This window comes from Streptomyces boninensis, assembly GCF_048572725.1.
In the GTDB taxonomy this organism is placed as follows: Bacteria; Actinomycetota; Actinomycetes; order Streptomycetales; family Streptomycetaceae; genus Streptomyces; species Streptomyces boninensis.
In genome coordinates this window covers 3765001-3822119 of the sequence record NZ_CP183837.1, presented here as the reverse complement: position 1 = coordinate 3822119, position 57119 = coordinate 3765001, and the positions used below count along the sequence as shown (strand labels likewise).

Here is a 57119-nt window from a genome sequence, read left to right as displayed (position 1 = left end):
AGCGGGGTCGAGATCCCGGCGAAGGTCTTCGCACTCATCGCCCTCTTCGCGGTCTCCAACTCCGCGCTCATCAACCTGATGATGGCCTCCCGCCTCTGCTACGGCCTCGCCAACGAGCGGGTGCTGCCGAAGGTGATGGGCCGGGTGCTGCCGGGCCGCCGCACGCCGGTCGTCGGCATCGTCTTCGTCTGCCTGATCGCGATCGGCCTGGTGACGACGAGCGAGATCGAGGATCTCGGCGATACGACGTCATTCCTGCTGCTGTGCGTCTTCACGGTGGTCAACATCGCGGTACTGGTGCTGCGCAGGCAGCCGGTGGAGCACGCTCACTTCCGCACCCCGACCTGGGCGCCGGTGCTGGGCGCGATCACCGCGGGGGTGCTCGCGTCGCCGCTGGCCGACCGCTCGGGGAAGGTGTATGCGCTGGCGGGGATTCTGCTGGTGGTGGGGATCGCGCTATGGGCGGTGAACCATGTGGCGATGAAGGCGACCGAGCGAGAGGGGAAGCAGGTCTAGGGTCGCGCTACGGCCGCTGGCCCGTGGCCCACTTGCCGCCGCCGGGGCGGGCGTCTCCGGCGGCGAGGCCGGTGGTCCGGTACGGGGCGGCGGTCGGGGAGGCCGCGTCCGTACGGGTCCACAGCAGGCCGTCGCGCGCCCGCTCGAGCCGGCCGAGCCAGGCCGCCTTCGCCCACAGTCCGGTGCCGGCCCCGGCGAGGATCATGCCGGGGGCGGCCGGGACGGCGAAGGCGGCGGCGATGGCGGCGAGGAAGGCGCCGACGAGCCACCAGCGGTGGTCCTTGCGCCAGGCGCGGGCGGTGACGGCGCGATCCTGGAGGAGGGCTTTGCGGGGCGCGCGCTCGGCGTCGTCGGCAAGCTGCGTGTAGCGCCGGCGGCGGCCGAGCGCCACGGCGACCGCGGTGACAATGGCCGCGGCGGCCCCGCCATACACCCCGATGGCGAGCCCACTGACCCCCGGCACAAGGCCGCCAACCCCGGCGGCAACAACCCCACCCCACCACAGCGGGGCAGCCCCGGCCCGCACCATCACAGCCACGCGCGCAAGCGCCTCCATGCGCTGATACACCTCCAGGTTGGGAATCCGCTGCGGGAGCATAGTGCGACCGGCTGAGAGCGACGTGAGAAACCCGCCCACCTGCCCGTTGCTCGGCTGCGCAGGGGGGCGGTGGGCGGCGGTGGGCGCTGGGCGGTCGGGAAGGCGACCCGAGGCGTCCTTAGCCAGCGTCACGCGGCCGGAGCGGATGGCCTGGCATCGGATCGTGACGGCCGCACTGCCGGATCCCGGGCGGCGCGGTGCCGGAAACGGAGGGCCACCGACGGGAGGGAGGGGAGGCGGGGCGGCTGGGGCTTGGCCGCGCAGCGCCCCCCGAGTCATCCCTGCGGCACGCAGCAACGGGCGGGTGGGTGGGCATGATCCTCCCGAGACCGACCGCAGGTTATGCGCAGGACAGGCGGTCGCTCTCCGCCACCCGTAGGCGGCCCGTCAGGTACGCGACCGCGTACTTCTCCGCGCATGCGTTGCCGTAGCCCACCAGGCCGTGCTGTCCGCCGCGGACCGTCAGCAGCGGTGCGTGGAAGCGGTTGGCGACGCGTTCCGCGCCTGCTAGCGGTGTGCGGATGTCCTTGCGGCTGTTGATCAGGAGCGGGAGTACCGGCTCCCCCGAAGCCGCGCCATCCGCCGAGCTCGGCCCCGACGCCGGGCGTACTGCCCCGAGAGGGGCATCGCGGCCGGGCCAGTGGACGCACGCCGCGTAGTCGCGCGCGACCGTGTTCACCCGCCAGCCCGACTCCCGCCCCGACTCCCGCTCCGCCGCCAGCTTGTGCAGCAGCGCAGGGATCGTCTCCGGCCAGGAGAAATCCGCGCAGTGCGCGCTCAGGAAGAGAGCGAGCGGCGGCTTCCCGGGGTCGAGTGTCGCGAAGGCTTCGCGGACCGACTCCGGCAGATCCCGGGACGGCGGTACGGGGACGTGCTCGTCGTCCAGCTCCTCCGGGGAGTGCAGCGTCCGCAGCGCCATGTCCGTACCGCGGCGGCCTGGGTCGACGACGCCGTCGAAGACCGCCGAGCGGACCCGGTCAGGGTGCTGGGCCACGTACAGCTGCCCGGGAATCGTGGAGTACGAGTGCACCAGCAGGCTGATCTTCTCCTCGCCGAGCGCGACCCGCACCGCCTCCAGGTCGTCCGCAGCCGCGCGCGAGCCGAGGTGGCCGAGCAGTTCGCCGTGCCGGAGCCGGCACTTCTCCACGTACTCCCGGACGTCGAGGTCGATCGCGCGCATGGGGATCGGGTCGGCGAGGTTCTTCGCCGTACGCAGGCGGTCCACGGAGCCGCGCGGCTCACCGCAGTCGACGCGGCCGCTGAGGCCGACCCCGCGGCGGTCGAAGCCGACGATGTCGAAGCGGTCGCGCAGCTCGGCGGGGTAGTCGAGGGAGGCGGCGAGGGCCTCCTGCAGGCCGGAGAGGCCGGGGCCGCCGGGGGAGAGGACCAGGGCGCCGATGCGGCGGCCGGGGTCGCGGGCGGGCAGGCGGCTGACCGAGAGGGCGACGGTGCCGGAGCCGGGGCCGCCGATGGCCACGTGCACCAGGCGGCACTCGCGGGTGTCCGCGCCGGGGACGGGGCAGGGCCACCAGCCGTCGGGGGAGGTGTCGGGCGGGGGGTGGAAGTGCCGGGAGCGGTCGACCTCGATGTCGATCCGCGGGGCACAGCCGGCCAGCGCCGCCAGCACCGCGCTCGCCAGCAGGGCGATGATGCGGCGGGGCACTGACATGCAACCCAGCGAACCGCCTCACCAGAACGAACGCAGCCGGGACCGGGCCGTACGAGGGAAAAGCGGCAGAACCCGTACGCCCGCGGCCGGGCGGGCCCGGGCCGTACGGGCGACATGCGGAAGAAAGCGAGGCGACCGGGGCCGGGCCATCGATGCCGGCCCGGCCCACGCGGTCACTCCTCGACCAGCAGCCCCTTGCGGAGCTTGGCCAGCGTGCGGGCCAGCAGGCGGGAGACGTGCATCTGGGAGATGCCGAGCTCCTCGCCGATCTCGGACTGCGTCATGTTCGCCACGAAGCGCAGGGAGAGGATCTTCCGGTCGCGGGGCGGCAGCGACGCGATCAGCGGCTTCAGGGACTCTACGTACTCGATGCCCTCGAGTCCGTGGTCCTCGTAGCCGATCCGGTCGGCCAGCGCGCCCTCGGTCTCGTCCTCTTCCGGCTGCGCGTCGAGGGAGCTCGCGGTGTACGCGTTGGAGGCGGCCATGCCCTCCACGACCTCGTCGCGCGACAGGTCGAGGCGCTCGGCGAGCTCCGTCACGGTCGGGGCGCGGTCCAGCTTCTGGGCCAGCTCGTCGCCGGCCTTCGCCAGGTCCAGGCGCAGCTCCTGCAGGCGCCGGGGCACCCGTACCGACCAGGAGGTGTCGCGGAAGAAGCGCTTGATCTCGCCGACGATCGTCGGCATCGCGAAGGTGGGGAACTCCACGCCGCGGCCCAGCTCGAAGCGGTCGATCGCCTTGATCAGGCCGATGGTGCCGACCTGGATGATGTCCTCCATCGGCTCGCTGCGGGAGCGGAAGCGGGAGGCGGCGAACTTGACGAGGGCCAGGTTGAGTTCGACCAGGGTGTTGCGTACGTACGCGTACTCGTGGGTGCCTTCCTCGAGAACCTCGAGGCGGCTGAAGAGGGTCTTGGACAGGGCCCGCGCATCCAGCGGGGCTACCTCGTCGTACGGCGGGATGTCCGCGAGCTCCTCGAGGAGGTCCGCGAGCGGGCCCTCGGGGTCGCAGGCCGTTTCCTCGACGAGAGCGTGCGCCGCGTCAGCGTGAGCTGCGTCTGCGTGGGCTTCGTCGTCGGGGACGAGGGCGTGCCGGGCGGGGGGTGCCGACGGCGTAGTGCGCGCGTCGAGCCGGGGTGACATTGTGTCCTCCATCGATTCTCGGCATACGGCTGCCGATGCCATCTCGCGTTTATCGGGTGTGCGGCGCCTCCAAAGCCGGCCGTGATTTCGTGTGCTCTTCTACGCCTACCCGTATTCGGTGTGCCTTGGCAAGGGCTAGATGTCCGAATTTGCCCCAATTTACGGGTTGTTCGGCTGTCGAACGAGCAGGTGCGGGCGTAGGGTCGGGGGCGGACAATGGAGGCGCGGCAGGCCTCATGGCAAGCACGGCAGCAAGCACAGCAATCAACGGTCGGGAGAGCACAGGAATGGACCGCGGACTGGTCGGCAGCGGCAGCCGGGGGCGGCTCCGGGTCGACGTGCAGAGACACGGCGCGAGCGCCGTGGTCAAGCCCGCGGGCGAGCTCGACTACCACACCGCCGATCTGTTGCGGCAGCCTCTGGAGCAGTGCGTGGCCGACGGGTTGCCCCGTCTGGTGGTGGACTGTTCCCAGCTGGAATTCTGCGACTCCACCGGTCTCAACGTCCTGCTCGGCGCCCGGCTGAAGGCCGAGGCTGAGGGTGGCGGAGTGCATCTCGCCGCCATGCTGCCGGTCGTCGCCAGGGTCTTCGAGATCACCGGTGCCGAGGCGGTGTTCACTGTCCACGACAGTCTGGACGCGGCGCTCATCGAGTGATCCGTCACTTTGAGCGGTCCGTCACATGGCGGGGAGTAAGGCGGGTCACATGCCTTACCGGAAAGTTGCGGGTGTTTCCCCGGGATCTCAGGGCAGAAGCCCTGTCGAAAATCTCGTGGGGCAGATCTCCAGTTACAGAGCGTGCAGGGCAGGAGCCGTTTCAGTGGCGACTATGGCGAGCGGTGAGGTGAGGCGATGAGCAGCACCCGGCCGTACCCGTCGGGCGATGGCGCCGCCGCGCCCGGTCAGCTGCGCAGGCTGACGCTCGTCGGGGCCAGCGGTGCGGTGCCGCGTGCCCGCGACTTCGCCCGTCAGGCCCTGTACGACTGGGGCTGGCTGCCCGCCGAGGGCGCCGAGCAGCGCGCGGCGGCAGAAGACGTCCTCCTGGTCGTCTCCGAACTCGTCACCAACGCCTGCCTCCACGCCGGCGGCCCCGACGAACTCCGCCTCCACCACGCCCCCAAACTCCTCCGCCTCGAAGTCTCCGACCTCGGCACCGGCACCCCGGCCCCCCGCACGCCCCATCGGGCTACGCGGCCTGGCGGGCATGGGATGTTCATCGTGCAGCGGCTGTGCCTGGACTGGGGTGTGGTCCGGCATGACGGCCGCGCGGGCAAGACGGTGTGGGCGGAGCTGGCCGCTCCGGGCTGACGGCCGAAAGCCTTTCGCGGCCCGCCCGCACCGGGAACGTGGGGGTCCGGGGGGTCGCCCCCCGAGGAATGCAGCATCGTGCAGCGGCTGTGCCTGGACTGGGGTGTGGTCCGGCATGACGGCCGCGCGGGCAAGACGGTGTGGGCGGAGCTGGCCGCTCCGGGCTGACGGCCGAAAGCCTTTCGCGGCCCGCCCGCACCGGGAACGTGGGGGTCCGGGGGGTCGCCCCCCGAGGAATGCAGCATCGTGCAGCGGCTGTGCCTGGACTGGGGTGTGGTCCGGCATGACGGCCGCGCGGGCAAGACGGTGTGGGCGGAGCTGGCCGCTCCGGGCTGACGGCCGAAAGCCTTTCGCGGCCCGCCCGCACCGGGAACGTGGGGGTTCGGGGGGTCGCCTCCCGAAGAATGCAGCATCGTGCAGCGGCTTTGTCTGGATTGGGGCGTTGTGCGTCACGAGGGGCGGGCCGGTAAGACGGTGTGGGCGGAGCTTGCCGCGCCTGCGTGAGCTGGGGCTTCGCCGGCTTCACGGACTCTTTTCAGTTGCACACCGGATCCGGCGTGCACTTGGTCTTCCCTCCGCAAGGTCACCCGCGTACCTTGAGCGGCCAATCTGATGCGCCGTCAGAAAAGGGGAGCTCACAGTGAGCCGCGTGAGATCAGTGCACAGCAAACGCAAGGTGGCCGCCGCGCTCGCGGCCGGGACCACGGTGGCGCTGCTGGCGGCGCCATCCGCACACGCAACCGTCGTCGACGTCAACTACTCCTGCAAGACGCCGATCGGCAACAAGAGCGCCGTGTCGCCCATCGACATCAAGTCGACCAAGAGCGGCAGCGGTTACAAGCTCGTCATGTCCTTCCAGAAGGGTGTCTCCTCCAGCCCCGTAGAGCTCGGCAAGGGCGCTATGAAGCCCTCCGCCACCATCAAGCTCGGCGGAGCGGAGTCGGGCACGGTCCCGGTCAGCGGGCCCACCAACCCGAAGGCCATCCCGGCCAACACCCCCATCAAGATCACCGACCTCTCCGGTACGTACACGCCGAAGAAGTCGGGCAAGGTCACGTTCACCGCCGGCGTGCTCACCATCAAGGCGATGGGCACGACCACGACGTGCACCGCGACCAACAACCCGAAGCCCTCACTCGAGCTGACGGTCAAGGCCGCAGCGGGTGGCGGCGGCGGTGGCGGCGGCACGGCGACCGGCGGCGGCGCCGGTGACTCGGCCGCCGCACCCGGCGGCGGCGGTGGCGGCGGCGACCTCGCAAACACCGGCCCGGCCGACAACGCGGTCGCGCTCGGCACGCTCGGCGGCACAGTGCTCCTCGCCGGCGTGGCCGGCGGGCTGTGGCTGACGCGGCGGAGGCGGGTTGCTGAGTAAGAGCACGGCAACAGCACAGCGGTTGCGCCGGCGGCTGCGATCCGCCGCCGTGGCGGCGGTGGTCTGCGGCGTCGGGCTGGTCCCCCAGCTCGACGGCACCGCGCAGGCCACCGCCCGCGCGGCCGACACCAGCACGCGCACGTGGGACGCCGCACCCACGGGCGCGGGCGACGACGGCGGGCGCCCCTTCTTCTACGCGGAGGGCGCGCCCGGCGCCGTCATGGAAGACGCCGTCTCCGTCACCAACCGCGGCAGCAAGCCGCTCACGGTGCGACTGCGGGGCGCCGACGCGTACAACAAAGGCGACGGCTCCTTCGCCATCCGCGAGAAGCGGCGGAGCAAGGGGACCGGGGCATGGCTTGCCTTTGCCCGTACGACGGTGACGGTGCCGCCGCGGACGCGGGCCGAGGTGCCGTTCTCGGTGACGGTGCCGCGGGATGCGACGCCTGGGGATCATCCGGGGGCGGTGGTGGTGGAGCCTGCTTCGGGTTCCGGCTCCGGCTCCAGCGATGGCATTCGGCTGCACCTGCGGGTGGCCGGGCCGCAGCTGGCGGCGATCGACGTGGAGAAGGTGTCGGCGCGGGCCGACGGCATCCACTACACGCTGGTCAACCGCGGGAACACCGCGCTGAGCCCGAAGCTCGCGGTGCGCGCGAAGGGCTTCTACGGAGATGTGCTGCGGCACGGCCCGCGAGACGTGGGCGTCGAGCTGCTGCCCGGGCAGCGGGCGCGGCTGACGGCCAAGTGGCCCGGCACGTCGGCGCTCGATTCGGTCGACGTACGGCTGACGGTCACGGCGGCGGGTGGCGCGAGGGCGTCCGGTGCCGCGGAGTACTCGGCGGTGCCGTGGGGCTGGCTGGCGGTGCTCGTGCTGGCGGGCGGCGGTGGGCTGGCTTTGTGGCTGCGGCGGCGTCATCCGGGTGCGGTGGGTGTGGTGTGGCGGCGGGTACGAGTGCGCTGGCGCGCGGGCGTGCGCCGGGAGACCGTGCCGGCCGGGGGTGCGGCGGAGTCCGGGTCGGACGGACCCGACGGGCCGGACGCCGTTCCCTGGTCGGAGGAAGAGCGGATGGACCTGGTGGCGGGCCGCGAGGCGCGTCGCGAGGAGGACGAGTCGGAACACGACCCCGCGGGGGTGCCGCGATGACGAGGGTGGCTTGGATGCGTGCCGTTGAATGCGTGGGCCGGGGCCGCGACCGGAGACGGCCCGCCACGGCCGCGCTCATCGCCGTCCTCGCGCTCGTACTCCTGCCGCTCGCGCCGACGGCGACCGCCGCCCCGGCCGCGCTCCCCGCGGCGGCTGCCGCCGACAAGAAGCCGAAGATCACCCTCTCCGACTCCCAGTCAGGCGCCGGTGGGTCCGTCACCGTCAGCGGCACCGACTGGCCCGGCAAGACGCTGCTCACCCTGCTCATCTGCGGGCAGAACATGATCGGCGGCACCGACTCCTGCGCCAATGCCGACGGCCGCGCCGTGACCACGGACGCCGCGGGCGCCTTCACCCGCAAGCTGCGGGTCGCCGAACCCCCCAAGCCGTGCCCCTGCGTCATCGCCGTCGCGAGCGTCACGGGCCGCAAGGTGGCGGCACAGAAGAAGTTCGTGATCGCCGGCCACGCCACCGCGCCGCTGCCGGCGGAGGCCGGGCGCGGACGGCTCGCGCTGCTGGGCGAGCCGGGGCTCGAGGGGACGTCCGGCATCCTGAACTGGTTCGGCGCCCCGGCCCAGCGCCGCCTCACCGTCACCGTCGGCAACATGGGCACGCAGCCCGCCAAGAACCCCGTCTTCGAGGTCGGCACCTCGCACGGCGTGGTGTCGCCGGAGTGGGAGCGCAGGCAGTGGCGGGGCGTGATCCCGCCGGGCGGAAAGAAGCAGGTCAAGCTGCTGGTCGAGCTGCCGTCGGGGGCACACGGTGACTACGTGGTCTCGATGAAGTACGGCGGCCGCCTGCTGGCCGAGCAGCCGTGGGGCGTGGCCCGCCCCTGGGGCGTGATGCTCTTCTGGGTGCTCCTCTTCGTCGTCGTAGTCACCGCCATCTTCCGCATCGGCATGGCAGTGGTCGGCCGCATGCGCCCGTACGCCCCGGACGGCCGCCACAGGGCGGCTTCGCCGCGCAGCCGCCTCAGCCGCAAGAGCGCCACGCGCCGAGCCCCGGAGGAGGGCGAGGCCCCGGCGGGCGTCTGATCCCACCCACCCACCCGTTGCTGCGCGCGGTAGGGACGAGCGCTGCGTGCGGTAGGGACGAGCGCTGTGCGCCGCAGGCGTTAGACGTGGGGACCAGCCCGCCGCCCCTGCCGCTGCTTACGGAGCGGGGCAACGGGTGGGCGGGTGGGTCAGGTCAAGACGTCCGCGCCGCGATCCACGCCGCCACGCGGCCCCGTACGGCCGCATCGTCCAGCAGCCGCATCCCGTGCGCCGCCCCCGGGACCACGTCCAGGGTCAGGTCGGCGCGCGGCATCCCACGCTCCCACTCCGCCGTCGCAAGGTCCGTCGAGTGCTCCACCGACACCCAGTCCTGCGCGGAGTGCACCAGCAGCATCGGCGCGTCGTCCGCGCCCGACGCCGCGTTCTTCACCACCGCCGAGCGCCACGCGGCCCAGCAGCGCGCGTCCGCGCGGCGCGGCGGGCAGCCGGTGAGCAACTCGGCGTTGAGGCGGAGTTTGCGCTGGTCGGGGGTGGCGTCCGGGAGGCCGCCGGTCAGCCAGGCGCGGTACGGGGAGGCCACCGGGGACAGTGCCACCGCTCCCGCCACGTGCTTGCGCCCGGCGCCATGCGTGGCGACCGACGCCGCGATCTGGCCGCCCGCCGAGGAGCCGAGCAGCACCAGGCGGTCGGGGTCGAGGGAATAGTCGGCGGCGTGGGTGCGGATCCAGCGCAGGGCGCGGAGCGCGTCGTCGCGCTGGGCGGGCCAGACGGCGTCGCTGTTGAGGCGGTAGTAGAGGTCGAAGACGGCGTAGCCGGCGTCGGCGTAGGTGCGGGCCCAGCGGCTCCAGTCGGTGTCCTTGGCCCAGAAGCCGCCGTGCAGGATGACGACGCCCGCGCGCGGGGCGCGGTCGCCCGGGTGCCAGTACGCCGTCAGGCGCTGCCGCGGCTGCGGGCCGTACGCGTGGTGGGCGACCTGAGCCGGCGGCTGCCGGGGCCCGGCGCCCAGTGCCGTACGGCTCGCCATCGGCCGGGGACGCGACGCCCCCGGATCAGGCTGCGCGGCCCGCACCGAGGACGGCGACGACGACGCGGAGTGCGTCCCGCCCGGCAGACCCCCCGGCACCACCACCGCCGGCATCACCCCGAGCGCGAGCACCACCAGCAGTCCGGTCCGTAACATGCCTTTCATGATCCACGCTAAGCCGCAGGCCCGCGATCCGAGCGGATCGCGGGCCTGCGGCGTGGTGCGGGAATGTCCCGCCGGGTGGGTCCTACCGGACCTCGCCCATCAGCGACTGCACCCGCTTGCGCGACATGTAGATCGCGATACCGGCCACCACCGCGGCCGTGGCCTCCAGGGCGACAACGCCCTGCCCGTTCAGGTCCACACCCGCGATGGCGAGCAGACCCGTGACGGAGTCACCCGCAGTGACGGCCAGGAAGAAGACCGCCATCATCTGCGACAGGTACTTCGCCGGCGCCAGCTTCGTGGTCATCGACAGGCCGACCGGCGAGATGCACAGCTCGGCGATGGTGTGCATCAGGAAGATGAGCACCAGCCACCAGATCGCGACCTTCTCGTCGCCGGTCGCCGCGCCCAGCGGGATCAGGAAGACGAAGAAGGACAGGCCGGTGACGACCAGGCCGAAGGAGTACTTCGCGACCGTGCTCGGCTCCTTGCCGCGGCGGGCCAGGGCCAGCCAGACGACGGCGAAGACCGGGGCCAGCAGCATGACGAACATCGGGTTCAGCGACTGGAACAGGGTGTTCGGCATCTCCCAGCCGAGGATGTCCCGGTTGGTGTGCGCGTCACCGAAGAGCGACAGCGTGGAGGCGCCCTGGTCGAAGATCATCCAGAAGACGGCGCAGGCCACGAAGAACCAGTTGAACGCCGAGAGCTTCTTCTTGTCCTCGCCGGTGAGGTCCTTGTCCCGGCGGATACGGGCGATGACCCAGATCGGGATGACCAGACCGGCGACGGTGATCGGGACCAGCGCCCAGTTCAGGGTGTAGACGCCGGTGGCGACCACGATGGCGTAGAAGACCACGGCCACCGCGGCGGTGGCCAGCGACACGTTGAGGACCTTGCGGCGCTCCTGCGGGGTCACCGGGTTCGGGACCACGCTGGACTGCGCGCTCAGGTGCTTCGAGCCGAGCAGGAACTGGATCGTGCCCAGCGCCATGCCCAGGGCGGCGATGCCGAAGCCCAGGTGCCAGTTCACCTTCTCGCCGAGCCAGCCGATGATGAACGGCGCGCCGAAGGCACCCAGGTTGATGCCCATGTAGAAGACCGAGAAGCCGGCGTCGCGGCGCGGGTCGTTCGGGCCGTCGTACAGCTGGCCGACCATCGTGGAGATGTTGGCCTTCAGCAGACCGGAGCCGACGGCGATCAGCGCCAGGCCGACGAAGAACATCGCGTCGGTCGGCAGCGCCAGCGACAGGTGGCCCGCGGTGATGACCACGCCGGCGATGGCGACGGTCTTACGGGGACCCCAGACGCGGTCGCCGAACCAGCCGCCGGGCATGGTGAAGAGGTAGACCATCGCCACGTAGACGGAGTAGATGGCCGTCGCGGTCGCCGCCGTGTAGGCGAGGCCGCCGCCCTGGCTGCCGGTGGCGGCATCGGCGCCTCCGGAGACCAGGTAGAGGACGAGGAGCGCGCGCATGCCGTAATAGCTGAAGCGCTCCCACATCTCCGTCATGAAGAGGGTGGCCAGGCCGCGGGGGTGGCCGAAGAACGTCTTGCCGCTTGTGGCAGCAGAGTCCTTCGTCAGGCTTGACGCCATGATGGTTCCTTGCTTTACGGGGACGGCCGGTCGCGTACGACGCGTCGCCGGGCATCTGGGCACTCGGCCACCGGGCGCGTTTCCTTAAGGCCCCGGGTGCCGGGCAGACTGAACGTCCGACCAGAATGCTACTTACAGGGGGTGCCACGTCAGGGCACAGCGACCTGGGGGAAGATGGTCACAGGTCCCGAGTTAACGTGACGTTCGGACACTGTATGCGCGCCATAAGAGCTTTGGGTGGATTTGTAATGCACCTCACAACCCCTCCGCACGCTGGGCGTCGGACTACCATCGCCCCATGACCCGTGTACTGCTCGCCGAGGACGACGCGGCCATCTCAGAACCTCTGGCCCGCGCGCTACGCCGTGAGGGTTACGAGGTAGAGGTTCGCGAAGACGGCCCGACCGCGCTGGAAGCCGGCCTGAAGCTCGGCATCGACCTGGTCGTCCTGGACCTCGGGCTGCCCGGCATGGACGGCCTGGAGGTGTGCCGCCGGATGCGCACCGAAGGCCACGGCTTCCCGGTGCTGGTGCTCACCGCGCGCGCCGACGAAGTGGACACGGTCGTCGGCCTCGACGCCGGCGCCGACGACTACGTCACCAAGCCCTTCCGCCTCGCCGAGCTGCTCGCCCGGGTGCGGGCGCTGCTCCGCCGCGGGACGGCCGCCGAGGCCGTGCAGCCGCCGCCCGACGCCCATGGCGTACGCATCGACACCGAGTCGCACCGCGCCTGGATCGGCGAGGAGGAGCTGCAGCTCACGGCGAAGGAGTTCGACCTGCTGCGGGTGCTCGTGCGCGACGCGGGGCGGGTGGTCACCCGCGACCAGCTGATGCGCGAGGTCTGGGACACCACCTGGTGGTCGTCCACCAAGACCCTCGACATGCACATCTCCTGGCTCCGCAAAAAGCTCGGCGACGACGCCGGCAACCCGCGCTACATCGCCACGGTGCGCGGCGTGGGCTTCCGCTTCGAGAAGAGCTAGGGACGAGCCGGGGCCTTCGGACCGGGTAGTTTCCAGGTATGCGACGCCGACTGATCAACTCCACCCTCGCCGTCGTGCTCGTCGTCATCGCGGTCTTCGGCGTGTCGCTGGTGATCGTCGAGACGCGGACCATCGAGAGTGCCGCGCATGACCGGGTGCGGTCCGAGGCGGTGCGGCTCTTCAGCGTCGTGGAGGGGCGGATCGCGGGCGGTGAGCCGGTCACCCCCGAGGCGCTGCACGAGCAGGTCACCGGGGATCGGTTCGCCGTCGTACGGGCCCCGGGGCAGCGGGCGATCGAGCTGGGCAGCGAGCCGGAGACCGGTGGCGTCATCGAGGAGACGCAGACGGGTGCGGGCGGGGTGTCCGTCACCGTCAAGGAGTCCCGCGACGGGGTCAACGGCGAGGTCACCCGGGCCCTGATGATCATCCTGGCGGTGGCGCTGCTGGCCATCGGCGCCGCGGTGCTCCTCGCCATCCGGCAGGCCAACCGCCTCACCGCCCCCCTCACCGACCTCGCCGAGACCGCCGAACGCCTCGGCTCCGGCGACCAGCGCCCCCGCCACCGCCGCTACGGCGTCCCCGAGCTGGACCGCGTAGCCGACGTCCTCGACAACAGCGCCGAGCGCATCTCCCGCATGCTCACCGCCGAGCGCCGCCTCGCCGCCGACGCCTCCCACCAGCTCCGTACACCCCTGACCGCCCTCTCCATGCGCCTGGAGGAGATCACCGTCTCCGACGACCCGGAGACGGTGAAGGAGGAGGCCGCCATCGGCCTCACCCAGGTCGAACGGCTGACGGACGTGGTGCAGCGGCTGCTCACCAACGCCCGCGACCCGCGCTCGGGCCTCGGCATCGAGGTGGACGTGGACGACATCGTCAAGCAGCAGATCGATGAGTGGCGCCCCGCCTACCGCAGCGCCGGCCGCGCGATCGTACGGTCCGGGAAGAAGGACCTCCGCGCGGTCGCCACGCCAGGCTCGGTGGCGCAGGTGCTGGCCACGCTGATCGAGAACGCCCTCATGCACGGCGAGGGCCGGGTCGCGATCCGTACCCGCGTCACCGGCACCCAGATCGTGATCGAGGTCACCGACGAGGGCAAAGGCGTCGCCGCCGAGCTCGGCTCACGGGTCTTCGAGCGCTCGGTCAGCGGCCGCAATTCGACGGGCCTCGGCCTCGCGGTGGCCAGGGACCTGGCGGAGGCGGACGGCGGGCGGCTGGAGCTGGTGCAGCAGCGGCCGCCGGTGTTCGCCCTGTTCCTGGGCCGGGAGCGCTGAGCGGCCCGTCAGCGGCGCGCGTGCACCCGCGGTTCCGTACGGGCGGCCGGGATCACCGGGGGCTCCGGGAGGACCCGGAAGACCCAGCTGCGGTACGACCAGAAGCGGAAGGCCGAGGCGACGATGACGCCGGCGAACTTGAAAATGTTGTTCTCCACTGGGCTGTCCCAGTGGAAGCCGTACGTGGCGACGTAGAGGATGCCGTTCTCGATGACGAGGCCGATGGCGCTGAAGAGCATGAAGAGCGCCAGCTCGCGGGTCCGACCGCTCTTGTCCCGGTCCCGGTAGGTGAAGTACCGGAAGCCGAAGTAATTGAAGACGATGGACACGACCGTGGCCACCATGCTGCACCGGACGACGGGCAGCTCGGTATTGTGCCGGACCAGGTTGAAGACCAGGAAGTTCACCACCACGCCGGCCCCGCCGACCGCCGCGAACTTCACCAGCTCCTCGGTGATGCGCCGTATGCGGGAACTGACTATGGCCCGGTCAGTCATAGTGATCTTCAGCTCCGTCGTTCGGCGGTTGTTCGGCGGTCAAGAACTTCATGCTAACCGCCATCGCTTCTCCACCCGGTACTCTTTCCTCTGGGGGATGCCCCCAGACCCCCGGCAGTACATAAGGCCGATACCCTGGGGTGCGTGACGTTCCCGGTAGTCGGCATGGTCGGCGGCGGTCAGCTCGCCCGTATGACCCACGAGGCGGGCATCCCCCTCGGCATCAAGTTCAAGATCCTCAGCGACACCCCGCAGGACTCCGCGGCCCAGGCCGTCGGCGATGTGATCGTCGGCGACTATCGCGACCTGGACACGCTGCGCGCCTTCGCCCGCGGCTGCGACGTGATCACCTTCGACCACGAGCATGTGCCGACGGAGCACCTGAAGGCGCTGCAGGCGGAGGGCATCCCCGTACGCCCGGGGCCCGAGGCCCTGGTGCACGCCCAGGACAAGGGCGTCATGCGCGCCCGCCTGACCGAGCTGGGCGTGCCCTGCCCCCGCCACCGCATCGTCGCGGACCCGGCGGACGTGAGCCGGTTCGCGGCGGAGGGCGACGGCTTCCCCGTGGTCCTCAAGACGGTCCGCGGCGGCTACGACGGCAAGGGCGTGTGGGTCGTGGACTCCGAGGCGGAGGCCGCCGACCCCTTCAAGGCCGGCGTTCCGGTGCTGGCGGAGGAGAAGGTCCCCTTCGCGCGCGAGCTCGCCGCGAATGTCGTCCGCTCCCCGCATGGCCAGGCGGTCGCGTACCCGGTGGTCGAGTCCATCCAGGTGGGCGGCGTCTGCGACACCGTCATCGCCCCGGCTCCGGACCTGGACCCGGCCGCTTCGGTACGGACCCAGGAGCTGGCCCTCCGTATCGCCAAGGAGCTCGACGTGGTCGGCCACCTGGCGGTCGAGCTCTTCGAGACGGCGTCCGGCGAGGTCCTGGTGAACGAGCTCGCCATGCGGCCGCACAACTCCGGCCACTGGACCCAGGACGGCGCGGTCACGTCCCAGTTCGCCAACCACGTCCGCGCGGTCCTCGACCTCCCGCTGGGCGACCCGCGCCCGCGCGCGAAGTGGACGGTCATGGCGAATGTCCTCGGCGGCGACTACCCGGACATGTACCAGGGCTACCTGCACTGCATGGCCCGCGACCCGGGCTTGAAGATCCACATGTACGGCAAGGACGTGAAGCCCGGCCGCAAGGTCGGCCACGTGAACGTCTACGGCGACGACCTGGCCGACGTGCGCGAGCGCGCCCGGCACGCCGCCGACTACCTGCGAGGAACGATCACCGAATGACCACTCCCGAGTCCGCCGAGACCCCGCTGGTCGGCATCGTCATGGGCTCCGACTCCGACTGGCCGGTCATGGAGGCCGCGGCCCAGGCGCTCGCCGAGTTCGAGGTCCCGTACGAGGTCGACGTCGTCTCCGCGCACCGGATGCCGCGCGAGATGGTCGCGTACGGGGAGGCCGCGGCGGACCGCGGCCTCAAGGCGATCATCGCGGGCGCGGGCGGCGCCGCCCACCTCCCGGGCATGCTCGCGTCGGTCACGACGCTCCCCGTGATCGGCGTCCCGGTCCCGCTGAAGTACCTCGACGGCATGGACTCGCTCCTGTCGATCGTGCAGATGCCGGCCGGGGTGCCGGTGGCGACGGTGTCGATCGGCGGGGCGCGTAATGCGGGGCTGCTGGCGGTCCGTATGATCGCGGCGAACGATGCCGACCTGCGTCGGCGGATGGCCGAATTCCAGAGTGAGCTGAACGAACTCGCCACGGAGAAGGGCCGCCGCCTGCGCAAGCGCGCCGCCGAATAAGCAGCCCGTCCGGCGTTTGAGACTGCAATTGATTTGCGGCTCTGCCGCGGGGGGCGCGAAGCGCCGACAGGGGGTCCGGGGCACAGCCCCGTGTCCTCGGAACGGGAGACGCCGACGATGGCCGACCACCTCGCACACGCCCGCGCGCTCCTCGCCGAGCACCCCGTCGTGGACGGCCACAACGACCTCCCCTGGGCGCTGCGCAAGCAGGTGGCGTACGACCTCGCGCAGCGCGACGTCGCGCAGGACCAGAGCGCGCACCTCCACACCGACATTCCGCGGCTGCGGCAGGGCGGTGTGGGTGCGCAGTTCTGGTCCGTTTTCGTCTCCACCGAGCACGCCGGCGACGACGCCGTCAGCGCCGTCCTGGAGCAGGTCGACTGCGTCAAGCGGCTCGTGGAGCGGCACCCGGCCGACCTGAAGCTCGCGCTCACCGCCGACGACATGGAGGCGGCCCGCGCCGAGGGCCGTATCGCCTCGCTCATGGGCGCCGAGGGCGGCCACTGCATCAATAACTCCCTCGCCACCCTCCGCGCCCTCCACGAGCTCGGCGTCCGCTACATGACGCTGACGCACAACGACAACACCGACTGGGCGGACTCGGCGACCGACGAGCCCGCGCACGACGGCCTCACGGACTTCGGCGAGGAGGTCGTCCGCGAGATGAACCGCCTCGGCATGCTCGTCGACCTCTCCCACGTGGCGCCGGCCACGATGCACGACGCCCTCCGCGTCACCGAGGCGCCGGTGATCTTCTCGCACTCCTCCTCCCGCGCGGTGAACGACCACCCCCGGAACATCCCGGACGACGTCCTCGCTCAGCTCCCCGCGAACGGCGGCGTGGCAATGGCCACTTTCGTACCGAAATTCATCCTGCCGCGCCTCGGTGACGAGACCGAGGAGCAGCAGGCGACCCGCGCCACCGCCGCCGTCGTCGCCGACCATCTCGACCACATGCGCGAGGTCGCCGGCATCGACCACATCGGCATCGGCGGCGACTACGACGGCGTTGCCCACACTCCGACGGATATGTCCGATGTGAGCGGATACCCAACGCTCGTAGCCGAATTGCTCCGCCGTAACTGGTCGGAATCCGACCTCGCCCGCCTCACGTGGCGCAATGCCGTACGCGTACTCAAGGACGCTGAATCGGTCGCAACGGACATCTCGGGGCGTCGTGGTGCATCTGTCCGGGTGTTCCAACTCCCCGGTGACACAGCTCACTAAGGCAATTTTCATGGACATCGAGGGGTGCCGCCCCCGGTGTCCATTTTGCTTCCCTTGCGTCATCTCCCCAGGTAACGGCGCCATTTGAGGGCGTGCTTGCTTTTCGTCACATCGCTCTGAGTGCGGTGATCCACCGCAGCGGGTGAGGTTTGTGATCTGCGGCGCCGCAATCGCCGCTTGTTTCCCGGAAATCGATGTGTTTACGGTGCTCGCCGTGTCCGGCTGAAATGTCCGGGCGCCTCGCAGCCGAACGCCTAATCCTGTCGGCGGCCGCGGGTGAACGACACACCGTCTTTACGGCAGGAGCGGGGGACCCAGGTAAGCCGCCGGAGCTGTGCCGCTCAATACACAGCACCGGCTTGGGGTGAAGTCGCGCATCCCCACGCGACCGGGCATCTCCAGCCCGAACCCGACAGCTCACCTCGCAGGCGTCGGAGAGGAGCATGCCCATGTCCGCACGCGGACGTCACCGTCGTCTCGGTCGAATAGCCAAGAAGCGCGCCACTCTCGTCCTCGCCGCCGGTGGCGCGGGCGTAGCCATCCCGATGATCGCGGGCGGCTCGGCCCACGCCGCCTCCGTCGACACCTGGGACCAGGTCGCCAAGTGCGAGGCCGGCGGCAACTGGTCCACCAACACCGGCAACGGCTACTACGGCGGCCTGCAGTTCTCGCAGTCCACCTGGGCGGCCCATGGCGGCACCAAGTACGCCGCCACCGCCGACAAGGCCACCAAGGCCCAGCAGATCGAGATCGCCGAGAAGGTCCTCGACTCGCAGGGCCCGGGCGCCTGGCCGAACTGCGGCCCCGCCGCCGGCCTCGCCAAGGGCGGCCCGGCCCCGCAGACGCAGGCCGAGGCCCCGAAGCAGGAGGCCGCGCCCAAGCAGGAGGCCCCGAAGCAGGAGGCCCCCAAGCAGGACTCCTCGAACGAGGAGTGGGGCACCAAGGCCGCCAAGCCGGCCCCGCAGCAGAAGCAGACCAAGCCGGGCACGTACACCGTGGTCAAGGGCGACACCCTCTCCGACATCGCGCACAAGCACGACGTCAAGGGCGGCTGGCACGCCATCTACGACGGCAACAAGAAGACCATCGGCGGCGACCCCGACCTGATCTTCCCGGGCCAGAAGTACGACTTCGACGGCGACCGCGACGTCACCTTCGAGAAGAAGGCCGCCGCGCCGAAGCAGGAGGCCCCGAAGCAGGAGGCCCCCAAGACCAAGACGAAGCAGGCGGCTGACAGCGCTTCCTCCTCTTCGTCCGACGGCTTCGTCCGCCCGGTCCCGGGCTCCGTCTCCACCCCGTACGGCGCGGGCGGCGGCATGTGGTCCTCAGGCAGCCACACCGGCGTCGACTTCACGGCCGGCACCGGCACCCCGGTGAAGTCCGTGGCCGCGGGCACCGTCGTCAAGGCCGGCAACGGCGCCGACGGCGGCGCGTACGGCAATGCGATCGTCGTGAAGCTCGAGGACGGCCGCTACGCCCAGTACGCCCACCTGTCGTCCATCTCGGTGTCCGCGGGCCAGTCCGTGAAGGCGGGCGACCAGCTCGGCCTCTCCGGCGCCACCGGCAACGTCACCGGCCCGCACCTGCACTTCGAGATCCGCAGCGGCGCCGAGTACGGCTCGGATATCGACCCGGTCCAGTACCTGCGTTCGCACGGCGTCAGCCTCTAAGCGCGGCAGCTAGCCGATACGGCAAACCCCCGGTTCCGGCGGACCGGGGGCTTTGTCGTGTTTGCGTACGAGCGCGGCGCTCAGCAGGCGCACAGGCAGAACGGGTGCCCGGCCGGATCCGCGTACACCCGCCACCGGCCCTCGCCGATCTGATCGTCGAGCAGCTTCGCGCCGAGCGCCAGCACGCGCTCCTGCGCGGCGTCCAGCTCCGCCCGCGGCACCTCCAGGTCGAGGTGGAACTGCTGGCCGCGCTCCCCGTTCGGCCAGTCCGGCGGGACGTAGTCCGCGGACTGCTGGAAGGCCAGCACCTGTCCGCCGGGCGCGGCGAACTCCACCCAGTCGGGCTCGGCCGGGTCCCCCTTGATCTCGCCCCCGTCCAGGATCGCGCGGTAGAACTCCGCGAGCGCACGGTTGTCCGGACAGTCCAGCGCTACGGGCCCCAGCTTGGCGATGGCCATGGCGTTACTCCTTCAGGCGCTTTACCGGTAACGGCTTCTCGTTACCCCATGATGGGGTGACACAGGTAACATGGCAAGGGTGGACACTCCGCCGGGCCTGCAGCTGATCCAGGATTTCGTGAACACCCTGGACGTGGAGACGGGCCAGGACGACCTGGAGTCGTTCCTGACCGACACGCGGGTCTCCGCCCTGTCCCTCCGCAAACGCGACCTGCCGCCGCTCACCCGCCTCCGCGAGACGCTGCGGGCGGTGTGCCTGGCGCACGCGGGGGCCGCGCTGCCGCCGGACGCGCGACGGGAGCTGGAGGGCCTGCTGGCGGCGGCTCCCTTGCGGGTGACGCTGTCACGGGAGGGCGGCGCTGAGCTGGAGCCCGACCCCAGGCTGCAGCGAGTGGAGGCGCTGACGGCCCGTATCGCCGCCGCGATCGCCGCGGGGGCGGCGGACGGCACGTGGGCCCGACTCAAGGCCTGCGAGGCCGAGGACTGCCTATGGGCGTACTACGACCGCAGCCCGGCGGGCCGCCGCCGCTGGTGCACGATGGCGGTGTGCGGAAGCCGCGCGAAGATGAGGACATACCGCACTCGGCAGCGCTAGGAGGGGACGGGGTGGAACGACGCCGCCGAAAAAACCCAGCACCGAGCAGCAGCCGACCACCAGGTTTTTTCGGTGGTGTCGTGGAACCCCGTCCCCGGCCCACGCGCCCTACGCGTTCGGCCGCCCCATCCCGCGATACGTCCACCCGGCCGCCCGCCACTTCTCCGGGTCGAGGGCGTTCCGGCCGTCGACGATGCACCGCCGCGCGGCCACCGCGCCCAGCTCCGCCGGGTCCAGCTCGCGGAATTCGCGCCACTCCGTCAGGTGCAGCACCACATCCGCGCCGCGCACGGCCTCCAGCGCCGACTCCTCGTATCCCAGCGTCGGGAAGAGCCGCCGCGCGTTGTCCATCCCCTTCGGGTCGTACACCGTCACCTGGCCGCCCTGCAGATGGATCTGCCCGGCGACATTCAGCGCGGGCGAGTCCCGGACGTCGTCCGAGTCCGGCTTGAAGGTGGCGCCGAGCACCGCGACCCGCTTGCCGAGGAAGGAGCCGCCGCAGATCTCGCGGGTCAGCTCGACCGCGGCGCCGCGGCGGCGCATGTTGATCGAGTCGATCTCGCGCAGGAAGGTCAGCGCCTGGTCCACGCCGAGTTCGCCGGCCCGCGCCATGTACGCGCGGATGTCCTTCGGCAGGCAGCCGCCGCCGAAGCCGACCCCCGCGCGCAGGAACTTGTGGCCGATCCGCTCGTCATAGCCGAGGGACTCCGCGAGTTTTACGACATCGCCGCCCGCGGCCTCGCAGATCTCCGCCATCGCGTTGATGAACGAGATCTTCGTGGCGAGGAAGGCGTTCGCCGAGGTCTTCACCAGCTCCGCCGTCGGGAAGTCCGTCACCACGAAGGGCGTGCCCTCCCCGATCGGCGTCGCGTACACCTCCCGCAGCAGCTTCTCCGCGCGCTCGCTGCGCACGCCGACCACGAGCCGGTCCGGGTGCAGGGTGTCGTCCACGGCGAAGCCCTCGCGCAGGAACTCCGGGTTCCACGCCAGCTCCGCCTCGGCGCCGATCGGCGCCAGCTCCGCCATCCGGGCGGCCAGCCGCTCGGCCGAGCCGACCGGCACGGTGGACTTGCCGACGACCAGGCAGGCCTTGTGCAGGTGCTTGGCGAGCGATTCGATCGCGCTGTCCACATACGACATGTCGCAGGCGTACTCGCCGTGCTTCTGCGGCGTGTTCACGCACACGAAGTGCACATCGCCGAAGTCCGCGATCTCGGCCCAGTCCATCGTGAAGCGCAGCCGCCCGCTCGCGCCCTCAAGACCCGCGACGTGCTTCGACAGCAGCTCGTCCAGGCCCGGCTCGTACATCGGCGCCCTGCCGGACGTCAGCAGGTCGATCTTCTCGGGTACGACGTCGAGGGCGAGGACCTCGAAGCCCAGCTCCGCCATGGCGGCGGCGTGCGTGGCGCCGAGGTAGCCGGTGCCGATCACGGTGATCTTCGGGGCCATGAAGGGGGTCCTCCGTTTAGCGGGGGCGGGGCCGCCCCCGAGCATAACCGCGGGGCAGCACAACCCTGCCCCGCCCCGGGCTGTCTGACGTGAATGTGAATGACAGCACCGCTGCCGCCGTAGCGGCCGCCGACGCGCCCGCCACCGAGCCGGCCCCGCCCCAGAGCCCCGGCCACCGCCGCGCCCGCCGCCCGCGCGGCCGCCGCGTCCTCCTCGCCGCCCTGGCCCTCCTCGCCACCGGCGCCCTGCTCGCCGTCGGCGGCGTGTGGTGGGCGTACGAGCACTACACCGGGCGCGTAGACCGCATCCCCGGCGCCTTCCCTACGAACGTGCCGAAGAAGGACCAGCCCGCCCCGGCCAAGGGCGGCGAGACGTATCTCCTCGTCGGCCTCGACGCCCGCTCCGACCTCCCGACCACTGGCCGCTCCGCCAAGGCCCCCCAGTGGAAGCCCGGCGCGCAGCGCAGCGACACGATGATGCTGGTCCACCTGCCGGAGGACCGCGGCGCCGCCTACGTCATCTCGCTGCCCCGCGACAGCTGGGTCCCGGTCCGCGGCCACGGCGACGCCAAGCTGAACGCCGCCTTCTCCTGGGGCGGCCCGCCGCTGCTCATCGACACGGTGCAGCGGCTCACGGACGTACGCGTCGACCACCTCGCCGTCATCGACTGGAGCGGCTTCAAGCGCCTCACCGACGCGGTCGGCGGCGTCACCGTCGAGGGCAAGGAGATGAACGGCGAGCAGGCGCTGACCTACGTACGGGAGCGGAAGCACCTGCCGCGCGGCGACCTAGACCGCACCCAGCGCCAGCAGCGCTTCCTGAAGGCGGTCGCGGACAGGACAATGACCCCTTCGAACCTCTCCAACCCGCTCAAGGCCAAGCGCCTCCTCGACGCCGTGACCGCCACGGTCAGCGTCGACGACCGGCTCTCCGACTCCGACCTCCGCGACCTCATGTGGGGCATGCGCAATGTCCGCACGTCCGACATGACCTTCATGAACGCCCCGGTCGGCGGCCTCGACACCATCAAGGGCCAGTCGGTGGTCCTGCTCGACAAGAACGAGGCCGACCCGCTCTGGGAGGCCATGCGCAACGACACGCTGGACGACTACCTCGCCAAGCACCCGCCCGCGAACTAACCGGCGCGGGCGCCATGTCGCGAACGTCACGTAGGCCGCTTTGGGCGGCAGCGCCTACGATCGAGACTGTCGTTACTTAACGGTAGTTAGCGTGGAGTGGAGAGAGCCTTGGCAGGAGCGCCCGAATTCGACCTGTACCGGCCGGCCGAGGAGCACGACATGCTCCGCGACGCCGTGCGCTCGCTCGCCGAGGCGAAGATCGCACCGTTCGCGGCCGAGGTCGACGAGGAGGCCCGCTTCCCGCAGGAGGCCCTCGACGCCCTCGTAGCGAACGACCTGCACGCCGTGCACGTACCGGAGTCCTACGGCGGCAGCGGCGCGGACGCCCTCGCCACCGTCATCGTCATCGAGGAGGTGGCCCGCGTCTGCGGCTCCTCCTCGCTGATCCCGGCCGTCAACAAGCTGGGCTCGCTGCCGGTGATCCTCTCCGGCTCCGAGGAGCTGAAGAAGCAGTACCTGACGCCGCTCGCCAAGGGCGACGGCATGTTCTCGTACTGCCTCAGCGAGCCGGACGCCGGGTCGGACGCGGCCGGCATGAAGACCCGCGCCGTACGGGACGGCGACTTCTACGTCCTTAACGGCGTGAAGCGCTGGATCACCAACGCCGGCGAGTCCGAGTACTACACGGTGATGGCCGTGACGGACCCGGAGAAGCGCAGCAAGGGCATCTCGGCCTTCGTCGTCGAGAAGGGCGACGAGGGCGTCTCCTTCGGCGCCCCGGAGAAGAAGCTCGGCATCAAGGGCTCGCCGACCCGCGAGGTCTACCTCGACAACGTCCGCATCCCCGCCGACCGCATGATCGGCGCCGAGGGCACCGGCTTCGCCACGGCGATGAAGACCCTCGACCACACCCGCATCACCATCGCCGCCCAGGCCCTCGGCATCGCCCAGGGTGCCCTCGACTACGCCAAGGGCTACGTCAAGGAGCGCAAGCAGTTCGGCAAGCCGATCGCCGACTTCCAGGGCATCCAGTTCATGCTCGCCGACATGGCGATGAAGGTCGCCGCCGCCCGTGCCCTGACCTACCAGGCCGCCGCCGCCTCCGAGCGCCTCGACGCGGACCTCACCTTCCAGGGCGCGGCCGCCAAGTGCTTCGCCTCGGATATCGCCATGGAGGTCACCACGGACGCGGTGCAGCTCCTCGGCGGCTACGGCTACACCCGCGACTATCCGGTGGAGCGGATGATGCGGGACGCCAAGATCACCCAGATCTACGAGGGCACCAACCAGGTCCAGCGCATTGTGATGGCCCGCAACCTGCCGTAAAGGCACGCTACGGGCCACCCCAGGAGAAGGTCACTGTCGCACCGGCTCACTTGCCGGTGACGGTGACCTTCTCGTCGTTCTTGACCTGCTCCAGCAGCTGCTTCGCCTTCGGCTCGTCCCACTTCAGGACCGAGCCCGCGCCCGGCATATTGCCGCCGGGGACGGTCGGCAGGTTCAGCGAGTTGCCGTCGCCGCTGTTCACCGACTTCATCGCCATGAACATCTTCAGCAGTGTGTACGGGCCGTTGTCCTTGTCGACGACCAGGGTGTCCAGACCCGCGCCCATCGTCGGGTAGAGGCTGAACGGGTTCAGGATCGTCCCCGGGCTCGCCGCCTTCTTCGCGATGGCGTTGAGCAGCTTCTGCTGGTTCTTGGTCCGGCCCAGGTCGCCGTCCGCGAGCGCGTAGCGGTTACGGGCCATGGCGAGGGCCTGCTCGCCGTTGAGGTCCTGGCAGCCGGCCTTGAAGTCGGCGCCGGAGTTCTTGTCCTTGATCGGCTTGTCGAAGCACATCTCGACGCCGCCGAGCTCGTCCACGATGTTCGCGAAGCCGCCGAAGCCGATCTCCGCGTAGTGGTCCATCTTCAGGCCGGTGTTGTACTCGATGGTGCGCACCAGGAGGCCTGGCCCGTCCTGCGAGTACGCCGAGTTGATCTTGTTCTTGGTCGCCGGGTACTGCTTGCCGCTGTCCGAGCCCTTGAAGGCCGGGATCGTCACGTACCAGTCGCGCGGGATGCTGATGAGGGTGTTTCCGTTGTCACCCTCGTGCAGGATCATCATCGAGTCGGTGCGCTGGCCCTCGGACGAGCCGGTGTGCAGGCGCTTCTTGTCCTCGTCGGACAGGCCCGCGCGGCTGTCGGAGCCGACGATCAGGGTATTGGTGCCCTCGCTCGAAGGACGGTCCTCGACCTTGCTGAGGTCGACCTCCTTGCGCATCTTGCTGTCGGCCCAGAAGTACGTGCCGATCGACACGGCGAGCACGAACACCACGAGGGTGATGAGGCCCACGGTGATCCGCTTGCGCCAGTTCGGCCGGGGCTTGTAGCCGCCGCCACCGTACTGGTCGTCGCCGCCACCGCCGCCTCTGTAGACCTGCCCCTCGTTGTAACCGTCGTCGTACCGTCCGTAGTCATGCTGCGGCGGCACGCCGGGCCGCTGGGTCGGCATGACTCGCGTGGGCTCCGGCTGCGGGCCGCCATTGCCGCGCCCGACCCGGTCCCTGCGGTCGTCGTTCCATCCATTCGGCCAGTCGTTCATGCCGTGAAGTGTGCCTTGATCGGCGTGTCGGTTTGAAGTGGGGTTCCGAATCTGGGCCGGGACTGTGGCGAACCTGATGCAGAGCAGGCTGGATATGTCGCTCTCCGACCCTGTGCATAAGCTGACCGTCATGAACGACAAGCCCACCGAGGCTTCCCGTACGACCCTGTCCCACATCATGACGGGGAACGACACCAACCTCCTCGGCACCGTCCACGGCGGTGTCGTCATGAAGCTCGTCGACGACACCGCGGGTGCGGTGGCGGGCCGGCACTCCGAGGGGCCCGCCGTGACCGTCTCCATGGACGAGATGGTCTTTCTGGAGCCGGTCAGGGTCGGGGACCTGCTGCACGTAAAAGCGCAGGTCAACTGGACCGGATCGTCCTCGATGGAGATCGGCGTGCGGGTCCTGGCGGAGCGCTGGAACGAATCCACCCCCGCCAAGCACGTGGCCAGCGCCTACCTGGTGTTCGTGGCGGTCGACGAGGAGGGCAAGCCCCGCCCGGTCCCGCAGGCGGTCCCCCAGACCGGCGAGGACCACCGCAGGCGCCAGGAGGCGCAGATCCGGCGGACGCACCGGCTGGCGCGGCGGCGGGCGATCATGGAGCTACGGGCGAAGCGCAATGCGGAGGGCGTGGACTGAGGGGCCGTACTACTTGCAGGTCACCTGGTCCCCCGTGACCGCCTCGAATTCGCCGAAGGCGGCCGCGTCCAGCACCGGGTCCGCCGCGCGGACCGGGGCGACCTTCTTGAAGTCGCGGCCGAGCGTGACCTGCATCACCGTGCCCTGGCCCGGGGCCTTCTGCAGCACCGAGCCGGGCAGGGCGGCCTGCAGGGAGCGGGCCGACTGGTCGTGGGTGGGGTCGTAGGAGATCACCGTGCGGGGCTCCTCCTTGTCCGCGTTCTCGGGCGGGGCCGCCGAGACGAAGCCGGACTTGCCCAGGTCCTGTACGGCCCTGGCGGCCAGGCCCGGGCGGCCGGTGCCGTTGCTGACCGTGACCTGGATCTGCTGCGGCGGGATCTCGACCGGGCGCGGGCCGCCGCCCTTCGGGCGCTCCATCAGCAGCGGCTGGTCGGCGCGCAGCTTGGCGAAGAGGGCGTCGGCCTTCTTCGTGTCCCACTTGATCGTCTCGCCGACCCCCGGCACCACGAAGTCCTCGTCCGCGATCGGCACCGTCGCGAACTCCGACGACTTCGGCGAGAAGTCCCGCATCGCCTCCCCCAGCGACACCATGGACTCGCTGGAGAACCCGGCATCGGCCCGTACGGAACCCAGCACCGCCCCGCTGACCTCCCGGAACTTCGCCGGGTTCAGCAGCCCGCCGGTGCCGCTGAGCTTCGAGATGACGGCGGCCATGAAGCGCTGCTGGCGCTTCATGCGGCTGAGGTCGGAGGCGCCGTCGACATGGCGGGCGCGCACGTATTGCAGCGCCTCGCCGCCGCGCAGCGTCGACGTGCCGGCGGGGAGGTCGAGGCCGGAGTGCGAGTCGTTGAGGGGGCGGGCGGTGCAGATGTCCACGCCGCCGATGACGTCGACCGTCTTCATGAAGGCGGAGAAGTCGATCTCCAGGTAGTGGTCTACGTGCACGCCCGTCAGCCGCTCCACCGACCGGATCGTCAGCGGCGGACCGCCGTGCCCGTACGCCGAATTCAGCTTGCCCGGATGGGCCTTGAGCTCCTCGCCGAGGTCGTGGTTGGTGTGCGCCGGGAAGTCCACATACGTATCGCGGGGGATGGAGACGACGCTGGCGCGGCGGCGGTCGCCGGAGACATGCACCAGCATGATCGTGTCGGTGCAGTTGCAGGGCTCGCCGCCCAGCCGGTACTTCGCCTTCTCCGCCGCCGTGATGCTGTCCCGCCGGTCGGTGCCGACGAGGAGGAAGTTCATTCCCCTGCCGTGCTGCTGCGGCCGGTGGTCGAGGCCGTCGAAGGCGTCCACCCGGTCAATCTTGTGGCCCAGGGTGCCGAGCAGCAGATGCCCGGCCCCGCCGAGCACCAGCAGCAGAAGTGAGAGTCCGGTGGCGAGCCGCAGCCCCCAGCGGGGGCCGGGGGGACGGGACGGCGCGGTCAACGGAAAGTTCCTCCCCAGAGCGGTGCGCGGCAGCACAGACCGTCAACGCTATGCAGCGCCCGGGCCCGGCAGGCGACAGCGCGCCTTGGCATCCCCCGTTCGCGGTAACGTGTGCGCGATATGAACGCGACAGACCAGCACCCCAAGCAGCAGCCGCCGGCCGTATCCGTGATCATGCCGGTGCTCAATGAGGAGCGGCATCTGCGGCATGCCGTCGAGGCCATCCTGCAGCAGGAGTACGCGGGTGAGATGGAGGTGGTGATCGCCGTCGGCCCGTCCAAGGACCGTACGGAAGAGATCGCCGCCGAGCTGGTCGCGGAGACCGCGTCCAATCCCTGGGGGCGCGTGCATACGGTCCCGAACCCCACCGGCCGCACCCCCGCCGCGCTCAACGCCGCCATCAAGGCCTCCCGGCACCCCATCGTGGTGCGGGTCGACGGCCACGGGATGCTCTCGCCCGGCTATATCGCCACCGCCGTCCGGCTCCTGGAGGAGACCGGCGCGATGAACGTCGGCGGCATCATGCACGCCGAGGGCGAGAACGACTGGGAGCGGGCGGTCGCCGCCGCGATGACGTCGAAGATCGGCGTCGGCAACGCGGTCTTCCACACGGGCGGCGAGGCCGGACCGGCCGAGACCGTCTACCTGGGCGTCTTCCGCCGCGAGGCGCTGGAGCAGCAGGGCGGATACAACGAAGAGTTCATCCGCGCCCAGGACTGGGAGCTCAACTACCGCATCCGCGAGGCGGGCGGCCTGGTCTGGTTCTCGCCGGAGCTGCGGGTGTCGTACCGGCCGCGGCCGAGCATGAAGGCCCTCGCCAAGCAGTACAAGGACTACGGCAAGTGGCGCCACGTCGTCGCCCGCTACCACTCCGGCTCGATCAACTTGCGCTACCTCGCGCCCCCGGCCGCGGTCGTCGCCATTGGAGCGGGCGCCGTCGTCGGCGCGGCCGTGACCCCGGTCGGCTGGGTGATCCCCGCGGGCTACGCGGCGGCGATCGGCGCCGGCTCCGTACCGGCGGGCAAGGGCATGTCGGCGAAGGCCCGCGCGCAGATCCCGCTGGCCCTGGCCACGATGCACATGTCCTGGGGCTGGGGCTTCCTCACCAGCCCGAAGAAGCTGGCCAGGAAGGTCATCGCAAGCCGCCGCCCCGCGGTGAAGGCGTAACCCTCACAGCCGCGCGATATCCCAGATCTGCCGCTTCGGCTCCCGCCGCGGCGGCATCGCGCCGCCCATCGTGATGTAGCGCGTAGCGCGGTGGCGCTGGGACTGGTCGGCGTACGGCTCCAGCAGCTCCAGCATCCGGTCGTCGTCCGCGTCCCGCTCGCCCGCGAGGGTGTAGCCGACCATCCGCGGCAGGTGCAGGTCGCCGACCGTCACCGCGTCCGGGGCGCCGATGACCCGCTGCAGCGTCTCGGCGGCCGTCCACGGGCCGATGCCCGAGACCAGCTGCAGGCGGTGCGAGGCCGCCGCCGGGTCCATCGCCGCCGCCTCCTCCAGCCGCGCGGCGACGCGCGCGGCCCGTACCGCGGTGCCCGAGCGCTTGGAGTCGACACCCGCGCGGTGCCACTCCCACGACGGGATACGGGCCCAGCCCAGCGGATCCGGCATGACCCGCAGCCGCGGCGCGCCCTCCGGGACCGGCGCGGCCTCGCCGTGCCGCCACAGCAGCAGCCGCCAGGCGCGATACGCCTCGTCCGTGGTGACCTTCTGCTCCAGGATCGACGGGATCAGCGACTCCAGCACCAGCCCCGTACGGACCAGGCGGATGCCGGGATTGCGCAGCCAGGCGCGGGCGATGACCTTGTGGCGCGGCGCGAAGGTCTCCGGCTCGTCCTCCGCGCCGAGCAGCGCGGGCAGTTGATCGAGCAGCCATGCCGCGCCCGGGCCCCACGCCTCGGCCGCCACCGCCCCTGCCGCCCGGTCGGCGGTGAGCCGGAGCGTGCCGATGCCCGCGGGCGTACGGCTGGCACGCCACACCGCGGCCCCGGCGACCCGATAGGCGGGATCGCCGGGACCGCGCTGCAGGACGCGCAGTGAGCCGCGCAGGTCGTAGGGGCCGGAGGGGACGAAGCTCCGGCGGAGTGCGGTGGAGGCCATGACCGCCGCAGGCTATCGCCTGCCACCGACACCCCGCCGGGTTACCTCACCTTCTTCCCTGGAAGTGCGCCGAGCTGACCCGCGCCGCCCCCAGCCGCGCGTACAGCCGCCCGCCCGGGCACTCCGTCACAAAGCCGTCCCGGTGGCCGGAGATGACCCGCATGCTCACCTTCCTTCCCTTCGGGTACTTGTTGCCGCCGCCGGAGGTGAGCGTGACCTTGCCCGCCGGGTTGCGGCCGAAGAGGCCGAGCTTCCAGGCCGTCAGCCGGGCCACCGCGTTCTCCGCCGCCTTCGGGACGGAGGCGTTGTCGTAGCTGCCGATGACGGCGACACCCATGCTGTTCTGGTTGAAGCCATAGGTGTGCGCGCCCATGACGGCCTTCGTCACGCCGCCCGACCGGCCCTCGAAGATCCGGCCGCACTTGTCGACGGCGAAGTTGTAGCCGAAGTCGTCCCAGCCCTGGGACTTCACGTGGTAGCGGTAGATGCTCCGCATCACCGCGGGCGACTGAGAGCAGGAGTAGCCGTTGCCGGTCACCGTGTGGTGCACGAAGGCGGCCTTGACCGTCGACGTGTAGTGCCGGTGCTCCCTGATCAGCAGCTGCTTCGCGCCCCACCCGCTGCGGGTGGTGATGCGCGGCCGCGGCCCGACGAACGGCCGTCCGGCGGCCTTCTCCGTCGCGGCCTTGCTCATCGCGGGCAGCTCCGCCGGGCCCGGTGCCCGTACCGAAGCCGCCTGTGCCCCGCCGGCGCGCTCGGACGGCTCGGCCCCGGGGGAGACCATCTCCACCCGCAGCCCCTTCGGCAGCGCCGGCCGTGCCTTGTCGGTGCGCTCGCCGGGCAGCACCCGCACCTGCACCGCGTCGCTCTCGCCCACCCACAGCGGGGCGGTGGCGCCGCGCGCACCCGGGCCCGAGCCCTCCGGGCTGCCCGGGTCGGGGGCGTCCTCGGAGTGTCCCGAGAGGTCCTGCCAGGTGGTCCAGTCCCCGCTTTCCGCCTCGCGGGTACGCACCTGAGCCCGGGCCTCCAGGTGCGCGGCCGGGTCGTCCCAGACGACGCCGACCAGCGAGAAGGGCTTTACGGGCCGCGGCCCCTGGCCCATGCCGGCGCCGGGGGAGCGGTCGGAGGCGAGCGAACGGAGCGGCAGCGACTGGGTGCTGCCGGGGAGTTGGTCCTCGGCGGCGACGGTCGCGGCGGGGGACGCGGACAGTGCCGCCGGCGCGAGGAGAGCGGTGGCGGCCGTAACGGCACAGAGCCCTATGGAAGAAGCGAGAAGAGTGCGCATGCCTGAATCCTCCGCAGATGCCCGTAAATCTGTCTATTCGTCAGCTTCCAACTGGAGTACGGGTACGCTGCGGCTGATGACTGCCACCCCGTACGCGCTGCTGACGTCCGCGCTCGCCGCGAACCCGACGCACCCGCTGATCACGTACTACGACGACACCACCGGCGAACGCGTCGAGCTCTCCGCGCTCACCACCGCCAACTGGGTCGCCAAGACCGCGAACCTCCTCCAGAGCGAGCTCGCCGCGGAGCCCGGCGACCGGGCGGCGATCCTGCTCCCGGCGCACTGGCAGACCGCCGTCTGGCTGCTCGCCTGCTCGGCCACGGGTGTCGTCGCCGACCTCGGCGGCGACCCGAAGTCCGCCGACCTGGTGGTGGCGGGCCCGGACGCCCTGGACGCGGGCCGCGCCTGCTCCGGCGAGCGCATCGCGCTGGGCCTGCGCCCCCTCGGCGTCCGCTTCCCGGCGCCGCCGGACGGCTACCGCGACTACGCGGTGGAGGTGCCCGGCCAGCCCGACGACTTCGCCCCGTTCGCGCCGGTGGCCCCGGACGACCCCGCGATCGCCGTGGCCGGCGAGGAGCTGACGGGCGAGGAAGCCGCATCGCGGGCCACGGCTGACGCCGCGGAGCTGGGCCTCGCGGCAGGGTCCAGGCTTCTCTCGGCCCGGCCGTGGGACTCCTGGCCCGGAGTCTCCGCGGGGCTGCTGGCACCGCTGGCTGCCCACGCCTCCGTGGTCCTGTGCCCCAGCATCGACCAGCTCGACGGACCGTCCGTCGAAAAGCGGCACGCGGATGAACGGGTGACCCACGTGGCGTGAGCCGCCCTCCCAAGGAGGGCCGGGGTGGAACGACGCCGCCGAAAAAACCCAGCACCGGGCGGCGGACGACCACCACGTTTTTTCGGTGGTGTCGTGGAACCCCGGCCCGGCCCACGCTCAGGACGCCCGCGTCACCCAACCGGCCCACACCCCAAACGGCCCCGCGCCACCGGCAAACCTGCAGGTAGAAGCCCCACCCACCCCGCCGTTCAGGTGGCGCCCCAGCGCCCCCGCCCCCACGCTCGACACCGTACGCACGGCCGCCGAGGAAAGGGGGATCGCTCCATGAGCCGCCGGACAGGACGTCGCTGGGCCCGCTGGCCCCTCATCGCACTGGCCCTGCTCACGCTCATAGCCGGCGGGGCCGGCTGGTACTGGTACGAGCGCCTGGACGGCAACATCCACGCCGACTCCGCCACCGCCCGCGAGCTGCTCCGCTACGAGCAGGAGCGCCCCGAGCCCTCCACCACCGGCGCCCAGAACATCCTCCTGATCGGCTCCGACAGCCGCACCGAGGCCCGTAACCGCAAATACGGCCGCGCCAACGGCAAGCGCTCGGACACCGCGATCCTGCTGCACATAGCCGGCGACCGCCGCTCCGCCACCGCCGTGTCGATACCCCGCGACCTGATGGTCGAGCTGCCCTCCTGCCGCCGCCCGAACGGCGACAGCTCCGGCGCGCAGGTGAACCAGTTCAACTTCGCCTTCTCCTACGGCGGCGCCTCCTGCACCATCCGCACCGTGGAGCGGCTCACCGGCGTCCGCGTCGACCACCACATGATCGTCGACTTCGCCGGCTTCAAGGACATGGTCAACGCGGTCGACGGCGTCGAGGTCTGCGTCCCCCGCGCGATCAACGACAAGGACGCGAAGCTGCACCTGAAGCCCGGCCGCCAGACCCTCCGCGGCGAGGAGGCGCTCGGTTACGTACGCGCCCGCAAGAGCCTCGGCGACGGCAGCGACACCGACCGGATGGCGCGGCAGCAGGAATTCCTCGCCTCGCTCGTCAACAAGGTGAAGTCCAACGGGGTGCTGCTCAACCCGCTCCGCCTCGCGCCCCTCCTGGACGCCGCGACGAAGTCGGTCACCACCGATCCCGGCCTAGCCTCACTGACCGACATGTACGACATGGTGCGCAGTCTCCGCGACATACCCGAGGCGGACGTGCGCTTTCTCACCGTGCCGCGGCAGCCGTACCGCTACAACACAAACCGGGACGAGCTCGTACAGCCGGACGCGGAGGAGCTGTTCACGGCGCTCCGCCACGACGAGGAAGTGCCCTTCGTCCCGCGGAAGGTGAGCCCGGTGCAGGACTCCGACGGAGACGCACCCGCCTTCGAGGGCACGCGCCCCACAGATGACATCTGCAAGTAAACCCTGTTAATAACGGGCAATCCTGTGGCGTAAGAGTCGTGTGAGCACGACGTAACGGGGAGTGGAATTTGTCACGGGCGTCGCTAGACGCTGAAGTGGGCGGATAGTGTGAGCGGTCTGGCCGTTCCGTGGGGGACGGCCTGCACTGCAAGTAGACCGTTGTGAACGCCCTCGGGGGAGGCGTCTTCGGGGAAGCTGACTGAAGGACCTGAGCGACAGTGGATGCGCGAGGCCGCGGCCGGGCAGGCGACGTCAATCCTGCCGACCAGTGGGTGTTCAACCCGGACACCGGCAGCTACGAGCTGCGTCAGCAGCAGGCACCGAGACCGCCGCGGCAGAGACAGCACCCGGACGCGTACGCGGACCGGCAGGCGAACCCGCAGGCTGATCCGTACGCCGATCCGTACGCCCCGCCGGCCGAGCCGCGGCTCCCCGGCCAGCGCCGCCGTCCGCACGAGGACCCCGGCGGCCCGCGGCCGAGCCGGCGCAAGCCGAAACCGCCCAAGTCCCGCAAGCAGAAAGTGCTGATGTGGGGCGGCGGGTCCCTGGCGTTCCTGATGCTCGCCGGCTGCGCGGGCGCGTATGTGCTGTACCAGCAGCTCAACGGGAACATCAACAGCGTCGATGTCGGCGAGAACAACGCGGCCACCACCGACGGCCCCGTCAACATCCTGATCCTGGGCACGGACGCCCGTACGGGGAAGGGCAACGAGGGCTACGGTGACGCCGGCAGCGTCGGCCACGCCGACACCACGCTGCTGCTGCATGTCACCGAGGACCGCAAGAGCGCCACCGCGCTGTCCATCCCGCGCGACATGATCACCGACATCCCGCAGTGCAAGACCCGCGAGGACGGCCAGGAGAAGACCATCCCCGCCACGCCGAACCAGCGCTTCAACACCAGCCTGGGCCAGTCGGGTCGGGACCCGAGCTGCACGTGGGACACGGTCGAGAAGATGACCGGCCTGGAGATCAACCACTTCATGATGGCCGACTTCAACGCGGTCAAGGAGCTGTCGTCGGCCGTCGACGGCGTCGAGGTGTGCACCACCAAGCCGATCAACGACCCCAAGTCGCACCTGAAGCTGCCCAAGGGCAAGAGCGTCGTGGAGGGCGAGCAGGCCCTCGCGTTCGTACGCACCCGGCACTCCGTCGGCTTCGGCAGCGACCTCAGCCGGATCGAGCTGCAGCAGCAGTTCCTCGGCTCGCTGGTACGGAAGATGAAGTCGAACGGCACCCTGACCAATCCGAAAAAGCTCTATGGTCTCAGCCAGGCGGCCACAAAGGCGCTCACAGTTGACAAGGGCATCGGCAGTGTGAAGAAGCTGCTGGAGCTCGCCAACGATCTGAAGCAGGTGCCGCAGAAGAACATTGAGTTCGCTACGGTGCCCGTTCTGGACAATCCGGACGACCCCGCCACGGTCGTGATGGATAAGACCAAGGCCGAGCCCCTGTTCAAGATGTTGCAGGCCGATCGCCCGCTGAACGGCGGCGGAAAGGGCAAGAAGGAGGCGCAAAAGGTCAAAAAGGCCCCTGCGGCCAAGGTCAGGGTCGATGTCTACAACGGCAGCGGCGTGACCGGGCAGGCACAGAATGTGCTGTCCTGGCTGCAGACCAGCAAGGGTGTCCCGCTTTCCACAAATGCGGGCGATGCAGGCACTCAGAACCAGGCGAAGACAACCCTCACTTATGCACCGAATCAGGCCGACCAGGCGGCAACTCTGGCCGACATGATGGGACTGCCGAAGAGCGCCATGAAGCAGACGAAGACCGACGCCGGAGCCCGGGAGGCGATGAAGCTCAGCCTGGGCAAGGACTTCACCAGCGTCGGCACGCCTATTGAGGCGCCCGACAAGGCCCCCGAAGGGGTGCAGCACGTCAGCGCGGACGACAAAAACATTTGTGCCAAGTGACCCGATCGCACCGCCATTCGATCGAGTCATCTAAAACCCCATCGACTGGGAGGGCCCATGCGCCGCAGCAGCGTTCGCGGTGAGGGAGCGCAGTACCGGCGTTCCGGCTACGCACACGCACGCAATGCCCGCGATCTCGGCTGGGATGACAGCCTGTACGAGGAAAGACCCCGGGGGCGGAGGCTCCCGCCACCACGGCGTGGGGGTTACGTCCCGAATGATGACGAGTATTACGACGACGGTTATTACGACGACGACGATTACTACTACGACGATGATTACTGGGAACCGCCGCGCAAGAAGCGGCGATTTCTCCGCTTCTTCGCCTGGGTGGTAGCGCTCGGAATACTCGCCACCGCCGCGGCGGGCTATCTCTGGTACCGGGACCTGAACAACAATCTCCGTAAAGACGAGCTGAATCTCGGGCAGAACCGGGTCGACAAGAAGCCCCCGAACGCGGCGGGCCAGTCCCCGATGAACATCCTCCTCCTCGGCTCCGACAGCCGCGGCTCGAAGGAGAACCAGAAGCTCGGCGGCGCCAAGGGCGACGCCGACCGGCCGCCGCTGGCGGATGTGCAGATGCTGCTGCACGTATCGGCGGACCGCTCGAACATCTCGGTCGTCTCCGTCCCCCGGGACACCCTGACCAAGATCCCGGAGTGCAAGACCAAGGACGGCAAGACCTACGAGGCGACCACCACGAACTCCATCAACTCCAGCCTCCAGCACGGCGGCCCGGGCTGCACCGTGGCCACGTGGGAGGAGATGACCGGCATCCACATCGACCACTTCATGATGGTCGACTTCGCCGGCGTGGTGCAGATGGCCGACGCCGTGGGCGGCGTCCCGGTCTGCGTGAAGAACAACATCTACGACAAGCAGTCGCACCTGCGGCTGAAGAAGGGCGAGACCGTCGTCAAGGGCGAGCAGGCGCTGCAGTGGCTGCGCACCCGGCACGGCTTCGAGGACGGCTCCGACATCGGCCGTACGCACGCCCAGCACCAGTACATGAACTCGATGGTCCGCGAGCTGAAGGCGGGCGCGAAGCTGACCGACCCCGGCAAGCTGCGCTCTCTCGCCACCGCGGCCACCAAGGCGCTCACCGTCGACGAGGGCATCGGCTCGGTCAAGAAGCTCTACGACCTCGCCAACGACATCAAGCAGGTCCCGACCGACCGGATCACGATGACCACGATGCCGTGGAAGTCCGGCGCGCCGGAGGCCCCCGGCCGGGTGCGCCCGAAGAACCCGGACGCGGACTGGATCTGGAACAAGCTGCGCGCCGACCAGCCGATCGACGGCAAGGACAAGAAGAACAAGCCGTCCGCCCCGCCCGCCCAGGCGCCGCCGAAGGGCGAGGTCCCGGTCACCGTGCAGAACGGCACCGGCACCGTCACCCAGGTCCCGGTCACCGGCCGGGCCGGCGCGGTCGCCGACCGGATGCAGGACCTCGGCTTCACCAAGGCCAAGTCGGACACCACGCGGCGCTCTTCGGCCGACACCACGGTCACGTACAAGGGCGCGGCGCAGCGCGCGGGCGCGCAGTCCGTGGCGAAGGCGCTCGGCCTGCCGGACCAGGCGGTACGGGAGTCCTCGCAGGCCACCGGCATCACCCTGGTCGTGGGCGCGGACTGGCGCCAGGGCGCCACGTACCCGAAGGGCAAGGCGGAGGCTTACGGCGGTGACAAGGCGCCGGACAGCTCCAACCCGCTGAATGCCGGGGACGACAAGAAGGCGTGCATGGACGTCTACGAGCCGTACATCTGGTGATGTAAGGCCGAGACAGAGGGGCCGGCACCGCGAGGTGCCGGCCCCTTCGTCTACCGCGTCACGAACTGCGCGAGTATCGCCTGCACCTCGTAGATGTCCACGCCCTTGGTGAAGGTCTTCTGCAGCGGCACCGGATTCCCGGACAGCCAGATCTTCAGCTCGGCGTCCAGGTCGAAGTGGCCCGCGGTCTCCACCGCGAAGTGCGTGATGCTCTTGTACGGCACCGAGTGGTACTCGACCTTCTTGCCGGTCAGGCCCTGCTTGTCGATCAGCACCAGGCGCCGGTCGGTGAGCAGGATCGTGTCCCGTATCAGCAGATACGCCGCGTGCACCTGCTCGCCGTGGCTGAGCAGCTTGGCGTAGTCCTGCGCGGCCGTGGCCGGGTCTATCGCGTGGGCGTTGCCGAAGAGTGCCATGGGTCGCCTTCCTGGGCGGGAGTCAGCGGACTTCGATGAAGTCGTGGGGCGCGCGGGCGGGGCGGTCCCGGGGCGGGGCGGCGGCGTGGCCCACCGCCACCGTGCCCATCGGGTCCCAGTCCGCCGGGAGGTCCAGGACCTCGCGGACCACGTCGCGGCAGAACATCGTCGAGGACACCCACGCCGAGCCCAGCCCCTCGCCCGCCAGCGCGACGAGCAGGTTCTGCACGCCCGCGCCCATCGCGACCACGAACATCTCCCGCTCGGCGGCGTTCCTGCGATCGTCCGGGTACGTATGCGCGCCGGAGGTCTCCAGGCAGGGGACGACGAGGTACGGCGCCGTGCGCAGGAAGTCGCCGCGGCGGATCCGCTTGGCGATCGACTCCTCCGTGAAGCCGGACAGCTCCCGCAGGTCCTCGATCCAGGCCTCGCGCATGGCGTCCAGGAGCTTCGTACGGGCCGAGGCCGACTCCAGCAGCACATACCGCCACGGCGTGGTGTGGTGCGGCGCGGGGGCGGTCACGGCCGCGGACACCGCGCGGCGCACCGCGGCCGGGTCCACGGGCGCGTCGGTGAACTCGCGCACCGTCCGCCGCTGCGTCACGGCCTCCCGTACCGCCTCGGAGGTGCCCAGCCGGAACATGTCCTGCGAGGCGTCCCGGACGAGCGCCTTCGCGCCGTCGGCGGCGTCCGCGACCAGGTGCCCGAGGCCGCGCACGACGGCGACCGGCAGCCCGTCTGCCTTGCCCTTCACCAGCTCGCCGGCCGCGGCCAGCTCATCGGCCGTGGCGACGACGGTGACGCCGAGCTCATTGCCGAAGGTGTCGGTGCCGCCGCGCAGGTCGTCCAGGACGCGTACCCCCGCCGCGCCGATGCCGACGTCGGTGAGGCCGTTGCGCCAGGGCCGCCCGAAGGTGTCGGTGACGATCACGCCGACCTCGACCCCGAGCGCCTCCCGCACGCCGTCGCGGATGGTCAGCGCCGAGGCATCCGGGTCCTCGGGGAGCAGCAGGATGGTGCCGGGCGGCGTATTCGAGGCGTCGACGCCGGCCGCCGCCATCACCAGGCCGCTGCGGGTCTCCACGATCCGGGTCGGCCCGCGCCTGGCCACCACCCGCACGGCCTCGGCGTCGATCGCGGCCTCGCGGTCGGCGGCCTTGACGATACGGCCCTCGGCCTTGCTCACGATCTTGGACGTGACGAGCAGGATGTCGCCGTCCGCGAGCCCGGGCTCTGTGGCCGCGATGAGCTTCACGAGGTCGTCGCCAGGCCGTACCTCTGGGATGCCGGGCAGCGCCCAGACCCGGTAACCGCTCATGCCGTGCGTACCTCCTCGGCCAGGGCGAGGGCCTGCGCGGCCATCCGGGCCGACGCGTCCGTGTCCGTCATCATCAGCGGCACCGCCCGGCACTTGATCCCGGCCTCCTCGACAGGCCCCACATGCCCGGCGTCCACCTCGTCGACCAGCCAGCCGTCGATCAGCCCGGAGCCGTAGTGCAGCGCTACGGCGGATGCCGTGGACTCCACCCCCACCGCGGCCAGGACCTTGTCGGCCATGCCGCGTACCGGAGCATCGCCGACGATCGGCGACAGGCCGACCACCGGCACGCCCGCGTCGGCGATCGCCTCGCGGATGCCGGGGACGGCGAGGATGGTGCCGATGGAGACGACCGGGTTGGACGGCGGGAAGAGGATCACGTCGGCGTCGGCGATGGCCTCCAGGACGCCGGGCGCGGGCTTCGCCTGGTCCGCGCCGACGGGCACGATCGCCTCGGCCGGTACGGAGGCGCGCAGCCGCACCCAGTACTCCTGGAAGTGCACCGCCTTGCGCTCGCCGTCGACCTCTACAGCGACATGCGTCTCCACGCGGTCGTCGGACATCGGCAGCAGCCGTACGCCCGGCTGCCAGCGCTCGCACAGCGCCTCGGTGACGGCGGACAGCGGATAGCCCGCGGCCAGCATCTGCGTACGGACGATGTGGGTGGCGAAGTCGCGGTCGCCGAGGCCGAACCACTCGGGCCCGGCCCCGTACGCCTTCAGCTCATCCTTTACGGCGAAGGTCTCGTCGGCGCGGCCCCAGCCCTGCTCCTCATGGATGCCGCCGCCGAGGGTGTACATGACGGTGTCGAGGTCGGGGCAGACCTTGAGGCCGAAGAGGTGGATGTCGTCGCCGGTGTTCCCGATGACGGTGACGTCGGCGTCGGGCGCGGCCTGCTTGAGGCCGCGCAGGAAGCGGGCGCCGCCGATGCCACCGGCCAGAACGACTATGCGAGATGCGCGCTGTTGCATGCGGCCCAGTCTGTCAGGGCCGCCTCCGGAGTTGTCGTGTGCATCGGCATCTCGGTGAGGCCGGGGTAGTAGACGTGCAGGCTCACTGCCGGGGTCAGCGCGGCGTTGACGACCTCGTGGGCATAACCCGGCGCGAAGACGCGCTGCGCGCCCGGCGTGAGGGTGCGCCGGGCCGCGCCCGTGGTCTCGGTCAACTCCCCTTCCAGCACCGTGAGCACGCCGGAGGAGGGGCCATGGTCATGTGCGCCGGAGCCTTGCCCGGGGAGCCAGCTGAGCAGCCAGACCTCGTAGCCGGGGCCGGTCTGCAGGCGGTGGTACCAGCGGGTCGTCGGGTCGTACGTGACCAGCGGTGACCAGCGGTCGCGGTCGGCCGCGATGGTCCGGGCGAGTCCGGCGAAGCCGGCGACGGTGGCCGGGTGGGCCGGCTCCGCGGACAGCAGGTGCGGGAGGGCGAGCGGGTCGCCGGCGATGGAGATGTCGCTGAGCATGAGCGATGCGTGGTTTCTCGGGAAGTGGTGCTTGGCGGGCAGGGCGAGGCTGGAGCTGGAGCTCTACAGGGAGCTACAACAGCTGCGACAGCGGCGCGTGGCGCGCGTACCAAACATGGGGTCCAGCAGAGCGTGTCCTGGACCGGATGTCAACCTGATGTCCGGTTTGCTCCGTACGATTCACCTCTTCCGGTTGCCCCCCGAGGCGAAAGGTTTTGTCAGCTCGTTGGAGAGGCAGATGCGGGTTCATCGACCCGCGTACACCGTTGTCGTTCTGTGATGCGACTGTGATCCTTTTCGCTTCTGCGCGCGGGCTGCAACGGGATTGCCGTGCCGATCGTCAGTCCTCCATAAGGGCGACGGCCGACCCGGGGCCCTATGGGAGTGTCATGGTTTCGACCGATATGAACACTATTCGTGAGGGCTTGGTTCCGCAGGGTGAATAAGGGGTCCAATAGCAGATCCCGGCTTGACTGGCCCGGAGTGACGCACTTGTAATTTCACTCGTGTCGTCCGGGCAATTCGATAACGACGGCATCACGGGGAAGCACTTCAGGCAAGCGAGGGGCGCGCACATGACCGAGCTGTTCGAGCACGTGCTGGTCGATGAGGCGGACGAGGAGCTCGGCTGGCAGGAGCGCGCGCTGTGCGCCCAGACCGACCCCGAATCCTTCTTCCCGGAGAAGGGCGGCTCCACGCGGGAGGCGAAGAAGGTCTGCCTCGCCTGCGAGGTCCGCTCGGAGTGCCTCGAGTACGCCCTCGCCAACGACGAACGCTTCGGCATCTGGGGCGGCCTGTCCGAGCGCGAGCGACGGCGGTTGAAGAAGGCGGCTCTCTGACCACGTACACCACATAGCACTGCATAACGGCCGGTACGTCTCCCCAAGCCCTGCACAGGGCAGGCGTACCGGCCGTTAGTGTGGGTGGCCGTCCGCAGCACGTCCCCGTAAAGAGGACCGATGTCCACCCCAAACGCAGCGCCTTCAGCAGGCGGCGCATCAGCGGCGGCCCCCGAGCTGCCGCAGCATGTCGTCACCGCCGTGCTCGTCTCGCACGACGGCGAGCGCTGGCTGCCCGATGTGCTCGCCGGCATCGCCGCGCAGCAGCGCCCCGTGCAGAACGTCATCGCCGCCGACACCGGCTCCGCCGACGGCTCCGCCCGCATCCTGGGCGAGTCGCTCGGCGCCGAGCGGGTGCTGCACCTCGCCCGCCGCACCTCCTTCGGCGCGGCCGTCGACGAGGCCGCCCGCACGGCCGGGCCGCTCGGCCCTGACCAGCTGCCGTATCTCCGCCGGCCGAGCGGCTGGGACCCGGTCACCAGGACCTGGCACGACGAGGCGTACGAGATGCCCGAGCTGCCGCACGGCGAGCCCGTGCAGTGGCTGTGGCTGCTGCACGACGACTCGGCCCCGGAGCCCGGCGCGCTGCAGAGCCTGCTGCGGGTCGCCGCGGCCACCCCGAGCGCCGTTGTCATCGGCCCCAAGCTGCGCGGCTGGTACGACCGCCGGCAGCTGCTGGAGACCGGCGTCTCCATCGCCAACTCGGGCCGCCGCTGGACCGGCATCGACCGGCGCGAGCAGGACCAGGGCCAGCACGACGGCGTACGGGACGTGCTGTCCGTGTCCACCGCCGGGATGCTGATCCGCCGCGATGTCTACGAGCAGCTCGGCGGCTTCGACACCCGGCTGCCGCTGATGCGCGACGACGTCGACCTGTGCTGGCGCGCCCACCAGGCCGGGCACCGGGTGCTGATCGCCCCCGACGCCGTCATGCGGCACGCCGAGGCCGCCGCCCGCGAGCGGCGCTCCATCGACTGCATCGGCCGCGGCCGCGCCAAGGGCGCCAGCCCGCACCGCGTCGACAAGGCAGGGGCCGCCTATGCGCTGCTGGTCAACTCGGCGGCCGGCAAGCTCCCCTGGATCGCCTTCCGGCTGATCCTCGGCACCCTGCTCCGTACCATCGCCTACCTGGTCGGCAAGGTCCCCCGGCAGGCGCTCGACGAGGTCGCCGGGCTCGGTTCCGTACTGCTGCGGCCGCACCGGATCATCGCCGCGCGCCGCAGGCGCGGCCGCCCCGCCGTCCCGGCGAGCGAGCTGGGGCCGCTCTTCCCGCGGCGCGGGGCGACCCTGCGGGTCACCTTCGAGCAGGTGCTCAGCAACTTCAGCGGCAAGGCGGAGGAGGACCGCTCGGGCGGCGGGCGGCACGGCGCCGTCGAGACCGGCCCTGGGGACGACGAGGCGGACTTTCTCGAGGTCGAGCAGTTCGCCCGGATCAAGCGGGTCGCCCGCAAGCCGGGGCCCGTGCTCTTCGCCGTCCTGCTGCTCGCCTCGCTGATCGCCTGCCGGGCGCTGCTCGGCGGCGGCTCGCTGATGGGCGGCGCGCTGCTGCCCGCGCCCGATGGGGCGGGCGAGCTGTGGTCGCGGTACGTGGACGCCTGGCACCCGCTCGGCGTCGGCGGGACCGAGGCGGCGCCGCCGTATCTCGCGGTGCTCGCCGGGCTCTCGACCGTGCTCTTCGGCTCCACCGACTTCGCGCTCACGCTGCTGCTCGTCTGCTCGGTGCCGCTGGCCGGCTTCACCGCCTACTTCGCGTCCCGCTCGCTGGTGCCGTCCCGGCTGCTGCGCGCCTGGGGCAGCGTCGTGTACGCGGTCCTGCCCGCCGCCACCGGCGCACTCGCCGGCGGCCGGCTCGGCACCTGCGTGCTCGCCATCCTGCTGCCGCTGATCGCCCGCGTCGCGATCGCCGCGAGCGGCCTGCGGCGGGATGCCGCGCGGCCCGCGTGGCGGCCCGCCTGGGCGTACGCGCTGCTGCTGACGATCACCACCGCCTTCACGCCGGTCGTCTGGCCGGTCGCGCTCGTCCTCGCCGCCGCCGTGCTCGGCTTCCGGGCCGCGACCGGGCGCGGACAGCTCGGCGCGTACGGGCTGCGGCTGCTGGCCGCCCTCGCCACCCCGATGGTGGTCCTGGCGCCCTGGTCGCTGCAGCTGCTCTCCTCGCCCTCGCGCTTCTTCGGCGAGGCAGGCCTCGACCGGGCCGCGCCCGACGTCTCCGCGACCGACCTGCTGCTGGCCGCCCCCGGCGGGCCGAACGCCGGCGGCGGCATCCTCCTCGTCGGCGTGCTGCTCGCCGCCCTCGCGGCCCTGCTGCGCGGCGACCGCGAGCTCCCGGTCCGTACCGCCTGGGCCGCCGCCCTCGCCGGCTTCGCCTTCGCGGCGCTCGGCGCGGGCGAGGCCTGGGCGGGCCCGGCTTCGCTCGTCTACGGGCTGGCGCTGCTGGCCGCCGCTGTGCTCGGCGCCGACGGGGCCAGGCACCGCGTCGCCGAGCAGTCCTTCGGCTGGCGGCAGCCCGTCGCCGTCCTCATCGCCGCCGCCTGCGCGCTCGGCCCGCTGCTGCTTGCCGCCGGGTGGATGCTGCGCGGCGCCGACGGGCCGCTGGAGCGGCGCGACGCGGCGCAGGTGCCGGCGTTCGTCGCCGAGGAGGCGGGCACCGCGGACCAGCCGCGCACCCTCGTCCTCGACGGCACCCCCGGCAAGGTCGACTTCACCCTCGTCCGCGGCTCCGGCGCCCGCCTCGGCGACGCCGAACTCGCCGAGAGCGCGGGCGAGGACGACCGGCTGTCCGCCGTCGTCGCGAACCTCGTCGCCGGCTCCGGCGCCGACCAGACCGCCGCGCTGGGCGACTACGCGGTCCGGTATGTGCTCGTACGGCACGACGCGGTACGGGAGTTCGGCCGGGTGCTCGACACCACCACCGGGCTCACCAAGCTCAGCGACCAGAACGGCAGCGCCCTGTGGCGCATCGACCGCAAGGTCTCCCGCGTCACCATCACCGGCGGCAAGCCGGGCCCGGGCCAGGCGGCGGGCGCCGCGGTGGCCCCCGCCGCGGTATCGGCCGGGCCCGTGGACGTACACACCGACATCAAGGCCGGCACGGAAGGCCGGACGCTGCGCCTCGCCGACAGCTTCGACGCGGGCTGGCAGGCCACCCTCGACGGCAAGGCGCTCAAGCCGGTCAAGACCGACGGCTGGGCGCAGGGCTTCGAACTGCCCGCGGCCGGCGGCCGGCTCGACGTCACGTACGACACCCCGCTGAGCCACACCGGCTGGGTCTGGGCGCAGGCCGGCCTCGCGCTGGTCGTGCTGGTGCTCGCGCTGCCCGGCAGGCGGCGGGAGGTCGACGACGACCTGCCGGAGGCTCGATCGGATTCAGCCCCCGCCCCGGTCCCGGCGGAGCCGGTGGCCGGCGAGGGCCGCAGGGCGCGGCGGCTGCGCGCGGCGGCGGCGCAGGGCGCGGGCGCAGGTTCCGGCTCGGGTTCGGGCTCGGGCGAGCAGGTGCCCGACGTACCGGAGCAGGCTCCGCAGCCCGAGCCGCAGCCCGCGGCCGTACCGCCGCAGCCCGACTACGCCGCCTGGGACAGCGCGGGTTACGCCGACCCGTACGGCGCCCAGCAGGCCCAGGACTACGGGCAGACCGGCAGCTACGACTACGACCCGGGCTACTACGCGCAGCCCACCGAGGAGTACGGGCAGCAGCCCCAGCCGGACCAGGCCGCGTACGACTACGCCCAGCAGCCGGCCGAGCAGCACCCGCCAGGCCACGACCCGTCGTACGACTTCCAGGCCTTCGGCACTTCTGGGGACCGCCCCACCGACGGAAGCGACCAGCAGCGATGACCCGCAACACCCTTGCTCTGACCGCCGCCTGCGCCGCCCTCGCCGCCGTCACCGGCGTGGCCGCGCTGACCGTCCCCGACGGCGACGGCACGGACGCCGTCGCCAGGACGGCGAAGCGGCTCCCGGTCGAGCGCGCGACGCTGGTGTGCCCAGCGCCGGCCGGCTCCGACGTCGGCGAGAGCACGTACACCTCCTTCACCCCGAGCGGCACCCCCAGCGAAAAGAGCAAGAAGGGCAGCGCCGCGCTGCACTCCGCGACCCGCGACGACGCGGACGAGGGCGACAAGGGCGACAAGGAAGCGAAGCGCGGCAAGGCCATCGCCGGTCTCAAGCAGCCCGGCAAGCCGGTCATCGCGAAGACCAGCGCGGCGCAGCCCCCCGCGCTCATCGGCCAGGCCGGCGGCGGCTTCGCGCCCGGCTGGACCGTGCAGCAGACCACCGAGATCGACGCGGGCGACGGCCGCGGCCTCTCGGGGGCGCGGTGCATGGCGCCGGACACCGAGTTCTGGTTCCCCGGCGCCTCGACGGACAAGGACCGGCACGACTACGTCACGCTGGCCAACCCCGACGCCGAACCGGCCGTGGTCGACATCGAGCTGCACGGCAAGTCCGGCGACCTGCCCGGCCGTACGGGCGAGGGCATCACCATCCCCGGCCACTCGTCCACCGAGGTGCTGCTCTCCACCCTCACCGACGAGCCGCAGACCAACCTCGCGGTGAAGGTCACCGCCCGCTCGGGCCGCATCGGCGCCGCCGTGCGCGCGGCCGACACCAAGCTCGGCGGCGACTGGCTGCAGGCCTCGGCCGCCCCTTCCCCCTCGCTGGTGATCCCCGGCATCCCCGAGGACGCCACCTCCGCACGCCTGGTCGCCTACGCCCCCGGCGCCGACGACGCCGACGTCAAGCTCCGCCTCGCGGGCCCCGCCAGCAGCATCGCCCCGGCCGGCCACGAGACCCTGCACGTGAAGGCGGGCATGACCGCGGCGGTCGACCTGGGCGACATCACCAAGGGCGAGCCCGGCTCGCTGGTGCTGACGCCGACCGCGAGCGGCGGCACGCCGATTGTCGCGGCGCTACGGGTGACCCGGGGCAAAGGCCGCGAGCAGGAACTGGGCTTCATCCCGGCGACGGCCCCGATCGCCGAGCGCGGCACGGCGGCCGGCAGCCAGGCGAAGGGCAGCACGCTGGCGCTGACCGCGCCCGGCAAGAAGGCGGCGAAGGTGAAGGTCATCTCGTCGGCGGGCAGCGACGGCGGCGAACCGGCCGAGAAGACATATGAGATCAAACCGGGCACGACCAAGTCGGTGACGCCACCGGCGCCGCAGGGCCTGAAGGGCTCCTTCGCGGTGACGGTGGAGAAGGTCTCCGGCGGGACGGTGTACGCGTCGCGCACGCTCACGTCGAAGACGGCGGGCGCGAAGTCCTTCACGGTGCAGGGCGTCCCGGACGACGGCTCGACGGTGGCGGTGCCGGAGGCGGAGCCGGACTTGTCGGTGCTGGGACGGGACTAAAGGAGGAGGGCCTGCGACCCTCAGTCCTGCCCGTACTGCGGATCAACCGACTCCGGCGTGAGCCCCAGCAGTTCGGCGACCTGCTCGACCACGATCTCGTGGACGAGCAGCGCGCGCTCATCACGATTCTTGGCGCGGATCTCCACCGGCCGCCGGTAGACGACGATGCGATCGGGATGCTTGCCCGGTACGGCCTTGATCACCTGCCCCAGCGGCACGGACGCCTCGTCGCCGTCCCACGCGCCGCCCTCCGCCTGCCCGTTGTCCTTCAGCGGTACGTCCAGCACCCCGAACTCCACCTCGGACAGCTGCGACAGCCGCCGCTGCAGCCGCTGCGCGGAGTCGAGCACGAGATCGACGAACGCGTCGGAGCGCGTCACTGCCAGCGGCACCTGCGGCGGTGCCACGGGTCCGCGCATGCCGCGTCCATGGCGGTCGCGCCGGCGCGGCCTGGATTCATCGGTACGGGATGCCGCCCGGTCCTGTGCGTGCTCCATCAATCATGAGCGTAGCCCGCCGGAGCCCTTCGTATGCGGTGCTGCGCGCAGGTTCTCCCCTGGTGGCGCATGTCGGGGAGTGAACATTTCCAGCCTCCTTTTGCCCCTGATCCGGTCGACAAGCGACCGTAGATTTCACACGTATTGACGGCATTTGATCCGCATGCTGACCATCGGCGCCCGCCTCCTGACCGCCCGGCGCAAGATCAGTGCAGGTCAGCGGGGGCAGCACGAGGGGTCCGCGGCGGCAACTCGGGAACGACACGGCAGGGTGACGTGAGGGAGAGTCGTCGCGGCCCGCTCAGGAGTGCGGTACCGTCCAACGCTGTGAGCCCTGTACGTCGCTGTTCGCGCACCGCCTGCGGCCGTCCTGCCGTTGCGACGCTGACGTACGTCTATGCCGATTCCACGGCGGTGCTCGGCCCGCTCGCCACGTATGCCGAGCCGCATTGCTACGACTTGTGCACCGAGCACTCCGAGCGCCTGACGGCCCCGCGCGGCTGGGAAGTCGTCCGCCTCGCCATCGCGCCCGGCCCGGCCCGGCACAGCAGCGACGACCTCGAAGCCCTCGCCAACGCCGTCCGCGAAGCCGCCCGCCCGCACCGCGGCGACGGCTCGGCGGAGCGCGCGATCACCCCCTCGGAGCGGCGGGCCGACCCGATGGAGGTGGCCCGGCGGGGTCACCTGCGGGTGCTCAGGTCCCCCGAGGGCTAGAGCCGGGGCGCCGGGCGCAGCCGGGTCGCTCGCGAGGGTTAGTGTTCGTACGGACATTGACTTACGGGAGGGCTGCCGCCGTGACTGATCTGTCGGGCCTGGTGAAGGCGTACGACGTGCGCGGGGTCGTCCCCGACGACTGGGACGAGCCCCTCGCCGAGCTCTTCGGCGCCGCCTTCGTCCAGGTGACCGGCGCGGACGCGATCGTCGTCGGCCACGACATGCGCCCTTCGTCCCCCGGCCTGTCACGGGCGTTCGCGCGCGGCGCGGCCGACCGCGGGGCGGCGGTGACCGAGATCGGGCTGTGCTCGACGGACCAGCTGTACTTCGCCAGCGGCAGCCTGGACCTGCCCGGCGCGATGTTCACGGCATCGCACAACCCCGCCCAGTACAACGGCATCAAGATGTGCCGCGCCGGCGCCGCGCCCGTAGGCCAGGACACCGGCCTCGGCGAGATCCGCGCGCTGGTCGAGCAGTGGTCGGACACCGGCGCCCCACCGCCTTCGGGCGCCGCCCCGGGCCTGATCACCCAGCGCGACACCCTGACCGACTACGCGGCCCACCTCCGCGGCCTGGTCGACCTGACGTCGAGCCGCCCGCTGAAGGTGGTCGTGGACGCGGGCAACGGGATGGCGGGCCACACGGTGCCGACGGTCTTCGCCGGCCTGCCGATCACCATCGTGCCGATGTACTTCGAACTGGACGGCAGCTTCCCCAACCACGAGGCGAACCCGCTCGACCCGAAGAACCTGGTCGACCTCCAGGCACGGGTCCGCGCGGAGGGCGCGGACGCCGGGCTGGCCTTCGACGGCGACGCGGACCGCTGCTTCGTGATCGACGAACGCGGCGAGCCGGTGTCCCCATCAGCGATCACCGCCCTGGTCGCGGCCCGCGAGCTGGCGAAGAACGGCGGCCAGGGCGTCGTCATCCACAACCTGATCACGTCCTGGTCGGTGCCGGAGGTCGTCAAGGAACACGGCGGCACCCCGGTCCGCACCCGCGTCGGCCACTCCTTCATCAAGCAGGAAATGGCCAAGTCCGGCGCGATCTTCGGCGGCGAACACTCCGCGCACTACTACTTCCGCGACTTCTGGAACGCCGACACGGGGATGCTCGCCGCCCTCCACGTACTCGCCGCACTGGGCGAGCAGCCCGGCCCGCTCTCGGGCCTGGTCTCGTCGTACGACCGCTACGCGGCGTCGGGCGAGATCAACTCGACGGTCGCGGACCAGGCGGGCCGCCTGGCGGCAGTACGCGCGGCTTACGCCGACCAGTCCGGGGTGACCATCGACGAGCTGGACGGCCTGACGCTGACGTCTGCTGACTGGTGGTTCAACCTGCGCCCGTCAAACACGGAGCCCCTGCTCCGCCTGAACGTCGAGGCACGCGACCGCTCCACGATGGAGCGCGTACGAGACGAGGCCCTGACCTTGGTACGCGGCTAGCTGCCCGGGGGCTCTACCCACCCACCCGCCCGTTGCTGTGTGCGTTAGGGGGTGAGCCGGCGCCTGGTGCCATGCGAGCTGCGAGTGGGCTGCGCGCGGCAGCCGGCAGCGCGGCGAGCATGCGGTTGCGCTGCGCGCGGCTGATTCCCACCCGCCCGCCCGTTGCTGTGGGCGGGTGGGGGGCGCCTGGTGCCGTGCGAGGTGCGAGTGCGCTGCGAAGCGGCGCCCGGCAGCGTTACGAGGGTGCGAGGCGCGGGGTGTGGTTGCGCGCGGCGCGGGGCAGCCGGACCGGCGCCCGGCAGTGCTACGAGAGCGCGGGGTCGAAGTGCCGCACGCGGCCACCGGGCCGCCACCCGGCAGCGTTACGAGGGTGTGGGGTGGGGGTGCGCCCGCAGCGCGGGGATGAGCAGCACGTGCCGGCCGAAGGTGTCGGTGCCGCGTGAGGACGTACCCCCACCCCGCACCCGGCCCCCGGCGGCGGCCGGCCCGCTCAAGCCCGCCCGGCGCTTGAGGGCGAGCGCCGCCAGGCGCGATCGCCCAGGGCGCGGCAGCAACATCGCGGCAGCAACATCGCAGCAGCAACATCGCGGCCGGTATCGCCCCCTCCCACGACCGACAGCAACGGGCGGGCGGGCGGGAACAACCCCGCAGAGGTAACCTGACGCAAGCCGACCCACCCGCAGAAACAACGACGAAGCGTAAGGGGCACCCGCATCGTGTCGATCGAATCGAGCCTCCTCGAGATCCTCGCTTGCCCGGCCTGCCACGCCCCCCTCAAGGAGCAGGACGAAGAACTCCGCTGCACCGCAGCGGATTGCGGACTCGCCTACCCGATCCGCGACGGCATCCCCGTACTCCTCGTAGACGAAGCCCGCCGCCAGGCGTAAGGCGAACCCCGCCATGCTGGACGAGACCCGCCTCGACGCCCCCCAGGCCCTCGCCGCCGCGGACCCCCGCCAGCTCCTCCGCGGCACCGCGGAAGCCGGCGCCCGCGTCCGCACCGCGGCTCGCGCCGCCCAGGAAGCCGGCCTCGGCGAGCTCAAGCCCGACGGCCGCCCCCGCGCCCTCTTCATCGCGGGCCTCGGCCCGGCGACGTACTGCATCGCCGACCTCCTCGGCTCCCTCACCGGCGGCGCCTGCCCGGTCACCGCCGTCGAGCCCACCGGCTCCGACTACAACCCGGGCGATCTGCGCTGGGCGCTCCCCGGCTGGGCCGGCCCGCTCGACCTGCTGCTCGTCGTCACCGGGTACGGGCGCGAGCCAGGGCTCGAGGCGCTGGTCGAGCAGGCGTACCGGCGCGGCTGCTCCGTAGCGGCCGTCGCCCCCCGCTCCACCACCATCAGCCAGACCGTCGCCGACCTCCGCGGCCTGCCCATCCCGCTGATCCCGGTCGGCAGCGACCTGGGCAGCCAGGAGGGCGACTACGAGCCCCCGGGCTCCCTCTGGGCGCTGCTCACCCCGCTCCTCCAGCTCACCGACCGCCTCGGTCTCATCGAGGCACCCCCCGCCGCCCTCGACAAGGTCGCCGACCGCCTCGACGCCGTCGCCGAGCGCTGCGGCCCCGCCATCGAGACGTACACGAACCCGGCCAAAACCCTCGCCGTCGAACTCGCCGAATCGCTGCCCCTGCTCTGGGCCGACGGCCCGGTCGCCGCGGCCGCCGGCCGGCACTTCGCCACCGCCCTCGGCGCCATCGCGGGCCGCCCCGCCCTCGCCGCCCCGCTGCCGCACGCGCTGCAGACGCATGCGGCGCTGCTGGCGGGCGAGTTCGGGGCACCGGCGGGCGACGACCCCGACGACTTCTTCCGCGACCGGGTGGAAGAGCCAGAGTCACTCCGCGCCCGGGTGGTCCTCCTCCAGCAGGGCGAGCTCGAAGGTCAGTCCCCGAGCAGAGCCGCCCGCCGCCTGATCAACCACCGCGGCACCCCCGTAAGCGCCCTGGAACCCGCCGAGGGCACCCCCCTCGAAGCCGCCGCGGAGCTGATCGCCACCGGGGATTTCACCGCCGTGTACCTGGCCCTGGCATCGTCGCAGCAGCACTGAGAACCCCGCCCACCAGCGCCCAAGCACGCCGCACCCCGACCGGAAAGCTCCCATGGACCGCCTCACCAACACCGTCCGCCCCTACGCCTGGGGCTCCACCACCGCCATCCCCGAGCTGCTCGGCACCGAGCCCACCGGCGAGCCGCAGGCCGAGATGTGGATGGGCGCCCACCCCGGCGCCCCCTCGCGCGTCGACCGCGGCGGCGGCGCGGTATCCCTCGCGGACGTCATCAAGGCCGACCCGGAGGACGAGCTCGGCGCGGCATCCGTCGAGCGCTTCGGCCCGCAGCTGCCCTTCCTCCTCAAGGCCCTCGCCGCCGCGGCCCCCCTCTCCCTCCAGGTCCACCCCACCATCGACCAGGCCCGCCTCGGCTACCAGCGCGAGGAAGAGGCCGGCGTCCCGATCGACGCCCCGGACCGCAACTACAAGGACGCCAACCACAAGCCCGAGCTCATCTGCGCCCTCACCCTCTTCGAGGGCCTCTGCGGCTTCCGCAGCGCCACCGAGGCCGCCGACCTGATCGACGGCCTCGGCGTCGACTCCCTCACTCCGTACGTCGACCTCCTCCGCGCCAAGCCGGAGGAGGACGCGCTGCGCGAGGTGCTCACCGGGGTGCTGCGCGCCGACAAGGACGAGATGGCCGCCACCGTGGAGGCCGCCGCGGCCGCCGCCGAGCGGCTCGGCACCGGCGAAGGCCCGTACGCCACCGCCTTCGCCACCTACGCCTCCATCGCCCGCAACTACCCCGGCGACCCGGGCGTGATCGCCGCGATGCTGCTCAACACCGTCCAGCTGCAGCCCGGCGAGGCCCTCTACCTCGGCGCCGGAGTCCCGCACGCCTACCTCGACGGCCTCGGCGTCGAAATCATGGCCAACTCCGACAATGTCCTCCGCTGCGGCCTCACCCCGAAGCACGTCGACGTACCCGAACTGCTGAACATCGTCCGCTTCGAAGCCACCGCCCCCGGCATCCTGCACGCGGGCACGGACGGCGCCTTCGACACCCCGGTCGACGACTTCCGCCTCTTCCGCTACGACCTCGACGACGGGCCGCGGTCCCTGGAGGCCCGTACCCCGCAGATCCTCTTCTGCACCGACGGCAGCGCCGAGCTCACTACCCCCGCCGGCGGCCGGCTCTCGCTGCACCGCGGCGAGTCGGCGTACGTGCCGGCGGCGGACGAAGCGGTACATGCGACCGGTTCCGGCACCCTTTTCCGGGCCACCGTGCGGGTCTGAAGCGGGTATGACGCGGGTCTGACGCAGCGAGGTGCCGCGCACCTGACACAATGTGCCCGCCCGTAGCGGAGACCACGAAGGGACTGGCGGGGACGTATGGCTGCAGGAGGCGGAACCAAGGCGATCGTGGCGGCACTCGTCGCCAACCTCTCGATCGCCGCGGCGAAGTTCGTGGCATGGGCCTTCAGCGGGTCGTCATCGATGCTCGCGGAGGGCGTGCACTCGCTCGCGGACTCCGGCAACCAAGGCCTGCTGCTGCTCGGCGGCAAGAAGGCCAAGCGCGCGGCGACGAAGGAGCATCCCTTCGGGTACGGCCGGGAGCGCTACGTCTACGCGTTCCTGGTCTCGATCGTGCTCTTCACGCTCGGCGGGCTCTTCGCGCTCTACGAGGGCTATCACAAGATCCATGACCCGCACCCGATCAAGCACTGGTACTGGCCGGTCGGCGTGCTGGTCTTCGCGATCATCGCGGAGTCGTTCTCGTTCCGTACGGCCATACAGGAGACCAACCACGTCCGCGGCGACCAGGGCTGGTGGGAGTTCATCCGGCGGGCCAAGGCGCCCGAGCTGCCGGTGATCCTGCTGGAGGACCTGGGCGCGCTGGTCGGCCTGGTGCTGGCCCTCTTCGGCGTCACCATCGCGATCTTCACCGACGACGGCGTCTGGGACGGCATCGGCACCCTGTGCATCGGCGTACTGCTGCTGGTCATCGCGGTCGTCCTGATAGTGGAGACGAAGAGCCTGCTGCTCGGCGAGGGCGCGGCCGACGTGGACGTCGAGGCGATCCGCAAGGCGCTCACGGACGGCGAGACCGTCAGCAGCGTCATCCACATGAAGACGATGTACCTCGGCCCGGAGGAACTGCTGGTCGCGGCGAAGATCGCGGTACGGCACGAGGACAGCGCGGAAAAGGTCGCCGAGGCGATCAACGCCGCGGAGTCCCGGGTGCGCGAGGCGGTCCCGACCGCCCGGCAGATCTATCTCGAGCCGGACATATTGCGACCGCAGTCGTAAGCGACATGACGTGGGGCCCGCCGCTGCTAGCGGCGGGCCCCACGTCATGTCCGGAACGGACAGGCTTACTGGATCTCGCCGAGGATCTTCAGAATGTCCGCATCCGAGCCCGCACCCTGCAGTCGCGCCCGGAAGTCGGTGTCCATCAGCTTCCGCGACAGCTGCGCCAGGATGCGCAGGTGCTCGTCGCCCGCGGCCGCCTCGGGCACCGCGATCATGAAGATCAGCTTGGCCAGGGTGCCGTCCATGGAACCCCAGTCGATGCCCTGCTCGGACCGGGAGAACGCGACGACCGGCGCGGTCACCGCATTCGTCTTGGCGTGCGGGATCGCGATCTCCTCGCCGAGCCCGGTGGTGCCCTGCGCCTCGCGGGCGAGGGCGGCCTGGACGAGCGCGTCCTTGTCGGCGACCTTGCCGGTGTCGGCCATCAGGTTCACCAGCTCGCGGATGGCGTCGTCGCGGTTGACGGCGGTGAGCTGCTGCAGGACGGTCTGCTCGGTGAGGTAGCCGGAGAGCACCTCGCCCTGCGCCGACTGGGCCGCTTGGGCCGCCTGAGCCGCGTAGCTCGGAGCCGCGTCCTGGACCTTGTCCTGTGGCACCGGCCGGGTGGTCGAGCTCGTCACCGGAGCCCGGTGGCTCTTCTCGTACGCGGCATGCGCCGTCGACTCGCCGTCCACGGCGGTGGTGTGCGCGGCGGCACCGGCACCGGTCGTGGTGGTGGCGCCCATGCCGTCCAGCGCGGTCGAGGCCATGCCGCCGCCGAGGGCCGCGGCACCGGCACCGGCGCTCGCGGCACCGACGCCCGCCCCCGCTCCCGCAAAGGCCGGCTCCATGCCACCACCGGGCAGACCCTGCTTACGGGCCTGCACACCCAGCAGCGCGACGGTGACCATCGCGGTCACGACCGTCCCGACGATGACCGCCAGGAAGAACATAGGCACGCCACCGACCGCACCCAGCACGGCCACGATCGGACCGCCGTGCGGAACCGCGTCCGTCACCGTGGCCAGACCGGCGATAAGACCCGCCACCGCGCCACCGGCCATATTCGCCGGGATGACGCGGGCTGGATTGGCCGCGGCGAAGGGAATCGCACCTTCTGTGATGCCGAAGAAGCCCATGAACAAAGCCGCCAGTCCCGTCTCCTTCTCCTGCTCGGAGTACAGCCGCCGACGGATCAGCGTGGCCAGACCCTGCCCCAGCGGCGGCACCGGAATGGCCGCCGCACACATGCCCATGACCTCGGGCGACTTCGATACGAGCCCGGCGCCGAAGAGGAACGCGGTCTTGTTGACCGGACCGCCCATGTCGAACGTGATCATCAGGCCGAGGATGATGCCCAGCAGCGCCGCGCTGGCGCCGGTCATGCCGCCCAGCCAGTCGGTGAGCTGCTCGAAGATCCAGGCGATCGGCCGGCCGATCACGTAGATGAAGAAGAGGCCGAGCGCCGTCGTCGCCAGCACCGGGATCACGATGATCGGCATGATCGGCTGGACGAACTTCGGGACCTGCACCTTCTTGATGGCTTGGACCAGATAGCCCGCCAGGAAGCCGGTCGCGATGGCGCCGATGAAGCCGGCGCCCGCCTCGGAGTCGTAGAGGGATCCGGTGTTCGCGATCCAGCCGCCGATCATGCCCGGCACCAGGCCCGGCCGGTCGGCGATGGCGTACGCGATATAGCCGGAGAGGATGGGGACCATCAGGGTGAAGCCGATGGTGCCGATCTGGTTCACGTACCACCAGAAGGTGTCCTCGGGGATGACGAGGCCGCCCTTGGGGTCCTTGTGGCCGCCGATGGACAGCGAGATCGCGATCAGCAGACCGCCGACCACGACGAACGGGATCATGTACGAGACGCCGTTCATCAGCGCCTTGTAGACCGGGCTGCGCTGCTTGCCGCCGCCTCCGCCGCCCGTCGTCTTGTCCAGGGCCGCGCCGCCGCCGGCGCCACCGCCCGCGCCGCCGCCGTACACGGGGGAGCTCTGCACCCGCTCGATCAGGCCCTGGGGGTTGTTGATGCCCTCGCTGACGCCGACGGTCAGCACCCGCTTGCCGACGAAGCGGCTCGGGTCGACGTCCTTGTCGGCGGCGATGATGATCGCGTCTGCGTTCGCGACATCGTTGTCAGTCAGTACGTTCTCGGCGCCGATCGACCCTTGAGTCTCCACCTTCATGTGGTGGCCCATGGCCGTGGCGGCCTGTTCGAGCTTCTCGGCAGCCATGTAGGTGTGGGCGATGCCGGTGGGACAGGCGGTGACCGCGAGCAGGTTCAGTCCCTGCTTGCTCTGCTCGCTCGTCCCCGCCGTGCCGGGGGGATCTGCGGGACTTGTCACGTGGATCGACTCCTTGGGTTCGGGGTCCCCCAGGCCAGTGGCTGTGTCCGGCGGCCCGGGGACGGCTTCGTGCGCGCGCACATGCTCGCAGAACGATCTAGTAGCCCCGCAGTCGGCTCCGCACTTCCACCAAAGGTCACGCCCCCCATTCTCAGCCGGGGTGCGGAGCCTCGCATCCGCGGGAGGCGGCCGCGGCAGTGGCGACAGGCGGCCGCGGCAGTGGCGGGAAATCCCGGGCCACCCGCCCAAGCGGGACCGCCCCTGCGGTAGCTTGGTGGGCAGTGCCAGACGTCGCTGCTGATGGCGGTCGGGCGGATGCCGCGGGCGCGGAGCCGGCCGAGGGAGAGAGGGCCTCCGACGGACTGGGCTGCAGTGAGTGCGCTTGAAGAACAATCGAGCCAGGCTGCGCGGACGCCGCGCGGCTCGCGCCGTATCGCCACACGTATCGCCGCAGCTCAGGAACCCGCCCGAGACAGCAGACACACGACGAATACGCGCTTAGGAGACCGAATGAGCTCCCAGGTCCTCAGCCCCTCCGACTTCAAGGTCGCCGACCTGTCGCTGGCCGCCTTCGGCCGCAAGGAGATCACCCTCGCCGAGCACGAGATGCCCGGCCTGATGGCGATCCGTAAGGAGTACGCCGCTTCGCAGCCGCTGGCCGGCGCCCGGATCATGGGCTCGCTGCACATGACGGTGCAGACCGCGGTCCTCATCGAGACCCTGGTCGCCCTGGGCGCCGAGGTCCGCTGGGTGTCCTGCAACATCTTCTCCACCCAGGACCACGCCGCGGCCGCGGTCGCCGTCGGCCCGAACGGCACCCCGGACAGCCCCCAGGGCATCCCGGTCTTCGCCTGGAAGGGCGAGACGCTGGAGGAGTACTGGTGGTGCACCGAGCAGGCGCTGACCTGGCCGGGCACCGAGACCGGCGGCCCGAACATGATCCTGGACGACGGCGGCGACGCCACCCTCCTCGTCCACAAGGGCGTCGAGTACGAGAAGGCCGGCAAGGTCCCCTCGGTCGAGACCGCCGAGAACGACGAGCACCGCGTCATCCTGCAGCTCCTCAACCGCACCATCACCGAGGGCTCGCAGAAGTGGACCAAGCTCGCCTCGGAGATCCGCGGCGTGACGGAGGAGACCACCACCGGCGTCCACCGCCTGTACGAGATGCACCGTGACGGCACCCTGCTGTTCCCGGCGATCAACGTCAACGACGCGGTGACCAAGTCGAAGTTCGACAACAAGTACGGCTGCCGCCACTCCCTGATCGACGGCATCAACCGCGCCACGGACGTGCTGATCGGCGGCAAGACGGCTGTCGTCTGCGGCTACGGCGACGTGGGCAAGGGCTGCGCGGAGTCGCTGCGGGGCCAGGGCGCCCGCGTGATCATCACCGAGATCGACCCGATCTGCGCCCTGCAGGCGGCGATGGACGGCTACCAGGTCACGACCCTGGACGAGGTCATCGACAAGGGCGACATCTTCGTCACCACGACCGGCAACAAGGACATCATCATGGCCGCCGACATGGCCAAGATGAAGCACCAGGCGATCGTCGGGAACATCGGCCACTTCGACAACGAGATCGACATGGCCGGCCTCGCCCAGATCCCCGGCATCGTCAAGGACGAGGTCAAGCCCCAGGTCCACACCTGGACCTTCCCGGACGGCAAGGTCCTGATCGTCCTCTCCGAGGGCCGCCTCCTCAACCTGGGCAACGCGACCGGCCACCCGTCCTTCGTGATGTCCAACAGCTTCGCGGACCAGACGCTGGCGCAGATCGAGCTCTTCACGAAGCCCGAGGAGTACCCGACTGACGTGTACGTGCTGCCGAAGCACCTGGACGAGAAGGTGGCCCGGCTCCACCTGGACTCCCTGGGCGTGAAGCTCACGGAGCTGCGGCAGGAGCAGGCCGACTACATTGGCGTGAAGGTCGAGGGGCCGTACAAGCCGGACCACTACCGGTACTGATCACAGCGCAGAGTGTTGAGC

General features: G+C 71.1%; 49 protein-coding genes, 2 pseudogenes and 1 riboswitch (1 of these 52 running past the window's edge). Of the genes and pseudogenes, 33 read left to right on the top strand and 18 right to left on the bottom strand.

Going from position 1 to position 57119, the window contains the following annotated elements; all coding sequences use genetic code 11:
* A protein-coding gene (locus ACNNMR_RS17270) for an APC family permease (RefSeq protein WP_419995507.1) crosses the window boundary here: on the top strand, window positions 1–516 show its 3' end. 834 nt of this gene lie to the left of the window's left edge; only the last 516 of its 1350 coding nucleotides appear in the window; the start codon falls outside the window, past its left edge; the stop codon is at window positions 514–516.
* A gap of 7 nt (window positions 517–523) precedes the next feature.
* Here ACNNMR_RS17270 and ACNNMR_RS17265 read toward each other — a convergent pair whose 3' ends face one another.
* From ACNNMR_RS17265 to ACNNMR_RS17255, 3 genes are all read right to left on the bottom strand, one after another.
* The gene (locus tag ACNNMR_RS17265; protein ID WP_419995506.1) at window positions 524–1072 is read right to left on the bottom strand and encodes a hypothetical protein; all 549 of its coding nucleotides are present in this window, start codon (window positions 1070–1072) and stop codon (window positions 524–526) included.
* A gap of 382 nt (window positions 1073–1454) precedes the next feature.
* Window positions 1455–2783, bottom strand: a complete 1329-nt coding sequence (locus ACNNMR_RS17260) for an alpha/beta fold hydrolase (RefSeq protein WP_419995505.1) — start codon at window positions 2781–2783, stop codon at window positions 1455–1457.
* A gap of 173 nt (window positions 2784–2956) precedes the next feature.
* Window positions 2957–3934 carry an RNA polymerase sigma factor SigF gene (locus tag ACNNMR_RS17255; RefSeq protein ID WP_419995504.1) on the bottom strand — a complete coding sequence of 326 codons (978 nt, stop codon included), beginning with the start codon at window positions 3932–3934 and terminating at the stop codon, window positions 2957–2959.
* 275 nt (window positions 3935–4209) lie between these two features.
* Between ACNNMR_RS17255 and ACNNMR_RS17250 the strand changes: the two genes are divergently transcribed.
* The 7 genes and pseudogenes from ACNNMR_RS17250 (at window position 4210) to ACNNMR_RS17220 (ending at window position 8779) form a co-directional block, all read left to right on the top strand.
* Window positions 4210–4578: an STAS domain-containing protein gene (locus ACNNMR_RS17250; RefSeq protein WP_419995503.1), complete on the top strand. Its 369-nt coding sequence runs from the start codon at window positions 4210–4212 to the stop codon at window positions 4576–4578.
* A gap of 195 nt (window positions 4579–4773) precedes the next feature.
* A complete protein-coding gene (locus ACNNMR_RS17245) occupies window positions 4774–5229 on the top strand; it encodes an ATP-binding protein (protein WP_419995502.1) in 456 nt (151 codons plus the stop codon).
* Window positions 5230–5304: 75 nt separating this feature from the next.
* Window positions 5305–5397: pseudogene (locus ACNNMR_RS17240) on the top strand (ATP-binding protein); the annotation flags it as partial.
* A gap of 186 nt (window positions 5398–5583) precedes the next feature.
* A pseudogene (locus ACNNMR_RS17235) lies at window positions 5584–5733 on the top strand (ATP-binding protein); the annotation flags it as partial.
* Between the two features lie 154 nt (window positions 5734–5887).
* Entirely contained in the window at window positions 5888–6601 is a 714-nt protein-coding gene (locus ACNNMR_RS17230; RefSeq protein ID WP_420000390.1) for an LPXTG cell wall anchor domain-containing protein, read from the top strand.
* Complete coding sequence (locus ACNNMR_RS17225; RefSeq protein ID WP_419995501.1) at window positions 6591–7745, top strand: hypothetical protein; 1155 nt, start codon at window positions 6591–6593, stop codon at window positions 7743–7745. The genes ACNNMR_RS17230 and ACNNMR_RS17225 overlap by 11 nt, the downstream gene beginning before the upstream one ends.
* A 14-nt stretch (window positions 7746–7759) precedes the next feature.
* On the top strand, window positions 7760–8779 hold the full coding sequence (locus tag ACNNMR_RS17220; RefSeq protein WP_419995500.1) for a hypothetical protein: 1020 nt from the start codon (window positions 7760–7762) through the stop codon (window positions 8777–8779).
* A gap of 154 nt (window positions 8780–8933) precedes the next feature.
* Here the strand turns inward: ACNNMR_RS17220 and ACNNMR_RS17215 are convergent, their stop codons facing one another.
* Entirely contained in the window at window positions 8934–9920 is a 987-nt protein-coding gene (locus ACNNMR_RS17215; protein WP_419995499.1) for an alpha/beta hydrolase, read from the bottom strand.
* 91 nt (window positions 9921–10011) lie between these two features.
* On the bottom strand, window positions 10012–11526 hold the full coding sequence (locus tag ACNNMR_RS17210) for a peptide MFS transporter (RefSeq protein WP_419995498.1): 1515 nt from the start codon (window positions 11524–11526) through the stop codon (window positions 10012–10014).
* A 298-nt stretch (window positions 11527–11824) separates the two neighbouring features.
* Here ACNNMR_RS17210 and ACNNMR_RS17205 point away from each other — a divergent pair, with 298 nt between their 5' ends.
* Window positions 11825–12508, top strand: coding sequence for a response regulator transcription factor (locus tag ACNNMR_RS17205; protein WP_419995497.1), 684 nt, complete (start codon window positions 11825–11827; stop codon window positions 12506–12508).
* 38 nt (window positions 12509–12546) lie between these two features.
* Window positions 12547–13782, top strand: a complete 1236-nt coding sequence (locus tag ACNNMR_RS17200) for an ATP-binding protein (RefSeq protein ID WP_419995496.1) — start codon at window positions 12547–12549, stop codon at window positions 13780–13782.
* An 8-nt stretch (window positions 13783–13790) separates the two neighbouring features.
* Here the strand turns inward: ACNNMR_RS17200 and ACNNMR_RS17195 are convergent, their stop codons facing one another.
* Window positions 13791–14279, bottom strand: a complete 489-nt coding sequence (locus ACNNMR_RS17195; RefSeq protein WP_419995495.1) for a GtrA family protein — start codon at window positions 14277–14279, stop codon at window positions 13791–13793.
* A 144-nt stretch (window positions 14280–14423) separates the two neighbouring features.
* Between ACNNMR_RS17195 and ACNNMR_RS17190 the strand changes: the two genes are divergently transcribed.
* From ACNNMR_RS17190 to ACNNMR_RS17175, 4 genes are all read left to right on the top strand, one after another.
* Entirely contained in the window at window positions 14424–15563 is a 1140-nt protein-coding gene (locus ACNNMR_RS17190) for a 5-(carboxyamino)imidazole ribonucleotide synthase (RefSeq protein ID WP_419995494.1), read from the top strand.
* Window positions 15560–16078: a 5-(carboxyamino)imidazole ribonucleotide mutase gene (purE, locus tag ACNNMR_RS17185; protein WP_419995493.1), complete on the top strand. Its 519-nt coding sequence runs from the start codon at window positions 15560–15562 to the stop codon at window positions 16076–16078. The genes ACNNMR_RS17190 and purE overlap by 4 nt, the downstream gene beginning before the upstream one ends.
* A gap of 117 nt (window positions 16079–16195) precedes the next feature.
* Entirely contained in the window at window positions 16196–17305 is a 1110-nt protein-coding gene (locus tag ACNNMR_RS17180; protein WP_419995492.1) for a dipeptidase, read from the top strand.
* A 276-nt stretch (window positions 17306–17581) separates the two neighbouring features.
* A riboswitch (cyclic di-AMP (ydaO/yuaA leader) is annotated at window positions 17582–17751 on the top strand.
* 3 nt (window positions 17752–17754) lie between these two features.
* The gene (locus tag ACNNMR_RS17175) at window positions 17755–18975 is read left to right on the top strand and encodes a transglycosylase family protein (protein ID WP_419995491.1); all 1221 of its coding nucleotides are present in this window, start codon (window positions 17755–17757) and stop codon (window positions 18973–18975) included.
* 80 nt (window positions 18976–19055) lie between these two features.
* Here ACNNMR_RS17175 and ACNNMR_RS17170 read toward each other — a convergent pair whose 3' ends face one another.
* Window positions 19056–19433, bottom strand: a complete 378-nt coding sequence (locus ACNNMR_RS17170; protein WP_419995490.1) for a VOC family protein — start codon at window positions 19431–19433, stop codon at window positions 19056–19058.
* 70 nt (window positions 19434–19503) lie between these two features.
* Here ACNNMR_RS17170 and ACNNMR_RS17165 point away from each other — a divergent pair, with 70 nt between their 5' ends.
* Window positions 19504–20028, top strand: a complete 525-nt coding sequence (locus ACNNMR_RS17165; RefSeq protein ID WP_419995489.1) for a CGNR zinc finger domain-containing protein — start codon at window positions 19504–19506, stop codon at window positions 20026–20028.
* Window positions 20029–20136: 108 nt separating this feature from the next.
* On the opposite strand, the gene ACNNMR_RS17160 is transcribed toward ACNNMR_RS17165, so the two are convergent.
* Complete coding sequence (locus ACNNMR_RS17160; RefSeq protein WP_419995488.1) at window positions 20137–21477, bottom strand: UDP-glucose dehydrogenase family protein; 1341 nt, start codon at window positions 21475–21477, stop codon at window positions 20137–20139.
* Between the two features lie 95 nt (window positions 21478–21572).
* On the opposite strand from ACNNMR_RS17160, the gene ACNNMR_RS17155 reads away from it, so the two are divergent.
* Together ACNNMR_RS17155 and ACNNMR_RS17150 are read left to right on the top strand one after the other, a co-directional pair.
* Window positions 21573–22616 (top strand): LCP family protein, encoded by a 1044-nt coding sequence (locus ACNNMR_RS17155; protein WP_419995487.1) that lies wholly within the window; start codon window positions 21573–21575, stop codon window positions 22614–22616.
* Between the two features lie 108 nt (window positions 22617–22724).
* The gene (locus ACNNMR_RS17150) at window positions 22725–23882 is read left to right on the top strand and encodes an acyl-CoA dehydrogenase family protein (RefSeq protein WP_419995486.1); all 1158 of its coding nucleotides are present in this window, start codon (window positions 22725–22727) and stop codon (window positions 23880–23882) included.
* 46 nt (window positions 23883–23928) lie between these two features.
* Here ACNNMR_RS17150 and ACNNMR_RS17145 read toward each other — a convergent pair whose 3' ends face one another.
* Window positions 23929–25137, bottom strand: a complete 1209-nt coding sequence (locus ACNNMR_RS17145; RefSeq protein WP_419995485.1) for an LCP family protein — start codon at window positions 25135–25137, stop codon at window positions 23929–23931.
* A gap of 130 nt (window positions 25138–25267) precedes the next feature.
* Between ACNNMR_RS17145 and ACNNMR_RS17140 the strand changes: the two genes are divergently transcribed.
* On the top strand, window positions 25268–25780 hold the full coding sequence (locus tag ACNNMR_RS17140; RefSeq protein ID WP_419995484.1) for an acyl-CoA thioesterase: 513 nt from the start codon (window positions 25268–25270) through the stop codon (window positions 25778–25780).
* Window positions 25781–25789: 9 nt separating this feature from the next.
* Here ACNNMR_RS17140 and ACNNMR_RS17135 read toward each other — a convergent pair whose 3' ends face one another.
* Window positions 25790–27208, bottom strand: a complete 1419-nt coding sequence (locus ACNNMR_RS17135; RefSeq protein ID WP_419995483.1) for an LCP family protein — start codon at window positions 27206–27208, stop codon at window positions 25790–25792.
* 120 nt (window positions 27209–27328) lie between these two features.
* On the opposite strand from ACNNMR_RS17135, the gene ACNNMR_RS17130 reads away from it, so the two are divergent.
* On the top strand, window positions 27329–28375 hold the full coding sequence (locus ACNNMR_RS17130; RefSeq protein WP_419995482.1) for a glycosyltransferase family 2 protein: 1047 nt from the start codon (window positions 27329–27331) through the stop codon (window positions 28373–28375).
* A gap of 3 nt (window positions 28376–28378) precedes the next feature.
* On the opposite strand, the gene ACNNMR_RS17125 is transcribed toward ACNNMR_RS17130, so the two are convergent.
* Together ACNNMR_RS17125 and ACNNMR_RS17120 are read right to left on the bottom strand one after the other, a co-directional pair.
* The gene (locus ACNNMR_RS17125) at window positions 28379–29308 is read right to left on the bottom strand and encodes a DNA-3-methyladenine glycosylase family protein (RefSeq protein ID WP_419995481.1); all 930 of its coding nucleotides are present in this window, start codon (window positions 29306–29308) and stop codon (window positions 28379–28381) included.
* Window positions 29309–29354: 46 nt separating this feature from the next.
* Window positions 29355–30593, bottom strand: coding sequence for a peptidoglycan recognition protein (locus ACNNMR_RS17120; RefSeq protein WP_419995480.1), 1239 nt, complete (start codon window positions 30591–30593; stop codon window positions 29355–29357).
* A gap of 76 nt (window positions 30594–30669) precedes the next feature.
* On the opposite strand from ACNNMR_RS17120, the gene ACNNMR_RS17115 reads away from it, so the two are divergent.
* The 4 genes from ACNNMR_RS17115 to ACNNMR_RS17100 all read left to right on the top strand — a co-directional run bounded on the left by ACNNMR_RS17115 (window position 30670) and on the right by ACNNMR_RS17100 (window position 36467).
* Entirely contained in the window at window positions 30670–31410 is a 741-nt protein-coding gene (locus tag ACNNMR_RS17115) for a TIGR03089 family protein (protein ID WP_419995479.1), read from the top strand.
* A 213-nt stretch (window positions 31411–31623) separates the two neighbouring features.
* Entirely contained in the window at window positions 31624–32784 is a 1161-nt protein-coding gene (locus tag ACNNMR_RS17110) for an LCP family protein (protein ID WP_419995478.1), read from the top strand.
* A 218-nt stretch (window positions 32785–33002) separates the two neighbouring features.
* Complete coding sequence (locus tag ACNNMR_RS17105; RefSeq protein WP_419995477.1) at window positions 33003–34697, top strand: LCP family protein; 1695 nt, start codon at window positions 33003–33005, stop codon at window positions 34695–34697.
* Between the two features lie 57 nt (window positions 34698–34754).
* Window positions 34755–36467, top strand: a complete 1713-nt coding sequence (locus ACNNMR_RS17100) for an LCP family protein (RefSeq protein ID WP_419995476.1) — start codon at window positions 34755–34757, stop codon at window positions 36465–36467.
* Window positions 36468–36517: 50 nt separating this feature from the next.
* Here the strand turns inward: ACNNMR_RS17100 and ACNNMR_RS17095 are convergent, their stop codons facing one another.
* From ACNNMR_RS17095 to ACNNMR_RS17080, 4 genes are read right to left on the bottom strand one after another with little or no spacing between them, the layout of a single operon-like run.
* Window positions 36518–36883: a PH domain-containing protein gene (locus ACNNMR_RS17095; protein WP_419995475.1), complete on the bottom strand. Its 366-nt coding sequence runs from the start codon at window positions 36881–36883 to the stop codon at window positions 36518–36520.
* Between the two features lie 22 nt (window positions 36884–36905).
* Complete coding sequence (locus tag ACNNMR_RS17090) at window positions 36906–38201, bottom strand: coenzyme F420-0:L-glutamate ligase (RefSeq protein WP_419995474.1); 1296 nt, start codon at window positions 38199–38201, stop codon at window positions 36906–36908.
* Window positions 38198–39172: a 2-phospho-L-lactate transferase gene (gene cofD, locus ACNNMR_RS17085; protein WP_419995473.1), complete on the bottom strand. Its 975-nt coding sequence runs from the start codon at window positions 39170–39172 to the stop codon at window positions 38198–38200. Before cofD ends, ACNNMR_RS17090 begins: the two co-directional genes overlap by 4 nt.
* On the bottom strand, window positions 39148–39660 hold the full coding sequence (locus ACNNMR_RS17080; protein ID WP_419995472.1) for a cysteine dioxygenase: 513 nt from the start codon (window positions 39658–39660) through the stop codon (window positions 39148–39150). Before ACNNMR_RS17080 ends, cofD begins: the two co-directional genes overlap by 25 nt.
* A 575-nt stretch (window positions 39661–40235) precedes the next feature.
* Here ACNNMR_RS17080 and ACNNMR_RS17075 point away from each other — a divergent pair.
* From ACNNMR_RS17075 to ACNNMR_RS17065, 3 genes are all read left to right on the top strand, one after another.
* Complete coding sequence (locus ACNNMR_RS17075; RefSeq protein ID WP_419995471.1) at window positions 40236–40499, top strand: WhiB family transcriptional regulator; 264 nt, start codon at window positions 40236–40238, stop codon at window positions 40497–40499.
* Between the two features lie 120 nt (window positions 40500–40619).
* Window positions 40620–44333, top strand: coding sequence for a glycosyltransferase (locus ACNNMR_RS17070; protein ID WP_419995470.1), 3714 nt, complete (start codon window positions 40620–40622; stop codon window positions 44331–44333).
* Complete coding sequence (locus ACNNMR_RS17065) at window positions 44330–45844, top strand: DUF5719 family protein (RefSeq protein ID WP_419995469.1); 1515 nt, start codon at window positions 44330–44332, stop codon at window positions 45842–45844. Before ACNNMR_RS17070 ends, ACNNMR_RS17065 begins: the two co-directional genes overlap by 4 nt.
* A 20-nt stretch (window positions 45845–45864) precedes the next feature.
* Here ACNNMR_RS17065 and ACNNMR_RS17060 read toward each other — a convergent pair whose 3' ends face one another.
* Window positions 45865–46341, bottom strand: a complete 477-nt coding sequence (locus ACNNMR_RS17060; RefSeq protein ID WP_419995468.1) for a metallopeptidase family protein — start codon at window positions 46339–46341, stop codon at window positions 45865–45867.
* A gap of 276 nt (window positions 46342–46617) precedes the next feature.
* On the opposite strand from ACNNMR_RS17060, the gene ACNNMR_RS17055 reads away from it, so the two are divergent.
* The 6 genes from ACNNMR_RS17055 to ACNNMR_RS17030 all read left to right on the top strand — a co-directional run bounded on the left by ACNNMR_RS17055 (window position 46618) and on the right by ACNNMR_RS17030 (window position 52794).
* Window positions 46618–47055, top strand: a complete 438-nt coding sequence (locus ACNNMR_RS17055; RefSeq protein ID WP_419995467.1) for a DUF3499 domain-containing protein — start codon at window positions 46618–46620, stop codon at window positions 47053–47055.
* A gap of 80 nt (window positions 47056–47135) precedes the next feature.
* On the top strand, window positions 47136–48500 hold the full coding sequence (locus ACNNMR_RS17050; protein ID WP_419995466.1) for a phosphomannomutase/phosphoglucomutase: 1365 nt from the start codon (window positions 47136–47138) through the stop codon (window positions 48498–48500).
* 716 nt (window positions 48501–49216) lie between these two features.
* On the top strand, window positions 49217–49387 hold the full coding sequence (locus ACNNMR_RS17045; protein WP_419995465.1) for a Trm112 family protein: 171 nt from the start codon (window positions 49217–49219) through the stop codon (window positions 49385–49387).
* 13 nt (window positions 49388–49400) lie between these two features.
* Complete coding sequence (locus ACNNMR_RS17040; protein WP_419995464.1) at window positions 49401–50543, top strand: SIS domain-containing protein; 1143 nt, start codon at window positions 49401–49403, stop codon at window positions 50541–50543.
* 52 nt (window positions 50544–50595) lie between these two features.
* Complete coding sequence (gene manA, locus ACNNMR_RS17035; protein WP_419995463.1) at window positions 50596–51780, top strand: mannose-6-phosphate isomerase, class I; 1185 nt, start codon at window positions 50596–50598, stop codon at window positions 51778–51780.
* A gap of 96 nt (window positions 51781–51876) precedes the next feature.
* On the top strand, window positions 51877–52794 hold the full coding sequence (locus tag ACNNMR_RS17030; RefSeq protein WP_419995462.1) for a cation diffusion facilitator family transporter: 918 nt from the start codon (window positions 51877–51879) through the stop codon (window positions 52792–52794).
* A 65-nt stretch (window positions 52795–52859) separates the two neighbouring features.
* Here the strand turns inward: ACNNMR_RS17030 and ACNNMR_RS17025 are convergent, their stop codons facing one another.
* The gene (locus ACNNMR_RS17025) at window positions 52860–55127 is read right to left on the bottom strand and encodes a fructose-specific PTS transporter subunit EIIC (protein WP_419995461.1); all 2268 of its coding nucleotides are present in this window, start codon (window positions 55125–55127) and stop codon (window positions 52860–52862) included.
* 510 nt (window positions 55128–55637) lie between these two features.
* On the opposite strand from ACNNMR_RS17025, the gene ahcY reads away from it, so the two are divergent.
* Window positions 55638–57098 (top strand): adenosylhomocysteinase, encoded by a 1461-nt coding sequence (ahcY, locus tag ACNNMR_RS17020; protein WP_419995460.1) that lies wholly within the window; start codon window positions 55638–55640, stop codon window positions 57096–57098.
* The last annotated feature ends 21 nt before the right edge of the window (window positions 57099–57119 follow it).

Coding starts and splice junctions, on each gene's coding strand:
- ACNNMR_RS17265 (WP_419995506.1), bottom strand. CDS start 1,072: ATGGAGGCGCTTGCGCGCGTGGCTGTGATGGTGCGGGCCGGGGCTGCC.
- ACNNMR_RS17260 (WP_419995505.1), bottom strand. CDS start 2,783: ATGTCAGTGCCCCGCCGCATCATCGCCCTGCTGGCGAGCGCGGTGCTG.
- ACNNMR_RS17255 (WP_419995504.1), bottom strand. CDS start 3,934: ATGGAGGACACAATGTCACCCCGGCTCGACGCGCGCACTACGCCGTCG.
- ACNNMR_RS17250 (WP_419995503.1), top strand. CDS start 4,210: ATGGACCGCGGACTGGTCGGCAGCGGCAGCCGGGGGCGGCTCCGGGTC.
- ACNNMR_RS17245 (WP_419995502.1), top strand. CDS start 4,774: ATGAGCAGCACCCGGCCGTACCCGTCGGGCGATGGCGCCGCCGCGCCC.
- ACNNMR_RS17220 (WP_419995500.1), top strand. CDS start 7,760: ATGCGTGCCGTTGAATGCGTGGGCCGGGGCCGCGACCGGAGACGGCCC.
- ACNNMR_RS17215 (WP_419995499.1), bottom strand. CDS start 9,920: ATGTTACGGACCGGACTGCTGGTGGTGCTCGCGCTCGGGGTGATGCCG.
- ACNNMR_RS17210 (WP_419995498.1), bottom strand. CDS start 11,526: ATGGCGTCAAGCCTGACGAAGGACTCTGCTGCCACAAGCGGCAAGACG.
- ACNNMR_RS17205 (WP_419995497.1), top strand. CDS start 11,825: ATGACCCGTGTACTGCTCGCCGAGGACGACGCGGCCATCTCAGAACCT.
- ACNNMR_RS17200 (WP_419995496.1), top strand. CDS start 12,547: ATGCGACGCCGACTGATCAACTCCACCCTCGCCGTCGTGCTCGTCGTC.
- ACNNMR_RS17195 (WP_419995495.1), bottom strand. CDS start 14,279: ATGACTGACCGGGCCATAGTCAGTTCCCGCATACGGCGCATCACCGAG.
- purE (WP_419995493.1), top strand. CDS start 15,560: ATGACCACTCCCGAGTCCGCCGAGACCCCGCTGGTCGGCATCGTCATG.
- ACNNMR_RS17180 (WP_419995492.1), top strand. CDS start 16,196: ATGGCCGACCACCTCGCACACGCCCGCGCGCTCCTCGCCGAGCACCCC.
- ACNNMR_RS17175 (WP_419995491.1), top strand. CDS start 17,755: ATGTCCGCACGCGGACGTCACCGTCGTCTCGGTCGAATAGCCAAGAAG.
- ACNNMR_RS17170 (WP_419995490.1), bottom strand. CDS start 19,433: ATGGCCATCGCCAAGCTGGGGCCCGTAGCGCTGGACTGTCCGGACAAC.
- ACNNMR_RS17165 (WP_419995489.1), top strand. CDS start 19,504: ATGGCAAGGGTGGACACTCCGCCGGGCCTGCAGCTGATCCAGGATTTC.
- ACNNMR_RS17160 (WP_419995488.1), bottom strand. CDS start 21,477: ATGGCCCCGAAGATCACCGTGATCGGCACCGGCTACCTCGGCGCCACG.
- ACNNMR_RS17145 (WP_419995485.1), bottom strand. CDS start 25,137: ATGAACGACTGGCCGAATGGATGGAACGACGACCGCAGGGACCGGGTC.
- ACNNMR_RS17140 (WP_419995484.1), top strand. CDS start 25,268: ATGAACGACAAGCCCACCGAGGCTTCCCGTACGACCCTGTCCCACATC.
- ACNNMR_RS17130 (WP_419995482.1), top strand. CDS start 27,329: ATGAACGCGACAGACCAGCACCCCAAGCAGCAGCCGCCGGCCGTATCC.
- ACNNMR_RS17125 (WP_419995481.1), bottom strand. CDS start 29,308: ATGGCCTCCACCGCACTCCGCCGGAGCTTCGTCCCCTCCGGCCCCTAC.
- ACNNMR_RS17120 (WP_419995480.1), bottom strand. CDS start 30,593: ATGCGCACTCTTCTCGCTTCTTCCATAGGGCTCTGTGCCGTTACGGCC.
- ACNNMR_RS17115 (WP_419995479.1), top strand. CDS start 30,670: ATGACTGCCACCCCGTACGCGCTGCTGACGTCCGCGCTCGCCGCGAAC.
- ACNNMR_RS17100 (WP_419995476.1), top strand. CDS start 34,755: ATGCGCCGCAGCAGCGTTCGCGGTGAGGGAGCGCAGTACCGGCGTTCC.
- ACNNMR_RS17095 (WP_419995475.1), bottom strand. CDS start 36,883: ATGGCACTCTTCGGCAACGCCCACGCGATAGACCCGGCCACGGCCGCG.
- ACNNMR_RS17090 (WP_419995474.1), bottom strand. CDS start 38,201: ATGAGCGGTTACCGGGTCTGGGCGCTGCCCGGCATCCCAGAGGTACGG.
- cofD (WP_419995473.1), bottom strand. CDS start 39,172: ATGCAACAGCGCGCATCTCGCATAGTCGTTCTGGCCGGTGGCATCGGC.
- ACNNMR_RS17080 (WP_419995472.1), bottom strand. CDS start 39,660: ATGCTCAGCGACATCTCCATCGCCGGCGACCCGCTCGCCCTCCCGCAC.
- ACNNMR_RS17075 (WP_419995471.1), top strand. CDS start 40,236: ATGACCGAGCTGTTCGAGCACGTGCTGGTCGATGAGGCGGACGAGGAG.
- ACNNMR_RS17070 (WP_419995470.1), top strand. CDS start 40,620: ATGTCCACCCCAAACGCAGCGCCTTCAGCAGGCGGCGCATCAGCGGCG.
- ACNNMR_RS17065 (WP_419995469.1), top strand. CDS start 44,330: ATGACCCGCAACACCCTTGCTCTGACCGCCGCCTGCGCCGCCCTCGCC.
- ACNNMR_RS17060 (WP_419995468.1), bottom strand. CDS start 46,341: ATGGAGCACGCACAGGACCGGGCGGCATCCCGTACCGATGAATCCAGG.
- ACNNMR_RS17040 (WP_419995464.1), top strand. CDS start 49,401: ATGCTGGACGAGACCCGCCTCGACGCCCCCCAGGCCCTCGCCGCCGCG.
- manA (WP_419995463.1), top strand. CDS start 50,596: ATGGACCGCCTCACCAACACCGTCCGCCCCTACGCCTGGGGCTCCACC.
- ACNNMR_RS17030 (WP_419995462.1), top strand. CDS start 51,877: ATGGCTGCAGGAGGCGGAACCAAGGCGATCGTGGCGGCACTCGTCGCC.
- ahcY (WP_419995460.1), top strand. CDS start 55,638: ATGAGCTCCCAGGTCCTCAGCCCCTCCGACTTCAAGGTCGCCGACCTG.